The 57,671-nt window shown below is 45.9% G+C and carries 51 protein-coding genes and 4 tRNA genes (2 of these 55 cut by a window edge); 15 read left to right on the top strand and 40 right to left on the bottom strand.

Features of this window, described 5'->3' with window-relative positions; translation table 11 throughout:
• On the bottom strand, positions 1–763 hold the beginning of the coding sequence (locus E0D71_RS08735; RefSeq protein ID WP_133002923.1) for a methyl-accepting chemotaxis protein. 797 nt of this gene lie to the left of the window's left edge; only the first 763 of its 1,560 coding nucleotides appear in the window; the start codon lies at positions 761–763; its stop codon lies off the left edge, out of view.
• A gap of 400 nt (positions 764–1,163) precedes the next feature.
• Between E0D71_RS08735 and E0D71_RS08730 the strand changes: the two genes are divergently transcribed.
• Both E0D71_RS08730 and E0D71_RS08725 read left to right on the top strand, forming a co-directional pair.
• Complete coding sequence (locus tag E0D71_RS08730) at positions 1,164–1,814, top strand: 2OG-Fe dioxygenase family protein (protein WP_133002922.1); 651 nt, start codon at positions 1,164–1,166, stop codon at positions 1,812–1,814.
• Between the two features lie 41 nt (positions 1,815–1,855).
• Positions 1,856–3,091, top strand: a complete 1,236-nt coding sequence (locus E0D71_RS08725; RefSeq protein ID WP_133002921.1) for a cysteine desulfurase-like protein — start codon at positions 1,856–1,858, stop codon at positions 3,089–3,091.
• Between the two features lie 58 nt (positions 3,092–3,149).
• On the opposite strand, the gene E0D71_RS08720 is transcribed toward E0D71_RS08725, so the two are convergent.
• Both E0D71_RS08720 and E0D71_RS08715 read right to left on the bottom strand, forming a co-directional pair.
• Positions 3,150–3,653: a GNAT family N-acetyltransferase gene (locus tag E0D71_RS08720; RefSeq protein WP_133002920.1), complete on the bottom strand. Its 504-nt coding sequence runs from the start codon at positions 3,651–3,653 to the stop codon at positions 3,150–3,152.
• 47 nt (positions 3,654–3,700) lie between these two features.
• Complete coding sequence (locus E0D71_RS08715) at positions 3,701–5,434, bottom strand: aconitase family protein (RefSeq protein WP_133002919.1); 1,734 nt, start codon at positions 5,432–5,434, stop codon at positions 3,701–3,703.
• 307 nt (positions 5,435–5,741) lie between these two features.
• Here E0D71_RS08715 and pssA point away from each other — a divergent pair, with 307 nt between their 5' ends.
• From pssA to E0D71_RS08695, 4 genes are all read left to right on the top strand, one after another.
• Complete coding sequence (gene pssA / locus E0D71_RS08710; RefSeq protein WP_133002918.1) at positions 5,742–7,079, top strand: CDP-diacylglycerol--serine O-phosphatidyltransferase; 1,338 nt, start codon at positions 5,742–5,744, stop codon at positions 7,077–7,079.
• A gap of 277 nt (positions 7,080–7,356) precedes the next feature.
• Positions 7,357–8,532 (top strand): ABC transporter substrate-binding protein, encoded by a 1,176-nt coding sequence (locus E0D71_RS08705; RefSeq protein WP_133002917.1) that lies wholly within the window; start codon positions 7,357–7,359, stop codon positions 8,530–8,532.
• Complete coding sequence (locus E0D71_RS08700; protein WP_207923358.1) at positions 8,532–9,644, top strand: iron chelate uptake ABC transporter family permease subunit; 1,113 nt, start codon at positions 8,532–8,534, stop codon at positions 9,642–9,644. The genes E0D71_RS08705 and E0D71_RS08700 overlap by 1 nt, the downstream gene beginning before the upstream one ends.
• Entirely contained in the window at positions 9,644–10,390 is a 747-nt protein-coding gene (locus E0D71_RS08695; protein WP_133002916.1) for an ABC transporter ATP-binding protein, read from the top strand. Before E0D71_RS08700 ends, E0D71_RS08695 begins: the two co-directional genes overlap by 1 nt.
• A gap of 574 nt (positions 10,391–10,964) precedes the next feature.
• Here E0D71_RS08695 and E0D71_RS08685 read toward each other — a convergent pair.
• Positions 10,965–11,468, bottom strand: a complete 504-nt coding sequence (locus E0D71_RS08685; protein ID WP_133002915.1) for a GNAT family N-acetyltransferase — start codon at positions 11,466–11,468, stop codon at positions 10,965–10,967.
• Complete coding sequence (locus E0D71_RS08680) at positions 11,422–11,742, bottom strand: DUF1778 domain-containing protein (protein ID WP_133002914.1); 321 nt, start codon at positions 11,740–11,742, stop codon at positions 11,422–11,424. Before E0D71_RS08680 ends, E0D71_RS08685 begins: the two co-directional genes overlap by 47 nt.
• A 786-nt stretch (positions 11,743–12,528) precedes the next feature.
• On the opposite strand from E0D71_RS08680, the gene E0D71_RS08670 reads away from it, so the two are divergent.
• On the top strand, positions 12,529–13,908 hold the full coding sequence (locus E0D71_RS08670; protein ID WP_133002913.1) for a HEPN domain-containing protein: 1,380 nt from the start codon (positions 12,529–12,531) through the stop codon (positions 13,906–13,908).
• A gap of 397 nt (positions 13,909–14,305) precedes the next feature.
• Here the strand turns inward: E0D71_RS08670 and E0D71_RS08660 are convergent.
• The 8 genes from E0D71_RS08660 to ihfB form a co-directional block, all read right to left on the bottom strand.
• Positions 14,306–14,382, bottom strand: a tRNA-Val gene (locus E0D71_RS08660).
• A gap of 100 nt (positions 14,383–14,482) precedes the next feature.
• A complete protein-coding gene (locus E0D71_RS08655; RefSeq protein WP_133002912.1) occupies positions 14,483–14,665 on the bottom strand; it encodes a hypothetical protein in 183 nt (60 codons plus the stop codon).
• A 50-nt stretch (positions 14,666–14,715) separates the two neighbouring features.
• Positions 14,716–16,746: an excinuclease ABC subunit UvrB gene (gene uvrB / locus E0D71_RS08650; RefSeq protein ID WP_133002911.1), complete on the bottom strand. Its 2,031-nt coding sequence runs from the start codon at positions 16,744–16,746 to the stop codon at positions 14,716–14,718.
• A 253-nt stretch (positions 16,747–16,999) separates the two neighbouring features.
• Positions 17,000–17,311 carry a helix-hairpin-helix domain-containing protein gene (locus E0D71_RS08645; protein WP_133002910.1) on the bottom strand — a complete coding sequence of 104 codons (312 nt, stop codon included), beginning with the start codon at positions 17,309–17,311 and terminating at the stop codon, positions 17,000–17,002.
• A gap of 196 nt (positions 17,312–17,507) precedes the next feature.
• Positions 17,508–18,215, bottom strand: coding sequence for an orotidine-5'-phosphate decarboxylase (gene pyrF / locus E0D71_RS08640; protein ID WP_133002909.1), 708 nt, complete (start codon positions 18,213–18,215; stop codon positions 17,508–17,510).
• Positions 18,216–18,326: 111 nt separating this feature from the next.
• Positions 18,327–19,505: a lipopolysaccharide assembly protein LapB gene (gene lapB / locus E0D71_RS08635; RefSeq protein ID WP_133002908.1), complete on the bottom strand. Its 1,179-nt coding sequence runs from the start codon at positions 19,503–19,505 to the stop codon at positions 18,327–18,329.
• 5 nt (positions 19,506–19,510) lie between these two features.
• Entirely contained in the window at positions 19,511–19,834 is a 324-nt protein-coding gene (locus tag E0D71_RS08630; protein WP_133002907.1) for a LapA family protein, read from the bottom strand.
• 73 nt (positions 19,835–19,907) lie between these two features.
• Positions 19,908–20,231, bottom strand: coding sequence for an integration host factor subunit beta (ihfB, locus tag E0D71_RS08625; RefSeq protein ID WP_279433443.1), 324 nt, complete (start codon positions 20,229–20,231; stop codon positions 19,908–19,910).
• Positions 20,232–20,422: 191 nt separating this feature from the next.
• On the opposite strand from ihfB, the gene ppa reads away from it, so the two are divergent.
• Positions 20,423–20,953: an inorganic diphosphatase gene (ppa, locus tag E0D71_RS08620; RefSeq protein ID WP_133002905.1), complete on the top strand. Its 531-nt coding sequence runs from the start codon at positions 20,423–20,425 to the stop codon at positions 20,951–20,953.
• 123 nt (positions 20,954–21,076) lie between these two features.
• On the opposite strand, the gene trxB is transcribed toward ppa, so the two are convergent.
• Positions 21,077–22,030, bottom strand: a complete 954-nt coding sequence (gene trxB / locus E0D71_RS08615; RefSeq protein WP_133002904.1) for a thioredoxin-disulfide reductase — start codon at positions 22,028–22,030, stop codon at positions 21,077–21,079.
• Positions 22,031–22,186: 156 nt separating this feature from the next.
• Positions 22,187–22,939, bottom strand: a complete 753-nt coding sequence (gene moeB / locus E0D71_RS08610) for a molybdopterin-synthase adenylyltransferase MoeB (protein ID WP_133002903.1) — start codon at positions 22,937–22,939, stop codon at positions 22,187–22,189.
• An 86-nt stretch (positions 22,940–23,025) separates the two neighbouring features.
• On the opposite strand from moeB, the gene E0D71_RS08605 reads away from it, so the two are divergent.
• Positions 23,026–24,324, top strand: coding sequence for an inosine/guanosine kinase (locus E0D71_RS08605; RefSeq protein ID WP_133002902.1), 1,299 nt, complete (start codon positions 23,026–23,028; stop codon positions 24,322–24,324).
• Between the two features lie 82 nt (positions 24,325–24,406).
• On the opposite strand, the gene E0D71_RS08600 is transcribed toward E0D71_RS08605, so the two are convergent.
• From E0D71_RS08600 to E0D71_RS08565, 8 genes are all read right to left on the bottom strand, one after another.
• Positions 24,407–24,895 (bottom strand): chemotaxis protein CheW, encoded by a 489-nt coding sequence (locus E0D71_RS08600; RefSeq protein ID WP_133003340.1) that lies wholly within the window; start codon positions 24,893–24,895, stop codon positions 24,407–24,409.
• A gap of 111 nt (positions 24,896–25,006) precedes the next feature.
• The gene (locus E0D71_RS08595) at positions 25,007–25,873 is read right to left on the bottom strand and encodes a Tim44-like domain-containing protein (protein ID WP_133002901.1); all 867 of its coding nucleotides are present in this window, start codon (positions 25,871–25,873) and stop codon (positions 25,007–25,009) included.
• A 13-nt stretch (positions 25,874–25,886) separates the two neighbouring features.
• Complete coding sequence (locus E0D71_RS08590) at positions 25,887–26,894, bottom strand: tryptophan--tRNA ligase (RefSeq protein WP_133002900.1); 1,008 nt, start codon at positions 26,892–26,894, stop codon at positions 25,887–25,889.
• Between the two features lie 156 nt (positions 26,895–27,050).
• Positions 27,051–28,949, bottom strand: coding sequence for an exodeoxyribonuclease V subunit alpha (gene recD / locus E0D71_RS08585; RefSeq protein ID WP_243711997.1), 1,899 nt, complete (start codon positions 28,947–28,949; stop codon positions 27,051–27,053).
• A complete protein-coding gene (gene recB / locus E0D71_RS08580; protein ID WP_243711995.1) occupies positions 28,936–32,625 on the bottom strand; it encodes an exodeoxyribonuclease V subunit beta in 3,690 nt (1,229 codons plus the stop codon). Before recB ends, recD begins: the two co-directional genes overlap by 14 nt.
• Complete coding sequence (gene recC / locus E0D71_RS08575) at positions 32,622–35,981, bottom strand: exodeoxyribonuclease V subunit gamma (protein WP_133002899.1); 3,360 nt, start codon at positions 35,979–35,981, stop codon at positions 32,622–32,624. Before recC ends, recB begins: the two co-directional genes overlap by 4 nt.
• Positions 35,982–36,099: 118 nt before the next feature.
• Positions 36,100–36,175 (bottom strand) — tRNA-Ala (locus E0D71_RS08570).
• Between the two features lie 72 nt (positions 36,176–36,247).
• Positions 36,248–36,323: transfer RNA gene (locus E0D71_RS08565), tRNA-Ala, on the bottom strand.
• 218 nt (positions 36,324–36,541) lie between these two features.
• Between E0D71_RS08565 and E0D71_RS08560 the strand changes: the two genes are divergently transcribed.
• Both E0D71_RS08560 and E0D71_RS08555 read left to right on the top strand, forming a co-directional pair.
• Entirely contained in the window at positions 36,542–37,768 is a 1,227-nt protein-coding gene (locus tag E0D71_RS08560) for an HDOD domain-containing protein (protein WP_133002898.1), read from the top strand.
• Between the two features lie 66 nt (positions 37,769–37,834).
• Positions 37,835–37,919: transfer RNA gene (locus tag E0D71_RS08555), tRNA-Leu, on the top strand.
• Positions 37,920–37,967: 48 nt separating this feature from the next.
• Here the strand turns inward: E0D71_RS08555 and E0D71_RS08550 are convergent.
• The 4 genes from E0D71_RS08550 to E0D71_RS08535 all read right to left on the bottom strand — a co-directional run bounded on the left by E0D71_RS08550 (position 37,968) and on the right by E0D71_RS08535 (position 40,814).
• Positions 37,968–38,405 carry an acyl-CoA thioesterase gene (locus E0D71_RS08550; RefSeq protein ID WP_133002897.1) on the bottom strand — a complete coding sequence of 146 codons (438 nt, stop codon included), beginning with the start codon at positions 38,403–38,405 and terminating at the stop codon, positions 37,968–37,970.
• Between the two features lie 178 nt (positions 38,406–38,583).
• The gene (locus E0D71_RS08545) at positions 38,584–38,841 is read right to left on the bottom strand and encodes a hypothetical protein (RefSeq protein WP_133002896.1); all 258 of its coding nucleotides are present in this window, start codon (positions 38,839–38,841) and stop codon (positions 38,584–38,586) included.
• A 424-nt stretch (positions 38,842–39,265) separates the two neighbouring features.
• The gene (locus tag E0D71_RS08540; protein ID WP_133002895.1) at positions 39,266–39,739 is read right to left on the bottom strand and encodes a nuclear transport factor 2 family protein; all 474 of its coding nucleotides are present in this window, start codon (positions 39,737–39,739) and stop codon (positions 39,266–39,268) included.
• Positions 39,740–39,881: 142 nt separating this feature from the next.
• Positions 39,882–40,814, bottom strand: coding sequence for a glyoxylate/hydroxypyruvate reductase A (locus E0D71_RS08535; RefSeq protein WP_133002894.1), 933 nt, complete (start codon positions 40,812–40,814; stop codon positions 39,882–39,884).
• A gap of 294 nt (positions 40,815–41,108) precedes the next feature.
• Here E0D71_RS08535 and argC point away from each other — a divergent pair, with 294 nt between their 5' ends.
• Positions 41,109–42,044, top strand: coding sequence for an N-acetyl-gamma-glutamyl-phosphate reductase (gene argC, locus E0D71_RS08530; RefSeq protein ID WP_133002893.1), 936 nt, complete (start codon positions 41,109–41,111; stop codon positions 42,042–42,044).
• Positions 42,045–42,128: 84 nt separating this feature from the next.
• Here argC and E0D71_RS08525 read toward each other — a convergent pair whose 3' ends face one another.
• On the bottom strand, positions 42,129–42,560 hold the full coding sequence (locus tag E0D71_RS08525) for an Lrp/AsnC family transcriptional regulator (protein WP_133002892.1): 432 nt from the start codon (positions 42,558–42,560) through the stop codon (positions 42,129–42,131).
• A gap of 160 nt (positions 42,561–42,720) precedes the next feature.
• Between E0D71_RS08525 and E0D71_RS08520 the strand changes: the two genes are divergently transcribed.
• Positions 42,721–43,659, top strand: coding sequence for an arginine deiminase-related protein (locus E0D71_RS08520; protein WP_207923357.1), 939 nt, complete (start codon positions 42,721–42,723; stop codon positions 43,657–43,659).
• Here E0D71_RS08520 and E0D71_RS08515 read toward each other — a convergent pair.
• A complete protein-coding gene (locus tag E0D71_RS08515) occupies positions 43,643–44,575 on the bottom strand; it encodes a LysR family transcriptional regulator (protein ID WP_133002891.1) in 933 nt (310 codons plus the stop codon). The two genes, E0D71_RS08520 and E0D71_RS08515, sit on opposite strands and share 17 nt — an antisense overlap.
• A 154-nt stretch (positions 44,576–44,729) precedes the next feature.
• Here E0D71_RS08515 and E0D71_RS08510 point away from each other — a divergent pair, with 154 nt between their 5' ends.
• Together E0D71_RS08510 and E0D71_RS08505 are read left to right on the top strand one after the other, a co-directional pair.
• On the top strand, positions 44,730–45,176 hold the full coding sequence (locus E0D71_RS08510) for a DoxX family protein (protein WP_133002890.1): 447 nt from the start codon (positions 44,730–44,732) through the stop codon (positions 45,174–45,176).
• A 746-nt stretch (positions 45,177–45,922) separates the two neighbouring features.
• The gene (locus E0D71_RS08505; protein ID WP_133002889.1) at positions 45,923–47,527 is read left to right on the top strand and encodes a BCCT family transporter; all 1,605 of its coding nucleotides are present in this window, start codon (positions 45,923–45,925) and stop codon (positions 47,525–47,527) included.
• A gap of 101 nt (positions 47,528–47,628) precedes the next feature.
• On the opposite strand, the gene E0D71_RS08500 is transcribed toward E0D71_RS08505, so the two are convergent.
• The 11 genes from E0D71_RS08500 to yiaK all read right to left on the bottom strand — a co-directional run.
• Positions 47,629–48,315 carry a hypothetical protein gene (locus tag E0D71_RS08500; protein WP_133002888.1) on the bottom strand — a complete coding sequence of 229 codons (687 nt, stop codon included), beginning with the start codon at positions 48,313–48,315 and terminating at the stop codon, positions 47,629–47,631.
• 196 nt (positions 48,316–48,511) lie between these two features.
• On the bottom strand, positions 48,512–49,384 hold the full coding sequence (locus tag E0D71_RS08495; RefSeq protein WP_133002887.1) for an L-ribulose-5-phosphate 3-epimerase: 873 nt from the start codon (positions 49,382–49,384) through the stop codon (positions 48,512–48,514).
• A 9-nt stretch (positions 49,385–49,393) separates the two neighbouring features.
• Positions 49,394–50,152 carry an IclR family transcriptional regulator gene (locus E0D71_RS08490; protein ID WP_133002886.1) on the bottom strand — a complete coding sequence of 253 codons (759 nt, stop codon included), beginning with the start codon at positions 50,150–50,152 and terminating at the stop codon, positions 49,394–49,396.
• Between the two features lie 9 nt (positions 50,153–50,161).
• Positions 50,162–50,806, bottom strand: coding sequence for a 3-keto-L-gulonate-6-phosphate decarboxylase UlaD (locus tag E0D71_RS08485; protein ID WP_133002885.1), 645 nt, complete (start codon positions 50,804–50,806; stop codon positions 50,162–50,164).
• Positions 50,799–52,292, bottom strand: a complete 1,494-nt coding sequence (locus tag E0D71_RS08480) for an FGGY-family carbohydrate kinase (protein WP_133002884.1) — start codon at positions 52,290–52,292, stop codon at positions 50,799–50,801. Before E0D71_RS08480 ends, E0D71_RS08485 begins: the two co-directional genes overlap by 8 nt.
• Positions 52,289–53,143: a Cof-type HAD-IIB family hydrolase gene (locus E0D71_RS08475; RefSeq protein WP_133002883.1), complete on the bottom strand. Its 855-nt coding sequence runs from the start codon at positions 53,141–53,143 to the stop codon at positions 52,289–52,291. The genes E0D71_RS08480 and E0D71_RS08475 overlap by 4 nt, the downstream gene beginning before the upstream one ends.
• Before the next feature lie 9 nt (positions 53,144–53,152).
• Positions 53,153–53,845, bottom strand: a complete 693-nt coding sequence (locus E0D71_RS08470; RefSeq protein WP_133002882.1) for an L-ribulose-5-phosphate 4-epimerase — start codon at positions 53,843–53,845, stop codon at positions 53,153–53,155.
• A gap of 109 nt (positions 53,846–53,954) precedes the next feature.
• Positions 53,955–54,947 carry a DctP family TRAP transporter solute-binding subunit gene (locus E0D71_RS08465; RefSeq protein WP_207923355.1) on the bottom strand — a complete coding sequence of 331 codons (993 nt, stop codon included), beginning with the start codon at positions 54,945–54,947 and terminating at the stop codon, positions 53,955–53,957.
• A gap of 19 nt (positions 54,948–54,966) precedes the next feature.
• The gene (locus tag E0D71_RS08460; protein ID WP_133002671.1) at positions 54,967–56,247 is read right to left on the bottom strand and encodes a TRAP transporter large permease subunit; all 1,281 of its coding nucleotides are present in this window, start codon (positions 56,245–56,247) and stop codon (positions 54,967–54,969) included.
• Positions 56,244–56,726, bottom strand: coding sequence for a TRAP transporter small permease (locus E0D71_RS08455; protein WP_133002881.1), 483 nt, complete (start codon positions 56,724–56,726; stop codon positions 56,244–56,246). Before E0D71_RS08455 ends, E0D71_RS08460 begins: the two co-directional genes overlap by 4 nt.
• 26 nt (positions 56,727–56,752) lie before the next feature.
• On the bottom strand, positions 56,753–57,671 hold the 3' portion of the coding sequence (gene yiaK, locus E0D71_RS08450; RefSeq protein ID WP_133002880.1) for a 3-dehydro-L-gulonate 2-dehydrogenase. 89 nt of this gene lie beyond the right edge of the window; 919 of the gene's 1,008 nt are visible here — the last part of the coding sequence; the start codon falls outside the window, past its right edge — the gene reads right to left on this strand; it ends in the stop codon at positions 56,753–56,755.

Here is a 57,671-nt window from a genome sequence, read left to right as displayed (position 1 = left end):
ATGCCGCCATTTCAGTGTTAGTGAGTTGGCTGTTCTCTCTAACGTCTATCAATAAGGTGGATATTTGCTCGGTGGCGTCTGCTGTTTTCCCTGCAAGCGCACGCACTTCGTCTGCGACCACCGCAAAGCCTCGACCTTGCTCGCCCGCTCTGGCGGCTTCAATCGCCGCGTTTAACGCCAATAAATTGGTTTGCTCAGACACCCCTTTGATGACATTGGTAATGCTATCAATGGCGTCTGCACTTTGTGTTAATTGGCTTAACTGCTCACTGGCGGCCTGTACTTTTTGCGTTAGCTCGCTGATTTGCTCAGCGCTTTTTTGCAGGGCGGATTGAGCAACTTGACTGGAGCTGGCCGTGTCGCTCATGGTGTGGGCAACCTGAGTCAAATTCTTGGATAAATTCACACTGGTATCAGACAAGGCTTGTGACGCCTGGGAGATTTGCGAGCTGTCGTCGCTCGTAAAGCGAATGTCTTTATTAAGCGTATCGACAAAATAGGACACTTCAGCCGCCCCCATTGCCATTTTCGAAGTGGCACGCGTTACGCTTTTGCTCACCTGAGCATAGTCGATTGCCGGCGTGTCTTTGCGCTCTATTGATGCCTTCTGCGGGCGCGACCGCAGCAAGATGGAAGACAGCAAAGCAAGCGCGCAAACAGCACCACCGACCAAGCTGTATAGCAGAGGTATTGCGGTTTGAAAATACCCAACCACAAACAAAATAAAGAGAGCACATAGGCTCCCAAACTGCGCATAAGCCATAATTCTTCCCTACCGTTTTTATTATTAGAATATTGTCTTATCCTAACCCTAGATAGGCATAAAGTCTGAAGTCTACTACTAAAGTAGTAGGTTATTTAACAACACCAACGGCTCGCCCTGAGCACTTGAGGGCTCCTCTCTTGTCACACCGCCTATCTGCTTGCTAAAAATCATCATTTCAACAAACCGTCCCCAAACAACAAGAAGACTATTTTATTCTCATATCTAATTATTAATAAATTAAATAACCTCTAATCGGTGAAAATAGCACATAAAAAGCAAAACTTTTTTGATCATGAATGGCTACACTAGACATAAGCTCACAAGGCGAATAACTCATCAAAACAACAAAAATGCCATTGCGCATGATCTGCCAATGCGCGGAATTGAGGATTGAATTATGCTTACTGACAAGACTACGCTAGACAATTTTTACCTTGAACTTGGCCAACTGACGCCAGACAGTGTTAATCACCTCACGTCGTCATTTAGCAACTTGCCAGCGAGCCCTTACGCTGATGGCGCGTTTCGACTTCGCCGTTACTCGCGCTTTGTAATGAACAACCACCGTCTATCCCGCCTTTCTGCGCAAGCCTTTGTACAAGATGAGAGCATTAATCACTTTCAAGGTAATGTGGTTCGTGTTTATCCGGAAATTGAAGATCAAACATTTGAAGACCCAGCTTTTGTTGAGCTGTTTGATCACTTTCAAAAAATGGCGAATGTCCAAGACGACACGCCGATTGAGGTCCATCAGATGCGTATTTTTGCCGATCATAAAAGAGCGGAAGTCGCACCAGAAGGGGTTCACCAAGACGGTTTTGATCGCATCGGCATCTATGTCATGCAGCGCCATAATATCCAAGGTGGCAACATCAATATCCATCTTGATAAAAAAAGCCCTGCCATGATTAGCCACGACTTTGACCAAGGCGAGTTTGTGGTACTAAATGACCGCAAGTTTTTTCACAGCGCTCATCCGATTAAACCCGTCGATGGTGACTTTGGTTATATGGACCTTTTTGTTCTGACAGCAAATCTCGTTCATTAATACGACAACACCTTTGAACGCACCTCATCATGGAGAAAAAAATGCATCATCTAGACCAATGCCGCGCTTTATTTCCGGCGCTAAATTACCAACATAACGGTCAATCCGCCATTTTCTTAGATGGTCCTGGTGGCTCCCAAGTCAGTCTCGGTGTACTGAACGCCATGCAAGAATATCTTGGCCGTTTTAACGCCAATTTAGGGGGTGCGTATTTCTCAAGCAAAGAAACAGAAAAGGTGATGCATCAAGCTCGCTTGGCCGCCAAAGATTTGTACAACGCAAGCAGCGAACAAGAGATTATTTTTGGTGCAAATGCCACCAGCATCAACTTTCACATGAGTCGTGCCATTGCCAGAGAATGGCAAGCGGGCGATGAAATCATTGTCACGAACCTAGACCATTACTCGAATGTGTCGCCGTGGGTTTTATTGGCTGAAGAAAAAGGCGTGCTTGTTCATTATGTGCAGGTCAACGAAACCGATTGCACCCTGGATCTGGCTCATTTAGAAAGCCTGCTGAACAGCAAAACACGCCTTGTTGCGTTCACTTGCGCCTCTAACGTGACCGGCTCTATCGTGCCGCTTAACGAGGTCATGACGTTAATCAAAACACACACAAACGCCATCACTTATTTAGACGCGGTGCATTATGCTCCGCACCACGCCATTGACGTACAAGCGTTGGATTGCGACTTTCTAGTGTCATCGGCCTACAAGTATTTTGGGCCACATTTAGGGGTCTTGTATGCCAAAGCAAGTACCCTCTCTCAACTCACGCCTTATAAAGTGGCACCGGCTAAAAACATCGACCCTAATCGCTGGGAAACAGGCACTCAAAACTACGAAGCAATGGCAGGTTACCTTGCTTGCATCGATTATTTGGCGTCGTTAGGTGAGCAAGAAGGTGACCGACGAGCGCGCTTATTGTCTGCTTTTGAACAAATCAAAAAGCACGAAGAAGTCCTAAGCCAAACACTTATCCAAGAGCTAACGAAAATCCCCAGTCTAACGCTATACGGGATTGAATCATTAGATCGTTTATCAGCGCGTACCCCAACCATTGCCTTTCGAATAAAAGGCATTGACCCCCGTGCCGTGTCTGAATTTTTTGGTGAGCAGGCGATTTGCCTTTGGGATGGCAATTTTTATGCGCAAGGTCTGTATGATCAATTGGACATTACCGACAAGGGCGGCGTGGTTCGCGTAGGTTGCTTGCATTACAACACCCAAGAAGAAGTGCTGATATTCTGCCAAAAACTGCAAGCGTTAGTCGGCTAATCTAGACCATTTAAGCTTGGCATCAAACGCGTCATGACTCAGCGTTTGATGCCATCATTTAGTCATTTTGCTCTAGTATCAACTGCCAATAACCAACACTGATCCACTGCTGGAATTTAAAGCCTACCTCAGAAAATTCACCTACTTTTTCAAAGCCCAATGCCTCATGCAGCGCTATGCTTGCTTCATTTGGCAGCGCAATCACGCCCAAGACACTTTTAATGTCTTTTTTATGCAGCAAGGCTAATAAAGCTTCGTATAAGATGGTTCCGTAGCCTTGCCCTTGCACTTCTGGCATAAGGTAAACCGTCGCTTCCACGGTAAACCGATAAGCACTGCGATTGTGCCAGGGTGACGCATAGGCATAGCCCAACACCTCCCCTTCTTCGTTTTCCAGCACCAGCCATGGCAGGTCACGCTGAATCACTTTTTCAACCCGTGAGTGCATCTCGTCTGGGGTAGCGCACTCCTCTTCAAAAGTTACTTGGGTATTTTCGACATAGAAATTATAAATCGCCGTAATTTGCTCAACATCAGAGAATTTAACTTTCCGAATTTCCATCATGCCTCCAAAAAACCACTCAAATAAAATGCCATTTAAACGTTAAATCATAGACTATCGTGGGACGCCACTAGCCACTGTGGCAACGCAAACACTTGCTGACTGGTCAGTGCGGCTTGCACACACTCTTCTAAACTGCCAAAACGCACGCCACACCCTGAAATACCAGGCCCATAATGTGCGTACTTAGCGGAATTTGTCATCATGGTGTGCTCTTCTGTCGGCAAAATGGGCTTATCTATCATGCACCAGCAGGTATCTGTGATCCACTCCACACCAAACTCCGTCAAGGTGGAGACATGGGCTTGCGCGTGCTCATAAATGACTCGACTGCACGTGATCACCAGACGCGTCTCTGGTGCTTTTTCTTTGCCTAACACCAAGCCCGCTAAGCGCTCAATTTCACTGAGTGAAAAATGCGGATTGCCCAAACACACCATCGCAATGCGCTCCGCGTCAGTAGAATTCAATGACCGCCAAATCTTGGCCAACTCAGTGCCATCGACCGCCATTACTGGCACTTCTTGCGAAACAATGACAGCGTCGAGCGTCACAGCCTCTGGTGTCACACCTACGATATGAAACATGGGCGCCGATGACGTGGTCGCAAACGCAGCCCCCAAGGCTTTTAAATCATCAAGCGTCACCCCCGCCGTTGCTAAACCGACAACCGCAGGAATACGACCATGACTGTGCTTGCCAAGCCAGTAGCCTAGCAAAGGGTAAAAAGCTTCATCGGCCTGCGCAGGCTTCTCTACCTTTACCACATAGCGGGCTTTTCGTTCGCTCTCTAGATGACAACCAATGTATGGCGCTCGCCCCGTAATGGCCATGCAAATGTCTAAATAATCTGGGTATTTTAACGATCGAGCGCCCAACACACTGTTGGCAAACACCACCGCATTGGATTCTGCCCAAGCAATTTGCGCCCCTTGCTGTGGCGCGCCTTCCAATAAATACGGCGCACAGGTATAAGTCGCCGAGCACCCCATGTTCAAATAGGCATCAGCGAGATCATTGGCCGCCTTGGCAAACTCCGTAGGTACAGCTTGTTGTTGCCAACGCTGACGATCCACTGAAATTGAGTTTAACGATGTTGGTACCGAGACCTTTGCGCCCCATTCCACCAAGGTTTGAGCAAAGCGCAGCCCGGCTTCCCCCGTGTAAATGCACCCGTCTATGTGGGCTTGAGAAATATCCAATAAACACGGCGCTCCTTGCAGCTCTGCCATGCGGGTAATAATCCGCATAGCGGCTTGATGCGCCTTGCCATGCTCACCCTGCAAACACGCGAGGTCGAACTCAGACAATCGAAGTGAAGAGGGTCGAGCAGGATTATCAACCTCGGGCAGCGTCTCACTGGCGCTCCATTGGTCGCCCGATACAGACAGCCAAGTCACTTGTTCTAGCGCATTAAAGTCCGCACTGGAAAGCGCGATAACAGGAATAGAGCAAGCAAACATTTCTTCTGCCACCAAGACGCCCAAGGTCAAAATGTCTTCTGGCTGATTAATAATAATGGCGGAAGGCGCTAAGCCTTTTAACATCAGCTCCATCAGCACGCCGCTGCCGGTACAAGACCCACGCCCGCATGGAATGGCTAAAACATTGCCAGCCAAGCGTTGACCAGATAACGGATGATGACGATCTATGACCTCACTGGTGTGTGGGTCTACGCCTCCCCAAAGGCTTAAGCCTTCATGAGAAAACAGCACATTACCATCCCCTTTCCCATGGATAAGCACTCGTTGCGCGCGTTTTATAACGTCATCAGGTAACATTTCGTGTCCTTTCTTTTAGTGACCTTATGACCAATCTAGCGATTATCCGTTTTCTATACAAGACACATCACAAGGAATTAGCCCATCTGTCATAAAGACACTCTCACACTCTCCTACCTACTCTCTTGTGACGTCTTAACAGACTCAATAGGTGTCTTTTTTAGCCCCCGAAAAGCCTTCTCTTTTGCTTAAAAAATAAGTACGTTTGAAAATTAAAAGTAAAGCAAACCCTTATTTTATGGGCAAAAATTTACGGTTTTGTTATAGTTATTCGTTAGCACAATATAAAAGGTAGCCTACCGGTATCATGCCAATTAGATCTTCATTTGATTCATTGCCCACTTTTTCGCTTCATCCCGATCAGTTTCAAATACTGCATTCTGCCCAGTGTTTTCGTGAGCAGTTACTTGATGCCATTAAAAACGCCAAACAGCGCATTTATTTAACCGCTCTTTATCTGGAAAATGATGAAGCAGGACGCGAAGTATTGTCCGCCGTTTATCAAGCGAAGCAGCAGAATCCAAACCTTGATATTGCAATCTGTGTCGATTGGCATCGAGCGCAACGTGGTCTTATCGGCGCCGATAAAAGCACAGGCAATGCGGCTTTCTATCAAGAGTATGCAAAGCGCTATGAACATAAAATCTCAGTGTATGGGATTCCGGTACGCAACCGAGAAGTCTTTGGGGTGCTGCACTTAAAAGGTTTCATTATTGATGACACTGTCATTTACAGTGGCGCCAGCTTAAATAACATCTACCTGCATTACCAAGAACGCTACCGTTTTGACCGCTATCATGTGATCGAGAACGCTGCTCTGGCAAACAGCATGACGGACTTTATTCGTCAAAAAATGATCGACCACCCTGCTGTGCACGATCTCTCTCAAACAACCCTTCCGACCACCAAAGAACTCAGAGCGTCCATTAAACGCTTTCGTTTGTCCTTATCAAAAACGAGCTACTCAGTCGCTCATGAAGCCATAGAAAAAGGTCAGGTGGCCATCACACCACTACTGGGTGTCGGTAAACGAAACAACAAGCTAAACCAGACCATCGTCCAATTACTGGCTTCTGCACAGCAAGAGATTTACCTCTGTACGCCGTATTTTAATCCACCAAAAACCGTCATTAGAGAAGTAAAAAGAGCGATCAAACGCGGTGTAAAAGTGCATGTTATTATTGGCGATAAAACGGCGAACGACTTTTACATTTCGCCAGAGCAACCTTTTAAAGTCATTGGCGGGCTGCCTTACCTTTATGAAATAACGCTGCGTCGTTTCGCCCGTGCCAATGAGAGTTACATCCAATCTGGCGATCTTTCCATTCACCTCTGGAAGCACGACACCAACAGCTACCATCTAAAAGGCATTTGGGTCGATCGACAAGCCATGCTGCTCACAGGCAACAACATCAACCCAAGAGCCTGGACATTAGATCTTGAAAACGGTCTTTTTATTCAAGACCCTGAAGGTCTACTAGAAGAAAAATTCAGTGCCGAATTCGATAATATACTGACCCACACAAAACGGGTTGAAAGCTACCGCCAGCTTGAAAGTATTCGACACTACCCTACTAGGGTGAAGCGATTACTAAGACGGGTTATTCGCACCAGAGCCGACCGTCTGCTAAAACGCATTTTGTAATACACGAAGAAAACAAAAAAGGAGCCAATAGGCTCCTTTTTTGTTTTTGCTCACGTTACAAGCCAACAATCGCTTTCTGCGATACCTCTTTTACGAATACATGATCACCTTTGCCTGCCCGCCATAAAACAAGCCAGCCATACAGCACGTCCATAGAAGACATTTTGCTCTTCAATAAACTTATACCTGTTTACATAAAGTTACATTGAAGATGCTAATGAAATTCATTATCATAAACACCACTTCCAACCACGGTCATTCTTAAGGTGATACTTTCATGGGACAATCCAGCTGCACGCGACGCGTATTCAACACTCTTATCACAAGCCTCTGCGCGATTACCTCTCACATCGCACTGGCTGACACCTTTCCAGTCACAGTTACCGATGTCGCAGGCCGCACTATTACCATCAATAGCCAACCAGAAAATATCGCACTTTCCACAGGTCGATTAATGCCATTGCTTGAAATTATGTATCAGAAAGATGCCATCAAACACCTTGTTGTTTGGCGTGATGATATGCGCCTATCCGCTCCAAGCATGTATTCCAACTACACCAAAGTGTATCCTGAACTTAAAAACCTAATGAAAATAGGCAAGATTCAAACCAGCGAATTCGACACTGAACGTTTTATCAATATGACCCACAAACCTGATTTGTTTGTCGTCGACCTAGCCAACATCAAAATAGCAGAAGAAAAAGGCCTGCTTAAAAAGTTAGACAAAGCAGGCATTAAAGTACTCGCGGTCGATTTCCGAGAACATCCGATTAAAAACACGCTACAGTCTGTCACAAGCCTTGCCACCGCTTTAGGGCGAAAAGAACAAGGCCAGCACTTTGCTGATTACTACCAAGAACACATCAAAGCCATTACCGACACTATTGCCTCTTTGCCAGAAAGCGAAAAGCACAAAAAAGTCTTTATAGAGCGTGCGGCTGGTTATAACACATCATGCTGCCGGACTTTTGCTACGGGCAACATGGGGGCTTATATCCCTTATCTAGGTGCGACGAATATCGCCGAAAAACCATTAAAAGGCGCTGTTACTGGCCAAATGTCGGCAGAAAGCATCATAGTAGATCAACCTGATGTGTACATTATGCAATCGACCGGATGGATTGATAAAGACGGTAATGCCACCGCTGGCATCCCTTTAGGGTACGGCCCTGTCCACAAGGATGGCATCAAAAAGGCGACCAGCGAATTAATGAACAGGCCTTTTATCAAAGCCACCAAGGCGTATCAAAATCACGATGTTTATTCGATCTACATGCCTTTTTACAACTCACCTTATAACCTAGTCGCCATTGAATACTTTGCGAAATGGCTTCACCCTGAGCAATTTAAAGACCTTGATCCTGAGCACACGTTTGAAGAAATGAATTTACGCTTTGGGCATCGTAAAGTGGCCGGCATATTCGGGCAGAATAACACTGAGGCCATGCAATAATGAGTGACATGGGTTTCGCTTCAGACGCCATAGAACACACCAACGAGTTGGCGCAAAAAACACACAATGCAGAGTTAAGTTCTGCACTCGCGCTGCATCACTTACGCCTGAAAAGGAAAAAACTGGCCCTTTGTGTGTTTTTCTTATTAAGCATTGTGGGGCTCATTGCAGACATTCTTATCGGCTCCCATGGGCTCACTTTCACACAAGTGATTCACGGCATTTTCTTCCCAAGCTCCAGCGACATTGCCAGTCGAACGATCATTTGGGACATTCGCATGCCGATGTCTCTAATGGCGCCATTCGTGGGCGGCGCCCTCGCCATTGCTGGCGCTCAGATGCAAACCACATTAAACAACCCATTGGCTGATCCCTACACCTTTGGCGTTTCGGCGGCGGCTGGCTTTGGCGCGTCTCTGGTCATCACAAACATTATTGCTGTGCCATTTATTCCTCAGCAATATCAAGTGGCGGCGATGGCCTTTGTCATGTGTTTGTTAACCACCTTTATGATTGCTGGCATTTCGTCCATCAAACGCATATCCATTGAAGGCGTGATGTTGTTTGGGGTGGCTATCATGTTCGCCTACGAAGGCTTGTTGACCATGATGCAATACATTGCGACCGAGACACAGCTGCAAACCTTAGTGTTTTGGCACCTGGGCTCATTAGATCGTGGAAGCTGGGACAAAATCGCGATCTTAGCCATTTTGTTGCCCATCGTTTTGGCCATCATGATGAAGGACTCATGGAAACTGTCATCCTTAAAAGTCGGCATAGAACGAGCAGAATCCATGGGCATCAATGTTAAGCGCCTGCGCATTAAAACACTGCTGCTGGTGTCATTAATCACCTCGTTGTCCGTCGCGTTTGTTGGCGCCATTGGCTTTGTTGGTCTAGTCGCTCCGCACATTGCGCGCATGGTTTTAGGTGAAGATCAGCGCTTTTTCTTGCCCGCTTCTTTCTTACTCGGCGCGGTATTGCTTGAGCTTGCTTCCATTGCCAGTAAATCAATTATGCCGGGCATCATATTGCCATTAACCGTGATGATGTCGATGGTGGGCATTCCCTTCTTTATCTTCTTGATCATCAAAAAAGGAGGAAAATTCTAATGACGCTTAAAATCAACCGTCTGTGTGTTTCCTTTGGCAACAACGTCATTTTAAACAACATGAGCATCCCAGAAATCTACCCTGGGGAGATGGTCTCGTTAATTGGCAAAAATGGCGCGGGCAAATCAACCGTACTCAAACAAATCACCAAACGCATTCGCCTTGATACTCAGTCGGTTTTGTTCGCAGGAAAGCCATTGGCGCTGGACGACATTGGCTATCTGCCACAAGACCATCGTGTCGCCGCCAATATCACGGTACTTGAGCTGCTGATCACAACGATGCACGTTGGCTCAAATTCGCTTTTCACGAAAGCCAACAGCGCAGAAAAGGTGCTTGCCTTATTGGAAAGTATCGGCATTATGTCGCTGGCGAATAAAATCTGCGCAGAGCTTTCTGGCGGTGAAAGCCAAATGGTAGGGCTCGCGCAAGCCGTGATAAACACGCCGAAAGTATTGGTGTTAGACGAACCCACCGCCGCCCTCGACATGCACAACCAGTTCAAGCTGCTAGAGTTCGTTAAATGCTACACAAAACACAATAACGCCTGCGCCATCATGGTTATGCACGACCTGAATTTAGCCATCCAGTATTCTCACAAAGTCGCAGCACTGCACAACGGCGAGTTATTTGCCTATGGCGAACCGAGACATATTATTGACCAGCAACTCATACAAAACATCTTCAACGTCAATTCACAAATCATCCAACTGGATGACTACCCCATCATTGCCGCCAGACTGTGATTACCTAATGGAACTTATCAGGACACCCATGCTAAGAACCCCGAAACTTATCAGGACACCCATGCTAAGAACCTCGAAAACACTAGCTTCTTGGAGTGTATGTCTTGTCAACCTGGGCTCTCACAATCGCCCAAACGGAACTTATCAGGCCACCCATGCTAAGAACCCCGGAAACACTGCCCTCTTGAGGTGCCTGTCCTGTTAACAGTGGTCCTGTTAACAGTGTTTGTGCCTACAAAAGGTTTGTGGGGCAAAAAAGGGGTTCGACCCTTTAGTCAGCAGCAACTTATCAGGACACCCATGCTAAGAACCGCGAAAACACTGACTTCTTAGAGTGCCTGTCCTGTTAACAGTGCCTTTGTGCCTACGATAATTAGGGTCAGAGTTAAATTAAACTCAAACCACTTCACTTGCAACAACCGTACACCGATAGCCTGCTTTGCTGTCGCCTCGTGCGGTGACTTTGTCGATGGGCCAATTGCCTTTCATTTCGGGCGGGATGATGTCGTTTTGGGTGGCTATTGATAAGGAATAATTAAGACAGCAATCCGTAATGGATTGCTGTCTTAATAGGTTATTGTCGATCTTTGAAGAAAGCTGCAATGGAGTCGATCGGCATCCAAAATTTAGAGGTGTGTTCTTCCCTTTGAAGGAAGATGAAGCCGCGATTCTGGTAAAATGTAACGAGGTCATCGTCTTCGGCGTCTACGAACAGTCCAACGACGCCCATGTTCTCATTTATTAGCAGTGTACGCCGCATTGCATCGACTACCATGATTTTGGCGATGCCCTGCCCTTGGTAACCTTTATCCCCCCCCATTCTGGCTAATGTCACGCCGGGCAATGGGTTAGGGTATTTCTTGTACATTCTATGAGGTACAGGAACTTTGACCTCAATATTGCTGAGCGAGTAGAAGCCCGCGATGTCTGTTTCATCGCTCCCCTCCAGAACAAACGTCCTAGATAGGTTTCGTTTTGCTGCACTGTTCGCAGACTCTTTTAGAAATTTGTTAATTCGCTCATTGCCACAATCAAAACGTTTTCGATTGTGGCTTTCTTTCAAAGGTGACAGTGCCATTTTCATAACCCTTTAGCGCTTTATAAGCGTCATCAAGATGTTGAATCTCTGGCGGATTGTCTAATGCTTCAAAAAATCGGTTAGCTCCTTCCATAGACAACATTAGCAGTCTATTTCGTTCTACCACTTCTTTTGCCTTATCTAAGGCTGCATCAATCATAAACTGAGACATTGAGGCACCGGATAACTCCGCCGCATTAGTAATGATCTCTTGAACATCTTTTGGGGCTCTGGCAACGAGCCGCACATTTTCTTGTACATGAGATATAGTCATAGCATTCTCCTTGGCCTACTTATAATTCGGCCAAAATTTTTGTATTTTTCTCTGTTTCGTACTAACTCCGTTAACTGTTAAGTTACTGCTTTCACATTTTGATTTTTCATTTTTTACCCCTTGTAAGTTAAAGAAAAGCAGAAAAAACACTGCTTGATGCCATTATGACACCACGCTCACACCAGTGCCAACGTGTTGCCAAAATGGCACCATTCAAACCACTTCACTCGCCACTACGGTACACCTATACCCTGCTTTGCTGTCGCCTTGTGCGGTGACTTTGTCGATGGACCAGTTGCCTTTCATTTCGGGTGGGAAAGTGTCGTTTAGGGTGAGGATACCTTCGGCGACGAGGTTTGGGTTGCCTGGTAAATCTAGGGAAACTTATGGAACTTATCAGGAAATTTATCAGCAAACTTATCAGGACACCCATGCTAAGAACCGCGAAAACACTGGCTTCTTGAGGTGCCTGTCCTGTTAACAGTGCTGGCTTCTTGGAGTGCCTGTCCTGTTAATCTGGGCTCTCACAATCACCCAAAGGTACGGCCCAACCGAAGCTGGCCCAACAAAGACCCATCATAACAGGCGAACTCCGGCCACAAAAAAACACACAGTGAGTGTTTTAGGTCACTATGTAAAACGAGGTTCGAATCCCGGCACTGGATTTTGCCAGTGCAAGGAGAATGTTGGATCAAGATTCGAGTGGGGTTATGGAATAGGTGTTGTTTTAAGAGTAGATCTGTTTAAAAATGATTTTTTAGGATCATCATTGGATTAGAGCATTACATGGCAGTACAGATAAATAAAAAATTATATAAATTGTTTGATGATTTAATTGAGCAGTATGCACACGAGCACAAATCCTTTCAAGAAGACTCACGTGAACACATCAAAAAAAGTGACTTTAAAATTGGAGGCATCATCGAACCATATTCTAGAGAAAAAGCAATAGAAATAAAGGAAAGAATAACGAGAGGAATACCTACAGCACCTCAGTTATATAAAAACAAGAACACAGTCAAAATAACCAACCAGATTTCGGAAATATTAAAAAAAAGCAACCAAATATTTATTGAGAAATCAGAGATCAACACATTAGTCGACTACATTGCTTTTGATCTTATTAATGAAAAAATACATCCAAATTTAATATCAGAGAACAAAGATAAAAATTCATCATTAGAAAAAATCATCACCAATAAAATAAAAGAACAAAAGAGCAGCCTTTCTAATTACACCTTCAAATTTCCATTACACACAATTAGATTAACAGAAGAAATAAAACTAAGCAAAAACATTAAAATCGATAATATTTCCGAAAAATATTCAAAAAAAGACTATCTAGACAGATATAAAAATAGCAGAGACTTCGAACCTAACCGCTACATAACAATCTTTTCCGACATTAATACATCATTTAAATATGCTGAAAAAAGAGCTTTAAAAGCAAGTAATTTCTCACTTGACGCTCTTCTGGTTTTATATGGTTTTTTCTTTGGTAACAATAATTTCTTAAACCCTATCATCAGGAGTGAAACAAAAAAACCACACACTTTCAATTTTTTCCTTTATGAAAAAAATGGAAATAAAATGGAAGAGTCTGTGTCATATAAATTTAATTATAACAATGACTCATATGATAAATTCTGGAAAAACCTTAATACCTTTTCAACTGAAAACAAAGAAACTTATGATTTATTATTTAGCATAGCAGATAAGATCATAAAAAATGATAGCTTTGAGAAATCAATTGGAGAATTATTTACAAGATCATTTAAATGGTTTTCAGACGCAATCGATGAAAAGGATAAAGAATTACAAATAGTAAAACTAACAATCTCCATTGAAACACTAGTAAACTTTGACGATGAGAGCAAAACAACTGACAACTTCAAAAATAGAGTTTATTTAATAAATCATTCTAATAAAAATAAAAAATCAAATCATACTAAAGAATATGCAGCAACTCTTTATAATGCCCGAAGCCGCATTGCCCATGGCGACTCTTACAATAAAAACTTTAATTTTGATATTGTTAATTTCACAGCAACTACTCTCTTACTTGCATTACAAATTTTTTCTCATTTCGGTAAAAAAGGGCTTAATGAAACAGGCTTTAAAAGAAAACTGCCTGATTTTATTGATAATCTCAAACCACCTAACTAGAAACCACAGCATACCTATACCCTGCTTTGCTGTCGCCTCGTGCGGTGACTTTGTCGATGGACCAGTTGCCTTTCATTTCGGGTGGGAAAGTGTCGTTTAGGGTGAGGATACCTTCGGCGACGAGGTTTGGGTTGCCTGGTAAATCTAGGGAAACTTATGGAACTTATCAGGAAACTTATCAGAAAAACTTATCAGGACACCCATGCTAAGAACCGCGAAAACACTGACTTCTTGGAGTGCCTGTCCTGTTAACAGTGCAAGAGGTTTGTGGGGCAAAAAGGGGTTCGGCTCTTGATTCAGTAAGCGGAGCAGTTTATTGGAGGGAGGTTTGTGGCTTGTAGATACAAAAAAGCCTCGATGTCGTGAGCAATCACAATATCGAGGCTTTCTTAGAATTTGGTAGGGCTAGGCAGATTCGAACTGCCGACCTCATCCATGTCAAGGATGCGCTCTAACCAACTGAGCTATAGTCCTAAAAGTGCTGGCTATTATACGCAGGAGTTTGGCTTTGACAAGCCTTTGACGCATTTTTTTGAAGTGTTTGTTTTATCGAGAGAAAAGTCCCTCTCTGTGATCAAACAGGGATCAGCAATTCGTGCCCAACCACCTCATCAATTAGATGATAAGGTACCTTGTATTCCTTACCCCGAAACTTCACTGTGGCGAATTCATAACACATCGAAATCACGGTACAGTTTACGATGACACCATTATCAATCACTCGAACAATGTTGTAATTACGAAGCGTAATAGCCATAGTATCCTCTTGTTTTTTATCTTAAGTGTCAGGTATTTTGCCTGCTTATCTTAAGCTTCACCGACATCCTTTAGTTTTCTCTGTAACTGGTGTATCTGGTCACGGTAGCCCGCCGCCAGTTCAAATTTCAAACTCTCAGAGGCAATGACCATTTCTTTTTGTAGTTGTATCATGGCTTTACGCACTTGCGCTACGTCTTCCATGCTCTCTACTTGATAGTCTTTCGCGGTTTCTGCCACTTTCTTCGCTTGCTTGCCTCGACCTTTGCCCGCGCCAGGGTTATAAGCGCCTTCTAGAATGTCTTCGACGGATTTCGTGATACCGGTCGGTGTGATGCCATGCTCTTCATTATAGGCTTCCTGTGTGGCTCGACGGCGAGTGGTTTCACTCATCGCGCGCTCCATAGAACCTGTGATTCGATCCGCGTACAAAATGGCACGACCGTTAACGTTACGAGCAGCACGACCAATAGTCTGAATCAGCGAGCGCTCTGAACGCAAAAAGCCTTCTTTGTCGGCGTCCAAAATTGCCACCAAGCTGACTTCTGGTATGTCCAAACCTTCTCGTAACAAGTTGATCCCGACAAGCACATCAAACTCTCCCAAGCGCAAATCACGAATAATCTCTACCCGCTCGACGGTATCTATATCCGAGTGCAAATAACGCACCCGTACACCGTGATCGTTTAGATAATCGGTTAAATCTTCAGACATGCGCTTGGTTAAAGTAGTCACCAACACCCGCTCACCAATAGGGGCACGCTTATTAATTTCAGACAGTAAATCGTCCACCTGTGTTGCCACAGGGCGCACTTCTAATATGGGGTCAACCAATCCAGTAGGACGCACAATTTGCTCAACTACCCAATCTTGGTGCTCTTCTTCGTATTTGCCAGGCGTCGCCGAAACAAAGATGGTTTGAGGTTTAATCTGCTCCCACTCTTCAAAGCGCATCGGTCGGTTATCTAATGCAGACGGCAAACGAAAGCCGTATTCAACCAGATTTTCTTTGCGCGAGCGGTCGCCTTTGTACATGGCGCCAATTTGCGGCACGGTCACGTGAGATTCATCGATTATTAATAACGCGTTAGCTGGCAAATAATCAAACAGCGTTGGCGGCGGCGATCCCTCTTCTCGACCCGACAAATAACGTGAGTAGTTCTCGATACCTGAACAATAACCAAGCTCTTGCATCATTTCTAAATCATAACGAGTACGCTGTTCTAAGCGTTGTAATTCGACCAATTTATTGAGCGATTTAAGCTGTTCTAATCGTTCATCTAACTCAACCTTGATGCGTTCAATCGCCGCTACCACGGTTTCTTTTGGCGTCACATAGTGAGTCTTAGGGTAAATCGTGACGCGAGGCACTTTTCGAATGGTTTTGTTCGTCAGCGGGTCGATCATGGACAAGTTTTCGACTTCATCGTCGAACAGCTCGATACGAATCGCAGTGTCTTCAGAATCCGCAGGAAACACCTCAATCACATCGCCGCGCACGCGAAAGTTACCGCGCTCTAACACCAAATCATTGCGGCTGTATTGCAACTCAGCCAAACGGCGCAGCACGGCGCGCTGATCAATCCGATCGCCTCGATCCAAATGCAGCATCATTTTTAGGTAAGACTGAGGGTCACCCAAACCATAAATAGCGGACACAGTCGCTACAATAATAACGTCTTCCCGCTCTAATAAGGCTTTGGTCGCTGACAAGCGCATTTGCTCTATGTGCTCGTTGACTGAGGCGTCTTTCTCGATGAAGGTGTCCGACGCCGCCACATAAGCTTCTGGCTGATAATAGTCGTAATAGGAGACGAAATATTCGACCGCATTATTGGGGAAAAACTCTTTGAATTCGCCGTACAGTTGAGCCGCTAGCGTCTTGTTGTGAGCCATGACAATAGTAGGACGTTTCACTTGAGAGATAACGTTTGCCACTGTGTAGGTTTTACCAGACCCTGTCACACCAAGCAGTGTTTGATGCGCTAAACCCGCTTCCACACCCTGTACGAGTTTTTCAATCGCTTTAGGCTGGTCGCCCGCTGGAGCATATGAAGAAACAACTTGAAATTCTTGTGACACGATTTTCTACCTAATGGAGTGACAAACAACGCCATAGAGTAGCAAATTTTTGGCTTCAAATCTGATTATAGTGAGAAAATGCAGAGAAAATAGCGGCGCGCCAAATATCACAAAAAAGGCCACTATCCCCCCTAAACAAGCAGCAAAAAGCCAAGTTAATCTAGGACCCACTTGGCTTTAACATGCTCATTTAAATCGCTGGCAATTAAACGCGCCACTTTGCCACACAAGGCACAGTGTTTATCGGCTCGCGCTATTCTTTGGCGTCTACCATTGGCGGCTCGACAATCTGAATAAAAGCTTTGTTTCGCTCAACCAAAGCGTCTCCCAGGCCTTTTACTTCTGTTAATTGATCAAGGCTTTTGAAAGGGCCATTTTCACTTCGATAAGCAACAATAGCGTGTGCCTTTTTGTCACCCACTCCAGACATAACCGCAGCGATTTGATCCGCCGTTGCCGTATTAATATCCAGCGGTTGAGCCGCAAAAAGAGCCAATGGAGAGAGCACCAACATCACAAGAACGCAGCGCAAGAAAGTACGAACGTATTGAATTGAAGTCATCATAAAATCCTTTTTAATGAATGAAGCATGGCATCCTGCCATTAAAAAACCGTGACCTACTCTTGATGAATAAGAACGGTCTATTTTGATCAATAAGAACGGCATGTTGTTATTTACAAAAATAAATCGTCTTTATCAAAAAGAACAAATCACGGTTTTAGAGTAAGAGCTTTTAAGCGTTTTCGCAAGTAAACAGCGGCTAAGCGAAAACACCCAGCTCTTTATTTACTTGTGTCAAGACAGCGACTGGGTCTGCTGCTTGCGTAATAGGACGACCCATTACCAAATAATGACTGCCTGCCGCCATTGCTTCAGACGGTGTCATAATGCGCTTTTGATCGCCTTGTGCAGAGCCCGCTGGGCGTATCCCTGGCGTTACTAGCACAAAGTCTTTACCCAATTCAGAAGACAACATAGACGACTCTTGCGCCGAACAGACTACGCCGTCCATACCTGAAGACTGAGCCAAGGTAGCAAGACGTTTTACATGCTGTTCTGGGGTCAAATCGATCCCTACTTCAGCCAGGTCCGATTGATCCATGCTGGTTAATACCGTTACGGCGATCAACAAGGTTTTATTATCAGCGCGCTGCGCCAATGCATTCGCTGAGGCTTCCATCATACGACGACCACCAGACGCATGAACATTCACCATCCACACTCCGGCATCCGCCGCAACACTCACAGCGTTCGCTACGGTATTTGGAATATCATGAAATTTCAGATCTAAGAAAACGTCAAAATTTAATTTATGAAGCGCCTCTAAGATGGCAGGACCTGCGGTAGTAAATAACTCTTTACCCACTTTCACTCGGCATTGACTAGGGTCAAGTCGTTTCGCCATCTCAATGGATTGCGCCATGGTTGGGTAATCTAGGGCAACCACTATAGGGGATTGGCAGCTCATTCAAGGTCCTCTTTTTTCTATATTAACTTGCTCAGCCATTGCCGTTGATGGCAATAGCAGCAATAGGTTTGATCACTAAGGGTATTCTACTATTTTTTACGTGGGAAAAGGCTACTCGCCTTCCAGACCATGAATCGGTTTTACCACACCCCAGTTTTTGCAGCTTGGGCATTGCCAATGCAGTTGATACCCAGAAAAACCGCACTGACGGCACTGGAACTGAGGTTTTACCTGAGCCAACTGATCAATCAATTCGTACAAAACTTCAAGATGTTGCTGATTCTGTCCACGAGAGTCTTTCATTTGCAGGTTAATCAGCTCTCGAAAACCCTTTAATGTCGGGTGCGAACGAAGCTGTTCAACCAAAAACATCTCGGCGTATTCTTTATCGTCTTCCATGTAATGCTGAGCCAGCGCCAAAATCAACGCTGCCGATGGCTTCTTCTGATTTTGCTCTTGCAAAAACTTAATAAAACCACTGCCACCCCAAACTCGCTGATAACAATCTTTTAATTGCGGGATGATAATGGAAATGAATTCTGGGTCTTGCTCCGCGACCTGCTTCAGCTCTTTGATCGCATCGCGATAACGCCGTTGGCTGCTCAGCACATTCGCGGCACCCACACTGGCCCGCACGCAGCTGGAGTCGACACCTAGCGCCTGCTTATAATGCTGAAAGGCCTCTTTCCACAGCTCTTTTTTCGAGAAGATTTCAGCCATCTCACAGTGAAAGTGCGCTAAGCGTTTGATTTCTTTCTTCGTGGGGGAATCTTTAATCAGCTCACTGCTAATTTGAATGGCCTTGTCCCAGCTTTGCTCAAACTCATAGAGGTCGACCAGCAAGGTTAGAATTTTCGAATGAAATTCGCTTTTCTTAGACGCGGTTGCCATATTGAGCAACAAACGACTTGCTCGGTCTAATAGGCCCGCCGACATGAAATCGCTGGCCAATTCAAGCTGCACCATGCGCATTTCACGCTGTGTGATTTCTGGACGGGCAAGTAAGTTTTGATGAACGTTGATGGCTTTTTGAATTTCGCCTTTTTTGCGAAACAAATTGCCTAACGTTAAATGGATATCAAACGTATCGGAATTGACTTCTAGGGAATCAACAAAGGCATCAATGGCCTCAGAATGCTGATCATTAAGTAGGTGATTGAGGCCGCGAAAATAGTCTGGCGGCACGCTTTTCTTCTCGCGCTTAGACTTTTTAGCTGGGTTTTTCCGCCCCATTGCCCAGCCTAAAAAAAGCGCAGCAAAAAGAACAATAAACAACCCGACTTCGGTCAACGCCGTTACTCCTTCCCTACTGACAGTTCTTGAGCAAGAGACGCTTTGCGTAAAGTCTCTACCTCATGCTGTACTTTTTCGAGGCGCTTGTTAAGCACTCGAACTTGACGCTCAGAACGAAAATACGTAACAGAGCTCACAATCAGAGCCACGCAGGCACCAATAGTAAAAGAGAGAAGTGTGTATAAAGCGACACTCAATTCAGGTCCTTGCCAAAAAACCAAATCAAGATGGATAAGCTGGGGGTTTTTGATGGCGAAAAACACACCAACGGCAAGGAAAAAGACAATCAGAATTGTAAAAACAACTCTTTTCAGCCATTTAAGCATAAAACAACCCACCAAATTAGAATGGCAACATTATGCCGTGATAGCTAACAAATTTCGAGGCATAAGACGTAAATTAGTTAAGTTCGTTTATCTCGGCATCCGGTAGATTCACCAATTCGCGCAATTCTTTTCCAGGTTTGAAGTGCGGAACGTACTTTGCCGACAGCTCAACAGACTCACCTGTTTTCGGGTTGCGACCCACTCTCGGTGCACGGTAATGCAATGAGAAACTGCCAAAACCTCTGATCTCTATACGCTCACCATTCGACAGAGCATCAGACATATGATCAAGCATTGTCTTAATAGCTTCCTCAACATCCTTCACTGGCAAGTGAGATTGCTGATCAATTAGCAGTTCTATCAGCTCAGATTTTGTCATTCTCGTCTCCGCGACTATATTTTGATCACACTGTAAGACTAGCTAAATCTAGAAAGAAAGCAATAAGTTATAAAGCTTTCGGTCGAATTTAAAGCATTTTTTCTAAAATTTTTGTAAATAAACACAAGTCGATTGCCTCGATAACTGGCGTAGACCTTAGCGAGCTTTTATAATGTCGTCCATATTTAACACCATTGGAAGATAAAACAATGAGCTATAGTAAAATTCCTGCCGGCAAAGACCTACCAAATGACATCAATGTCATCATCGAAATTCCAGCGCAAGCGAGCCCTGTGAAATACGAAGTAGACAAAGACATGGACGCGCTTGTTGTTGACCGCTTCATGACAGCCCCTATGTTCTACCCTGCTAACTACGGCTACGTAAATAACACTTTGGCTGATGACGGCGACCCAGTTGACGTTCTTGTTATCACACCTTACCCAGTAGTCGCAGGTTCTGTTATTCGCTGTCGTCCAGTAGGCGTGTTAAACATGTCTGACGAAGCTGGCATGGACGCAAAATTGGTTGCTGTTCCTCACGAGAAACTGAGCAAAGAATACGGCCACATCCAAGATGTGAACGACATCCCACAATTGCTACGTGATCAAATCGAACACTTCTTCGAAAACTACAAAACGCTTGAAAAAGGCAAATGGGTAAAAGTAGAAGGTTGGGCAAGCGCTGAAGAAGCGAAGAAAGCCCTAGTTGAAGGCGTAGAAGCTTACAACGCTCAGTAATTCACTGTGAGTAACGTGAGACGATTCGCATCTCAATCACCTTGTTACTGATCTAAAAAAACCGATCCTAGGATCGGTTTTTTTGTGTTCTCAATTCAGTAACCCGCTATTCTAAATAGCCAATTATTCTAGAGAGTCTAGGAAACGTTCGGCATCCAGCGCGGCCATACAACCTGTTCCGGCTGACGTAATGGCTTGACGATAAATGTGATCACTCACATCGCCCGCTGCAAATACACCCTCGATACTGGTTTGTGTGGCATTGCCTTGTGAGCCTGTTTGCACTTTAAGGTAGCCGTCTTTCATCTCTAGCTGACCTTGGAAGATGTCTGTGTTCGGCTTATGGCCAATCGCAACAAAGACACCAGCAACCGCTAGATCTTTCTTCTCACCGGTTTGGCTGTTCTTGATACGCACGCCCGTTACGCCGTTGGCATCACCTAGAACTTCATCCAATTCTGAGTACCATTCGATTTTCACATTGCCGTTTTTCGCTTTTTCTAGCAATTTATCCGACAAGATTTTTTCAGAGCGGAATTTATCTCGACGGTGAATCACGGTCACTGTTTTCGCAATGTTCGCTAAATATAGAGCTTCTTCAACAGCGGTATTACCACCACCGATCACAGCAACGTCTTGGTTACGGTAAAAGAAACCATCACAGGTCGCACAAGCAGAAACCCCTTGGCCCATGAATTTGGTTTCACTTTCAAGACCAAGGTACTGAGCGCTGGCACCCGTTGAAATAATCAGCGCATCACAAGTATAAACACCGTCATCGCCTTCTAAACGGAATGGACGGTTATTCAAATCTACTTTGTTAACATGATCAAAAATGATTTCAGTCTCAAAACGCTCAGCGTGCTTACGCATGCGTTCCATTAGTTCAGGACCTTGCACACCTTGATCATCACCTGGCCAGTTGTCTACGTCTGTGGTGGTCGTAAGCTGACCGCCCATTTGCATACCAGTAATCATTACAGGGTTTAAGTTAGCACGAGCCGCATAGACAGCGGCGGTATAACCTGCGGGACCGGATCCCAAAATCATTAATTTAGCGTGTTTCACATCGCTCATGTAATTTGCTCCTGTAAATAAGTGGTTTCTGACGTTTTTTGCCAGATAAAATTCTTGAGGCGAATTCTAACGAATCTGCGCCAAAATGCTTAGCGAAAAATATTAATAACTAAAATAGGGACCTTCTATGGCTTTTCAAGCGCGGCGTTTTCCCACCTAGGCCGTTTGGCTACCGCAAAATGCGCATTCAGGGTCTTGGGTTACACGCATTTCACGCCACCGCCCTTCCATGCCATCAAATAACTTCAGCAAGCCATGCTCTACTCGGCCGCAACCGCTGGCGATCTTGAGTGCGTCCAATGCCTGCAACACCCCCAAAGAACCCACCACAGGCCCTATCACGCCACTTTCGCTGCAACTTAACTGATTGTCAGACATAGAAGGATAAAGGCATTCATAACAAGGAGATGCGTTCTGATCATAGAGAAAGCTAATCAATTGCCCTTCCCAACGAATCGCCGCGGCGCTCACTAACGGTGTCTTTGCGTTGAAGCACGCACGGTGGATACTTTGGCGAGCTTGATAATTGTCTGTGCAATCCAATACCACACTCGCTTTGGTCACAGCCTGAGACAACGGATCCCCTGCTAAATGCTCCGTGATGGCTTGAATACGACTTTCTGAGTTTTTTGCGAGCAATTCCACCTTTGCCGCCTGAGCTTTGTTGCTCCCAAGGTGGCCTTCGTTATAAAGCACTTGTCGCGGTAAATTACTGAGCTCTAGATGGTCGCCATCTGCTAGTATTAATTCACCCACACCGGCACTCGCTAAATAGGTGGCAGCAATATTACCCAAGCCTCCCATGCCGATGACCAAAACCGTCGCACTCGATAAGGCAAGCTGCCCCTCAATATCAAAGTTAGGCAGTAAAAGTTGTCGACTGTATCGATCTAGCTGTGATTCGTTCATTTTTCTCTTACATTTATTTTAGATAACTGCCCGAATGGTCAATGTTTTGATAAAATAAAACCATTAACTTATCAGCGGACAAAAGTATGAAATTCCCAGGTAGACGTAAAATCAAACACTATTTTCCAGTTTCTGAAGCAAAGCCTATTTTGCCTACCTCTGAAGTTCGCCCTGATAAAGACACCTATATTGTCGGGCTAGACGAAACCATTGTCGATGTTATTGCCAATATCTCTGACGATTTTTTAACGACCTTTAACATTCAAAAGGGGTTATCCAATCTGGTCGATGTGGATACCGCATCAGCGATCTACAAAGAGCTGACCGCTCAGCAGAGTATTTCTGATCATTTTGCTGGCGGTACGATCGGCAACACCATTCACAATTATTCGGTTTTAGCCGATGACAAATCCGTACTACTCGGCGTAATGTCTGCCAACATCGCACTGGGCTCCCCTGCTTATCACTACATTTGCCACACCAGCAGCAAGGTCGATATGAACCACTTGCAAGGAGTAAATGGTGACATTGGCCGTGGCATCACCCTTATCACTCCAGATGGCGAGCGCACCTTTGCGATTGCACCTGGCGATATGGACGAACTGAGCCATGAGCATATTCCGGAAGACATTATTGCTGGCGCGGCGGCCTTTGTGAGCTGCGCCTATCCACTACGTCACCAAGGAAAACCCATTAAACAAGCGATGCTGAGCGCCATGGCATACGCCAACAAGCATCACATTCCAACGGTGTTAACGCTTGGTACAAAGCACCTCGTCGACGACCATCGCGATGAGCTGCTTGAGCTGATCAAACGTGATGTCAATGTGTTGGCAATGAACGAGCTGGAAGCGGAAGCACTCACTGGCTTCTCAGACCCGTTGCAAGCCGCCGATGCGATTCTCGACTACGTAGACATGGTTCTGCTCACTGCAGGCCCTGACGGTTTGTATTTGTGTGGCCATACAGAAAACACGCTAAAACGAGAAACCACCAACCCGATAAAATCCGCCGATGTTGCAGATTTCAATCGCTGGGAATTCAGCCGTCCAATGATGCGCCAAGCCTGTGAAAACCCGATTAAGGTATTTTCTCACATTGACCCTTACATGGGTGGCCCTGAGAAAATCCGTAACACCAATGGTGCTGGGGATGGCGCCTTATCGGCGTTACTGCACGACATTTCAGCCAATCATTTTCATCGTGAGGCGCAACCTAACTCCAGCAAACACGCGGCACCTTTCCTTGCCTACTCATCTTTTGCCCAGATTTGTAAATACGCAAACCGTGTGAGTTATGAGATTCTGGCGCAAAGCGCACCTCGTCTTTCCCGCGGCCTACCCGAAAGAGAAGACAGCTTAGAAGAAGCCTACTGGGATCGCTAAACAAGAAAAGCAGACACAAAAAAACCATGCTCAGCATGGTTTTTTTTGGCTCATATTTCGAGCTTAATCGTGATCTATTCGCTTACATGGCTTCGATGCCAAGCGCTTCATTGCGCTCAAACATGCGATCAAGTTCCAGCAAAATAACCAACTCATCGTCTTTTTGGTAAACACCTTGGATAAACTTCAGTGCTTCGTCATTACCGACGCTTGGGCTCTGCTCAATTTCACCTTGGTAGAGGTAAAACACTTCTTGAACAGCGTCCACTAATAGACCAATTTGCTCTCCATCATGCTCAATTATGATGATACGAGTATCATCCGTAATCGTGCATTCTGGCAAACCGAAACGGACACGCGTATCCACTACAGTAACCACATTACCACGTAGATTCACTATGCCTAACACATAAGAAGGCGCACCAGGCACTGGAGCTATTTCACTGTAGCGAAGCACTTCTTTGATTTGTAAAACATTAATGCCGTAAGTTTCATCGATCAATTTAAAGGTAAGATATTGTAGCAATTCACCTTTTTTGCTTTCCGCTAAGGCTTTTCCAGATTCTTTCATAGGCGCCAATTCTGACATGACTTACATCCATATTCGATTTTATTAAAACAATAACGCGGAGCCATCTTATCAATGACTCCGCGTTAAACCTAGCTCAGAGAGACTCGACTATTAACTGTCTTGTTCAATACCAACAATCGTCCAGTTGCCTTTCTCATCCGACATGTTCTTTTCCAAATGCCAAACTTCATTGGTATCAGAAGTCTGATCACCTTCTTTGATCCAGCCTGAGAATTTTAGCGAGATGGACGCAATAGAGCCAATAAACTCACCACGTACAAGCTCAACCATCAATGAAATCACTTCAGTACGAGGCATATTCTCACCATGCTTCGCTCTTTCTTCTTGAAGCATGACAAAAAGGTCTGCACTGACGTAGCTGCGAATTTCATCAAAGTCGTTATTGTCCCATGCTTTTTGCAAAGCGATGTAATGGTTTTTCGCTTCCGCAACAAACGCTTGTTCATTAAAGCCCGGTGGCAGTTGAAACTCTGGCTGACCACCAAAACCTGGCACGCCAGACATAGGCGATGGCGTAAACTGATCACGCGTCGAAGTCGGTGTTTCACGGTTCATAGTAGTACCGTAACCAGCGGCTTGAGCCTGTGCTGCACGACGCTTTGGCGCGATGAAAAACTTATAGATCAAGAAGCCAATCACTGCGAATAATAAAATGTCGCCGAATGAAATGCCGTCAAATGCGCCACTGCCCATCAAGGCAGCAAAAATACCACCTGCCAACAAACCACCCAGTAAACCGCCGCCTAGGCCGCCAAGAAAACCACTTTTCTTAGGCGCTGTGGTATTCGTCGCTTTAGGGATAGTAGATGTGTTGCTGCTTTTAGATTTAGAAAAAGAAAAACTTTTCCCGAAGCTCTTACCGCCGCCAAATTTTTTCGCTTGAACGTCAGCACTAAAACCACCAACCCCCATCGCTAAAACAAACGCCATTAACATGGCATATACAGTCGATTTCACAAAACTCTCCAATTTATTTGAAATTTACAAGACCCACGGCATTGCGAAGGTCTGAAATGAATCCACGCACACGAGCTCGTGCTTTTTCTGCACCAGCTTGAAGAATTTCTTCAACCTGAGCAGGATTCGCCATCAGTTCTAGATATTTTTCACGAGGCTCAGCTAGTTGACCATTGATCAACTCAAAAAGTTCCTTCTTCGCTTGGCCCCAAGCAATACCATCTGCAAATTTCTGACGCATTTCAGCGGTTTGTTCCGGTGTGGCAAACGCTTTATAGATATCAAACACAGTAGAGTCGTTTGGATCTTTCGCTTCGCCTGGCTCTAATAAGTTGGTTTTGATTTTATTAATGCCTTTTTGAAGCTTTTTCTCAGTATCAAAAAGAGGAATCGTGTTGTTGTAACTCTTACTCATTTTGCGGCCGTCTAAGCCTTTCAAAATCGAGCCTTCTTCACCAACAACCGCTTCAGGTAAGGTAAAGTGCTGGCCGAACAAGTGGTTAAAACGGCCTGCGATATCACGCGCCATTTCAATGTGCTGAATTTGGTCACGACCCACAGGCACTTTATTGGCATTAAACGCCAAAATATCCGCCGCCATTAACACTGGGTAGCAGAACAAGCCCATGGTGATGCCAAAATCAGGGTCTTGGCTATCGGCAAGATTGGCGTCTACTGCCCCTTTGTAGGCGTGCGCTCGGTTCATCAAACCTTTTGAAGTAACACAAGTCAGTAGCCAGTTCAGTTCAGCAATTTCTGGAATATCGGATTGACGGTAAAATGTCGCTTTGTCTGTGTCCAAGCCACACGCTAGCCAGGTCGCGGCAATCTCTTGGCGAGATTGTTGAACACGTGCTGGATCTTGGCATTTGATCAAAGCATGGTAATCCGCCATAAAAAAGTAAGCATCCGTGTTGTCTTGACGGCTTGCTTCAATTGCAGGACGAATAGCACCCACGTAGTTGCCTAAGTGTGGTGTACCTGAAGTTGTAATACCGGTTAAAACAATTTCTTTTGCCATTACTGCTACTACTCTCTTTCTACTGTATTTAGTGTCGAAATTTACGCTTACCCTACCATAAAAGAATCACAGCAAGAATCTTACAAAAGCCTTATATTGCCTTTCTAACGTATTGGACAATGAAGTTTTCTATTAATGGTGCCAAATATTCTATTATCAAGCGCTTAGCCAAAGTTCATCCGGCAAACCTGAGTTACGCTGAATCCGAGATTGAGCGGCCGCAGTCACCAAATGCGCGGCGCCCCACAGGGTAAAATCCTGCTTCGCCCGAGTGATTCCTGTGTAGATCAACTCTCGCGTTAACACAGGCGATGGCGTCAATGGCAACAACAAGGCAACACGCTCGAACTCCGAGCCTTGTGATTTATGAACCGTCATCGCAAACACCACTTCAAACGCACTCAAACGACTTGGTAACAAGCCCGTAAATGAGCCATCTGGCTGCATAAACCAGACTCGTAAACGCTGAGATTCATCCGGCATGCATAAGCCAATATCACCATTAAACAACCCTAGGCTGGCGTCATTACGCGTCAGCATGACGGCTTTTCCTGGGTACCAAACATGCGGATCTTTGACTCGCCCACGCTGATAAAAATACAACTCAAGCTGTTTATTCACTTGCTCAACGCCGAATTCACCCTGACGCACAGCGGTCAGGATTTGATAACGAGAAAAAGCGGCATAAAGCGACACTATGTCCTTTTGCTGCCGTACTGCGTCCCAGTAGTCATCATAGCCCTTGGCTAAGGTCGCGATGTCCGGCTTGGTTTGCTGTTCGGTGGGCACCTGCCAATGCACATCACGAGGATTGTTTTGCAGTTGATAAATGGCATCTTGGGCGTTGCCTGCGTTCATGGCTTTGGCTAAATGCCCTATCCCACTGTTCGCGTCAAAACGATAACTGGTGCGCAATAGGGTCAATGAGCGACTGATCAGCGGCGCTTCAGGGTTCGCAAACTGACTCACGTTTTCGCCCGTTAAGCGGGTCAAGCGCTGCGCCCAATCCGCCTGAAAATAGGCACTTTCAATGCCTAACGACAAATCCCCCAACACACTGCCCGCTTCCACCGAGGCCAACTGATCTTTATCGCCCAGCAAAATAAGCCGCGCGTGCGGTGGCAAGGCGTCAATCAGCTTCGCCATCATAGGCAAATCCACCATGGACACTTCATCCACCAGCAACACATCCAAATGCAGCGGATTGTCTCTATTGTGCTTAAAACGACTGCGGCCGAAGTCACTGCCGAGCAAGCGATGCAGTGTGCTTGCTTGTTCGGGAATGGCCGCTTTAATGTCTTCTTCTAGAGGTAACGAACGTTTGGCATTTGCAATCGACTCAGTCAAACGTGCTGCCGCTTTTCCGGTAGGCGCCGCCAGCTCTATTCTTAATACCTTGCCTTGCGCCGCCGATTGCGACACCAACAAAGCCAGAAGTTTGGTAACTGTGGTGGTTTTCCCTGTACCTGGACCACCACTAATCACAGAAAATGGCAGACTGGCCGCATTAGCGACCGCGACTTTTTGCCAATCTACCGTGTCTGATTTGTTGGGAAACAATCGATCAATAATCGCCGCGTCAGGTTCAAAAGGCGTCGCGCCAGCATGGTGTTTAAGATAAGAAAGCACTTGCTGCTCGTATTGAAAATAACGATACAAATACAAGCGAGTGCCACTTAATACCATCGGTTTTTCCGTCAATGGCAGCGCTAGGCTCACCAACTGACTTTGCTTTAGCGCATCGCACCAGTCTGCAACCGAATGCACACCGCTCGCGGCCAATGCCGCTTTTAATTCCGTGACAGCCAAGCCTTCTGGTGGCTTTTTCCAAAGTGACACCAAGTCGATGCAAATATGCCCAGCCCCCAAATACGCACTGCACAAAGCCCCCGCGATATGCACCGCATCATTTGACTCGTTCACGTGGTGCGCCAACTGTTCGATCCACTGGCGGTCAATCGCCCGCAACACCCCTTGCTCTTGCCATGCCATTAAAGGGGGATTGGAGGTTGGCTCTGCCTGCGCTAATAAATCCAATTGATTAGAAAAGTCCAAGCTGCCCTTCCTCCTGCGATAGTTCACCGGCAAACAATTGATCCAGTGCTTCAACATGCGCCTTAGACAAGCGCGAATTGAAAATACCGGTCTTTTGCCCTGGCGTCATACCCCGTAAAAATAAATACACCACACCGCCAACGTGGGTGTCGTAGTCATAATTTGGCAGGCGCTGTTTCAGCAAACGATGCAATGCCAAGGTATAAAGTTGATACTGTAAATCGTATCTGTGGTCCGCAATCGCGTGCTCAATCGCATCGTTTTGATAGTCCGTGAAATCATCACCTAAATGGTTCGACTTATAATCCAGCACGTAATAACGTCCTTGCCACTCGAAAAGCAAATCGATAAAGCCTTTGAGCATTCCCTTTAACGGGCGATCTTGAATACTTGGCGCCGACCGAGAAACCCTATCATGCTCACGAGCAATGCGATCTAACTGCAGAGCGTTCATGCCATTCACCGGCATAAAGAATTCCAGCTCCTTGCGACACGCCGACACAGGAAGATCCCCCAGACACACGCCTTCTATCAATTCAGTATTAACAATGTCGACCAACCAATCGTTCAATACAGAACGCCACTCACCAAACCCTTGGCGCTCATAAAATGCTTCCATATTGGTTTGGTAGCTCAACTTCAACAAGTCTCTAAAACTGGGGTCATTGACGACGTCTTGAATGCCTTTACCTTCAAGCGTGTCATGTAAGAAAGTCCCAGGCTTAGCGCCACGCGGAAAACTAAAGCGGTTCTGCTCTGGTTCTGCCGAAGCATCAACCAGCAAAGACGCGTCTTCTAGTGCCTCTTCAAGGGGGTCTTGAAGGCGCGTCATTTCATCCAAACCTGGCAGGCTTTCATCGTTTTGTTCCGTGGCTTCCACCACCAAAGAAGAATAACTGCCCACCCACCAATCTCGCTCCACACGACCATTAAAGCGGCGTGCTTGAGGTTCGTTATGGCGAACTTCGAGCATTTTAAAACGTGGTAATTCGGGTGCTTCATTGGGCAAGTCCACCAGACTCATTTTCCCGTCCAGATGACGACCCACTAAGCGCCCAATAGTCGGTACTAATCCCCCTGCCTCAAGGGACTCACCTTCACATAGCAAGGCGCCAACACCGCTCAAATGCACATCACAAATCGCCTCTCGGGATTTGGTCGCTCCCTTGCCAACTTCCATACAACCAATAAAGCAGGCTTCTTTTGATCGTGTTAACGCCACATACGCCAAGCGAATTTCCGCGGCGTACAATTCTTCTTTATGGCGTTCAGATTCTTCTTCGTCTGGGTCGATGGAGATCCACAATTGTTGCTGATCGTCATGATAAAGCGCGGATTTGCCTCGATCTTGAAATGGCGTCAAAGCAAACGGCAAATACACAATCGGGTATTCCAATCCCTTACTTTTGTGAATCGTCACAATACGCACCAACTCGGCGTCGGTTTCTAAACGAATTTTTTGTTCGTCACTGTCGCCATTGGGGTTTTGAATGGCCAAACGCAAATAACGCAACACACCTTCTTTGGAGTCCAGTTCTAGGGATTTTTGCTGCAGTTTTTCGGTGAGGTGCAAAAAGTCAGTTAACTTACGCTCGCCGCCAATCTGTCTCAACATATGAGTGGCGAGATCCACGTCCGTCATAAACTCGCGCAACATGGGCAACAAACCTTGGGTTTCCCATAATTCCAAATAGTACTGGAAAGACTGCACCCATTTTTCATACACCACATCATCGTGATTGAGCGTATCCAGCTCTTCTAATGACCACTCCACTAGACTGGTCGCTAACGCCGAACGCATCTTACTTTCTTGGGCGTTGGACAAAATCGCCGTCAGCACAATTAATAATTCTCGCGCTTCGACGGTTTCAAACACCGAACCTTTATCACTCAAGTACACACTGGGAATGCCACGCTGACGCAAAGCATCTTTCAGTGCATTGGCTTGGCTAAAATTGGTCACCAGCAAGGCCACGTCTTTTGGCCGCACACCGCGCTCACCGATCAATGCCTCTCCACTTTGCCCTTCTAACAAAATGCGGTGCAAATGCGCGGCGCACGCCTCGGCCATGGCAGCACGGTATTGCGCACTCGAAATCGGCTCATCGCTTTGCTGATACAAAAACTGCAACGCCGGTTGTCCCGTTCCATGACGAGAAAATTGCCCAGCCACGCCGCGGTCTTGCACTTCAACAAACGGAATACCCGCCACACGAAACGGCGCCTCATGGGTGGTAAACAAGGCATTCACTGACTGAATCATGGCCGCAGATGAACGGTAATTGGTCGCCAAGGAATACACGCTGTCGACCCTTTGTTTGGCGGCCAAATAGGTATAAATATCCGCGCCACGAAACGCATAAATGGCTTGTTTTGGGTCGCCGATCATAATCAGCCCCAATTGGTTTTGCGTTGTATTAGCTGGCTGGTATACCGTTGAAAAAATTCGATATTGCACAGCGTCCGTGTCTTGGAATTCGTCGATCAAAGCAATCGGATACAAGTGACGAATACGTTCCGCCAGCTTACCTGCTTCGTCTTGCCCTAACGCCACATCCAATGAGGTCAACAAATCGGTAAAGGTCAACGACTGGGTGCTGCGCTTCCACTGTGCCATGCGTTCTTGGGTTTTGACCCAAAGTTGCTGCAACAAGACGGCCTTTAAGCGCCCCGCGTCAGGAAAGGATTCTCTTAGTGCTTGTACCGAGGCAAAAAACGGATGCGCTGGCAGCTCGCCATTTTTACTCAAACGCGTGGCGTGCTCACTGGAGTCGAATTTCTCAAGGCTTTTGTCCAATTCAAAACGCGTCGAATTGGCCCATTGGGTCATCGCCAGAATGTCTTTTGACGGATCTTTGCGCCAGAAAGTACGCTTAATACCGCTTTGCTCTAGCGCCTCTATAATGTCTTGGGCTTGCTCGCGCCAAGTGGCTCGCACTTTTTCAATGGCTTGCTGAGATTCGGCTAAAGCGGTTTCCCAGTCGTAATTGGGCGACACCAATTTTGCGTCTGGCTGGTTTTGCAATAACGACAAATCTTTTTGCAAGGCGTCCGGTGAAGACCAAATGGGCTTAATTAACGCCGCTTTACTGTCGTCTAGCGGGTAAAACTCACTGCGCCAAACGTCTTTCACCGCCATCGACAAGGGGGCTTGTTCATCGGTTTCTATGGTCTGTTGAAACAGCATGCGACTTTCAAACGCATTCTGGCTCAGCATACGCTGACAAAAGCCATGAATGGTAAAAACCGCCGCTTCGTCCATTTGTTTTTCGGCGTAGAGTAACTTTTCAATCGCGTCAGACTCTTGATCAGCGTTCATACCCGCTAACCAGTCTTTTAGAAATACGTCGTTTGTTGTGCCCATCATCAAGGCTTTACGGGCCACTCGAATACGGCCACGAATACGCGCTTTAAGCTCAGCGGTGGCCGCTTCGGTAAAGGTCACAACCAATATCTGATCGACGGTCAGCGGCTGCTCTAAATCTCCAGGCTGCCCCGTCGGCACCAATAAGCGCAAATACAAATTGGCAATGGTATAGGTTTTACCTGTCCCTGCGCTGGCTTCGATTAAGCGTTTTCCAAACAAGGGAAAGGTCAATGCATCCAGCAATTGCACCGATGCGTCTGTCGTTACTGGGGTCACAGCAGAGCCTGCTGTCTGCGTCATGTTACTCATTCAAACAACTCCAAGTGGCGGTGCATCGGCAGCCAAATCATTTCACATAACTGAGTAAATCGGTCTCGCTGCTCAAGCAAAGAAGGGAAATAGCGTTGCCAATAAGCATCCTCGACCTCGCTGCTGCTAAACGCACTGCTGCTGTCTTGGTAAATTTTAAGCGCTTGCTGCCATGCAGCCTCTTCGTCTTCAGCGGTTTTTGAGGAGCAATAGCTTTTACACCAAGCATCAGCGCTTTTCGACGGCAGAGGAATCGGCTCACACAAACCTTGTTGTAGTAAGGTGGTGATTTGCGATAAATGCGTTTTGGCTTCATCGGGGGCCACTATGATGAAGCCATGCTGTGTAACCTTGCCGTTTTTCGCCAAGTTCACAAGATGATGCTGCTTTGGCGAGCCTTGTGCGCACAGCGCCAAATGCTCTATCCAGGTTTGCATTTTTTGATGGGCGGAAAGATCCCCAATACGATACGACAAACGCGTCGTTGGAGTGTCTAATGTTAGCCAGCCCTGCAAAGCAATCGCACCGATGTTAATGCTCACTTCAAGCGGAGCGCAAGCTTCAAGGGCGTAACCTTGTAACACCTGAATAAGCTGACGACACTGATCTTGGTATTGCTGCAAAGATAACCGACCAAAAGCGCCATAAGGCAACACCCCCATCAAGGGCAAGCGCTTAAAAAAGGTGTCTTCATCGCCCTGCAGCAAAGCCTCAAGCATGTCTTCTCGTAGCAAATAGCCTGATAAGCCTTCTAAGGTAAACGGCTCGTCTTCAAACTCTTCCTCTTCACGTAAGCTCAAAAAGGCTTTTAATCGACGCTGGGTAAAATAGCGTGCCGGATTGCCAACAAACCGAGATAGCTCTTCAAGAGGCAGCTCAGCCCGTGTGCTTTCTTGCGCCGCGAGAGGTGACATTAATGGCTTATCCACTTCGATCTGAGAGGCCAATAGCGCGGGCAACCATTGCTCGCTGTAACTGTACAAACGCGCGTCTTGCTGATAGTAGCTTTCATTAAAAGGCTGCAACGGATGCTCAACAATCAGTTTTGCCAAAAACGCCTCTTGTGCCTCTTCAGGCGGCAATATTTCATCCCCGACAAAGACACAACTTTGCGCCATGTATTCGAGCAATTCACTGACTAAAATCGATGGGTTCTTCTCGCTATTATCTCGAATGCTCTTGCCGACGTAACTCAGGTAGAAGCATTCTCGCGCCGACATCAAGGCTTCCAAAAAGAGGTATTTGTCGTCTTCACGGCGGCTACGATCACCGCTACGATAATCCCCTACCATCAGATCAAAGCCCATTGGGGCGACGCTTCTCGGGTAATCCCCTTCATTCAAGCCCAATACACAAATGACTTTAAACGGCACCGAGCGCATCGGCATCAAAGTGCAAAAATTGATTCTTCCCGCAAGGAAGCGTTGCCCACCTTGGGCTTCTTGCAACATGGGGGTGAGCAACTGTCGAATGACCTGCTGCTCTAATTTGTCCGTAAAATAGGCGTGCTGCCATTGCAAGGTTAAGGTGTCTAATTGCTTGCTCAACAACGCAGGAAAACTGTCGTCTTCCTCGACCAAAAAGAACTGTTCACTTAACGAGTAAAGCATCTCAACCCATTCTTTCGGCGTGAGCGACGCTTGCAAACCTTGTTGCGCTTTATTAATGGCCGATAAAAATTCGGCTAACTTACCAGCAACCGCCGCTTCTAAGCCTTCAACGTCGCCATAGCTTAACGTGTTTTCCCAGATGTGATCGTGACCCATGGCGTAACCCAATAACATACGACGCACGCCATTTAGCCAAGTATGTGACTCTTGAGCGGGTAATGAATGGTGCTCCGCCGTGTGAGCATCTAGCCCCCAACGGATACCCACCTCAGTAGACCATTGTCGAATGCGCTCTAGCTCTTGCGCGGTCAGCTCGAACTTCGCCAATACCGCCGGCACTTCCAGCACACTGATCAACTCAGACAAAGTGAAACGACTGTCGCCCAAGCCTAATAAATACAAATAGGCATCGACAATTGGGTTTTCCATACCACCGGATTGGTCAATCAAGGCAAAGGGGATTTTTTTGCGCCCTTGAGCACCCGCTTTTGTACCGCCAAAAACAGCTTTAACAAACGGGCTATAGGTGTTCACATCGGGCAACATCACTATGATGTCTTTCGGTGTCAGGCTAGGGTCGCGCTCAAACATATCCAACAACTGATCATGCAAGACTTCCACTTCACGCAGCGGACTGTGACACAAATGCACTCGCACACTGTGATCATCGAGCACAATAGGATGTCGATACTCGGCGCTCTCAATCTCAGGATTGCGTTCTTCCGCCGAGCCGTGGTTTTCCAGTGTCAGTACATCTTGCTGAACCCACTGCAACAAACCATGATTCGGCTCGCTATGGTAATCCTCAAAGACTTCCAATTCGCCATCGGCCATTTCTTGCAATTGAGCAATATAGTCACGGCCCAATCGTCCCCAGCTTGCCAACAACGGGTTCGCATCCAAATGCAGGGTATCCATGCTGAGCCCAGGCTTTAGGGTTTGACGCTTAATAATGCGGCCAAGGTAATGTTTGTCGACCACGTCTCCCCAGTAAAAGCGGCAAGGGTTTTGCAAAAAGAGATGCATCTCAATCCAGCCAGACGACGCCAATACACGCAATGATTCCAGTGTGTTTGGCGGCAAAGAAGACACCCCAAAAATAAAAATTCGCTTCGGCATATCAGCAGGGCGAGTTTGTGACTTAGTCGCATCGGCCAGCGCTTCTATCAAGTTGCCACGATGGTATAAGGACTCACCTTGTTGGCTAATGTCTGCCACTAAATCCTGCCATAAAATGGCTTGCCATGGCTGCTGGTCAAACAAAGTAGCTAACTTTTCATCATGAAGGTCACCGCTTTCCCATGCTTTAATCCAATCGGGACGGTACACCAAGTATTGGTCGTAAATATCCGCAATGCTGCTACACAACTGAAAACGTCGAACTTGGCTGTCGTCGTCTTGTAAGTACCAACTCAACGATTGAAACGCTTCTTCTTGTAAGCGCGCGTCCAACAGGCGCATCAAACGCCATACTAAAAAGGGCTTGTTGAATTCACTCTGCCCTGGGATATCCGATAAGGTTTGCGCAAAGCTGTGCCAAACAAAAGTAGAAGGCAATGGAAAGGTTAACCCAGCGGCAATGCTATGAGACTGGGCAATCGACATTTTAAGCCATTGCGCCATGCCAGGGTTTTGCACAAGAATGTGTTCGTCTTCAAAGGGGTTTTGCGGCGGAGAAAGCGCCAATATTTTTGCCAGCAGAACCGCTAAGTCTTCAAGGCGGTTGCCTGTATAGAGCTGAAACATGCACGAATCCTTGTTGTCGGCAATGAAAGTAAGAAAAAGCAGACAGCGTTAAGCCTAACCTTGGAGGCGTCAAAAAAGAAGAATATATTGGTTTAGTTTCGATGTGAGTTCAAGATTATGGTGGAGCTATGCGGGATCGAACCGCAGACCTCTTGCATGCCATGCAAGCGCTCTCCCAGCTGAGCTATAGCCCCAAATGACGTTGGTCTATTTATTCAAAAATAAATAGCACAGCCACTGGACAGAAAAGTCCTGAGAATGTTTTGTGGTGGAGCTATGCGGGATCGAACCGCAGACCTCTTGCATGCCATGCAAGCGCTCTCCCAGCTGAGCTATAGCCCCACAAAACAGCGATGGATTTTATTGGCGCTCGGGAATGCTGTCAACCTTTTCGTGACGAGTTTTAACTAATTGATTATCGAATACATTTGCCAAGCAAAATTACCACTCAGATAATATTGTGGTGAGCGCTCCATTTGTGCTTTTATGATCATTAAATTTCTAGGATAAAATAACAATTACCAGCATTATGTAGTAATCCAATGGGATAAAAGAAAATTATGGTCGATTTTCCTGATGTTTTAGACGATTTAATGATGGCACAACAGCCCATCTTCAAAAAATCTAAAGAGCTGTTCGGCTACGAGTTACTGTTTCGAGGGCAAGACAGCCAAAACGCTAACGTTTCAGATGGCGAAGCGGCGACCAGCCAAGTGCTAGTGAACCTATGCATTGGCATTACCCAATTAGAAACTCAGCTGCGCAAACCTTTTTTTATCAACATGACAACCGAACTCATGTTGTCAGACGCTTTTTTTCCCATCGCACCAGAAACCATGTACATAGAAATTCTGGAAGATCAGCAACTCACCCCGCAATTCATTAATGCCATTAAAAAATGGCGACAGGCCGGCTATCGGTTTGCACTAGACGATTATCAATTCGATAAAGAATATGAAAACCTGCTCCCTTGGGTTTCTATTGTCAAAATTGATGTGCTGCTCACACCACCAACAAACCACCTAGAGCAAATCAAAGCACTGAAGGCCAAAGGCCTCATTCTTGTCGCCGAGAAGGTCGAAAACCAAGCCATGTTTGATTACTGCTATGAGATGGGGTTTGATCTCTTCCAAGGTTACTTTTTACAAAAGCCTGAAATCATCAAGGGCAAAAAGATAAATTCAGCCGCACACAGCGCCATTACTCTCGTTAATGCTTTACAAGACAAAGACATAAGCATCGATACCGTGACAGACATGGTGGCACAAAACCCAACCTTGTCTTTTCAACTTTTGCGCATTTTAAAAAGCCCAGTCAGTGGCATACCCAAAGCCGTCGACTCCATTAAAGAAGCGGTCATTTTCCTCGGTCTAGTGCAACTAAAACGCTGGGCATTATTGATTACCCTTACGTCAACGTCTGTACAACCCAAATCCCTGTTTAAAATATTGCTCACCCGAGCCCGTTGTTGTCAGCTCATTGCTGAAATGGACAATAAAGCCATGGCAGATTCGGCGTTTATTACCGGCGTCATGTCTGGAATTGATGCCTTGTTTGCCATGGAGAAAAGCGTCATCTTAAACCAGATATCTCTCAGCTCTGAGGTTATGGACGCGATTTTGAAATCAGAAGGCACTCTTGGCACCTATCTAAAACAAACCATGAACTTTGAAAACCAAGACTGGCAGCAAATTCAGCAGATCAAGCCAGAACAACGCGCCAAGCTAAATCGCGCTTTTTTAGACGCCATGTTGTGGGCTGATGAGGTACTGCGAGAATTAAAATAATTTTTTTTTCGTTAATTGATTGACAGGAATGAAAAAATCCATAGAATACGCAACACCTTTTTCAAGGCCAGTGTGGTGGAATTGGTAGACACGACGGATTCAAAATCCGTTGCCTTCGGGTGTGGCGGTTCGAGTCCGCCTACTGGTACCAACATAAGAAAGCCCCGTAGCAAATGCTTCGGGGCTTTTTTTATGCCTGTTATTTATTCTCTTCAGACAAATGCTCTAGCACGTAATCTGGCAAGTCCGCTTCATCAGGAATCGGTGTAGATAAACCTTCTTCATCGATCGCGACAAATTTAAAATTGCCTTCTGTTACTTTTTCTCGCTGCCCAATACGACCTCGTCTTACCCATGCTTCAACACGAATATTCATAGAAGTACGGCCAACGGAATCCACATGCGTATAAATGCCTAGGATATCGCCCACTTTCACAGGGCGAATAAAGCTCATACCATCAAGCGCCACGGTCACCACTCTTGATTGCGCTCTTTGCCCCGCACAAATACCAGCGGCTATGTCCATTTGAGAGACGACCCAGCCACCAAAAATATCACCCGCTGGGTTCGTGTCACTCGGCATAGCGACTGTACGAGTTGTTAAGCGCCCCTTTACTTTTTCTTCAGTTGCCGACATACAGCACCCCTTTAAAATAGATATAACAGATAAAAAAATGCCGTGCTTTCTTGCCCGCTTCTATTGGCTTGCTGATTAACCGCCATTTTTAGCCTTGACTTGAAATACACAGCATATATAAAAATTATGAACACAAGGAGTCATGGAACCATGATCCAGTCCTCCGCGCGCCACACCGCTAAGAAAACTCGACTCGTAAATAATTGATTAACTTCTGAGGTGAACGAACATCTTGCAGAAACGATAACTTAAGATACGCTTCAATAGCATGAATATTCGAGTCCGTTAGCCACTCTCTTTCGTCGTAGAACGCTTGGATTAACGCCAATATTTCAAAGCCATTCTCTTTATCAATGTCTTCGTTCGCACTTTTTGGCTCAACAGGGTTCCACTGGTAGGTCCCTTTTAAATCACTGCGCTTAACTTGATAAACCATTTATACCACTCCCTTTCCCAGGATCTTCCCCTAAGACTAGCCGTTATTTAAACGCTTACTCAGGGGATTCATTTATACAGGGAAAGACTATTAGAATTGGACAAAAAACTGTCATCTATAGGTGAAAATCAACCTAATGAACTCGTTAGTAAACTGAACACTACAAAATAGTAGAAAACACAAAGAAAGGAATAAGCCACACTCATCGCCACAAAACAGCAAGATCAATAAAAACTAATTCATTAATATCAGTGAGTTACTGAAGGCTCCCCTTCTCGTTAAGTAGTTTGAAAACATGATATAGAGTTACACCAAAACAGCCAAGATAAAGCCGCAAATCATTACATAAAAAGCGCGACGACAGCACTTGGCGACGTCGCGTTGGGGATCATATCGGCATCAACGCCATGGGGGTCCGTAACACTTACAACCCCATCTCACTTAATTCAGGATGATCGAGCGGACGAGCGCCTAATGGCCAATGAAATTTTCGCTCACTTTCAGAAATAAGCAGGTCATTAATGCTGGCATGGCGCTCCTGCATGAGTCCCTGCTCATTAAACTGCCAATTTTCATTACCATAAGAACGGAACCAATTGCCTTCATCGTCATGCCATTCATAGGCAAAGCGCACACTAATACGGTTGTTATCATAGGCCCACAACTCTTTTACCAAGCGGTAATCATGCTCTTTCTGCCACTTGCTTGTAAGCAGCTCTTGGATCTGCGCGCGACCTACAGGAAATACATCACGATTTCGCCAGCGGCTATCTGGGGTATACGCCATAGACACCTTGACTGGGTCTTTTGTATTCCAAGCGTCTTCTGCCATACGTACTTTTTGTTTGGCTGTTTCTTCCGTATAAGGCGGAAAAGGGGCTTTAGCTTCTTCACTCATTGGTTCACTCCTAGATAGTAGAACGACTTGTCTACATAGAGAATAGACAAGTCGTTCTACTTTTGCAATGCGCAATCCCCTCCCTTAAGCCCAAGCCCTCGCCTTATAGAGGCACAAAGAGAGAAACCATCAGCGCTACAGCCTAATACCCTCTCACTAGATCAATTTGATTATTCAATTCACCCTTGCTGACAAAGCTCAATACGTTATCGGCGACTTGTTCGATGATGGTGGGAAGTGAGGCGTCGGAGGCTAAGTGCGGGGTGATAATGACCCCTTTCGTGGTCCACAATGGGTCTGTGGCTGGCAGGGGTTCTTGATCAAATACGTCTAGTAATGCTCCTCGCAAATGACCAGAATCGATCGCGTCAATTAAGTCACCCGATATCAGGTGACCACCACGACCAACGTTGATGATGTAGCCACCCTCTGGCATCTTATTAAACAAGTCTTTGTTCAGTATGCCTTTTGTCGCTGGACTTAAGGGCAATAAGTTCACCAGTAACTCCGTTTCTTTTAGCAGCTCAGTTAACCCTTCTGGGCCATGGTAGCAGCGGATACCATCCAGATTTTTAGGGCTTCTTGACCAACCAGATACGGTATAACCAAATTGCGCTAATCCGCGAGCAACAAACTGCCCTAACTCGCCTAATCCTAATACGCTAACACGGATGTCAGACGCTGGGCGCTGGCGAAAGCCTTGCCATTTTGACTCGCTTTGATTCGCACTTATCTTGTCAAAGTTACGCTGCACTGTCAGAGCGCCCCACAGTACGTATTCCAGCATGCCTTGTTTTTGATGGTCATCTACCACCCGACATACAGGCAAGCCTGACGTTAACAAAGTGGTCCCGAGATGATCCACGCCAGCCGCCACAGAATGCAGGCATTTTAAATTTGGGTAGCGAGTTAATAAGTCTGCTTCTGGATGCCAGCAAAGGGCCATGTACGCCTGCTCTGCTCTGTCATCACCAGCCACTAACACATTGATTTCTGGACGACGTTCTAAAAAAGCCGCTTTCAACCTAGCGGTGTATTTCTCATTGTTGGTTATTAATAAAAGGTCATTGCTCATAACGAATCTCGTACTGTGGATAGGCTGACTGTAATTTTCAGCCATCAGCCTGCCATATGAGCGAATACTTTTACAAACCCTCTCCTATCGAAAGTGAAAAATACCTTATTCATCGACACTTTTTGAGCATTTAACAATGTTCCCAACTATTCACCCGCAGCGGGATGCATTACACTCTTCGCTAAGTATTAACAACGCCTTAAAGAGCTGTAAGATCCTGTTATAAACCTCAGGAAAGGCGAAAAAGCCCTCTAATCTCGACGATTCAAGACATACCGTAAAGGACCCCATGCTGTGAAAAAAGTATTTATTGATGGTGAAACTGGCACCACTGGCTTACAAGTAAGAGACCGTTTGGTGAACCACCCAAACATTAGCATCATTAGTATTGATCCAGCGAAAAAGCGCGATGTAGAAGAAAAGCGCCGCCTGATGAAAGAAGCAGATGTGACCGTACTTTGCTTGCCTGATGACGCGGCAAAAGACAGTGTTGTTTTGGCCAAAGAAGAAGGCTGCCGTATTCTGGACGCAAGCTCAGTTCACCGTGTGGCAGATGGTTGGGTGTATGGCCTACCAGAGTTGGATGTCACTCAACGCGCTAAAATCAAAGACGCGCAGTTTGTTTCCAACCCCGGCTGTTACCCTACTGGGGCGATTCTATTGCTAAAACCTTTGGTCGAAGCGGGATTGTTGCCTGCATCTGGCGATTACTCCATTAACGCTATTTCTGGTTACAGCGGCGGTGGTAATGCACTGATTGACCGCTATGAAAACACAGACAATGCGCCTATTTTTGGGGCTTACGGCCTAACGTTTAATCATAAGCATCTACCAGAGATCAAAACTTGGTCCGGCATAAACAAAGCGCCTATCTTTGTGCCTAGCGTTGGTAGTTTTAGCCAAGGCATGCTGACTTTCTTACCGATTCAGCTAAAAGGCGAAGTCACCATGGCGCAGCTGCAAGCTAAATTGGCGGATGTATACGCGACTGACAGTTTTGTTAAGGTGAATGATTTTAACGCGGTTGAAGACGCTGCGGCGCCTTTCTTAACACCTCATGGTCTTGAGAACACCAACCTAGTTGAGTTGTCAGTATTGAGTGGCCCTGATAATCAATCCGGTGTCTTGGTTGCCAAACTAGATAACCTTGGTAAAGGCGCTTCGGGGGCGGCCGTACAGAACCTAAACATCATGTTAGGTTTTGCTGAAGAAACCGCCGTTAACCTTTAATCAAGATGCCATGTTTAGTAGCGCTGCTTATCAGCGCTACTTACTCGCGCTATTTATCAGCGCTAACAAGCAATACAGCGCCCTTTACATGGTCGATAGCAACAAGCTGGTTTCACTGTTTAGAATACCATCCACCTCTCGCACACGACGCAGCACACGATCGAACTCCCCCAAACTGGTGGTTTGCAATTCAGCGACCAAATCCCACGCGCCATTGGTCGTATGCAGCTTGACCAATTCAGGAATACCGCGCAGCTTTTTAATCACTTGCGACGTTGATTGACCAGCCACTTCGATCATCATAATGGCACGCACTGTTTCTTTTTCTACTTCTTGGTGAACCCGTACCGTAAACCCTAAAATTACGCCACTCGACACCAATCGATCCAGTCGGTTTTGCACCGTCGCACGAGACACTTTAAGTGTGTCGGCCAAATAAGAAATAGACGCTCGGCCATCTTTGCGTAATTCAGAAATCAAATCCGAGTCTAGGGAATCATAAATATAGGGTTTCATCTTGTTTCTCTCAGTTTAAAAAGAAAACTGACAATATGTCATATTTATCTGTCTATTTGCTAAAAATATCTTCAAATAGTATTAACTTCTGACATATTAAACAACATCAAGTCATCCTATTATGGCCTCTCTTCTTTTCTCTGTGCCAGAGGGCCTGTACATGACGAATACAATGAGCAACACAATCACCAAAACACAATCTCCTGAAGCCATTGTCATGGTACGCCCTCATCGTTTCGTTTCGAACCCTGAAACCATGGCCGACAATGCTTTTCAATATGCCTGTAAAAGTAAAAACGCCGCTCTAAGCGCCTACCATGAAGTAACAGAAGCCGTTGCTAGCTTGCAAGAAAAGGGGGTGACCGTGCATGTCTTTGAGGATAAATCGACTGCTACGCCAGACTCTGTGTTTCCGAACAACTGGTTCAGTACACACCATAACGGCACCTTGGTCCAATACCCTATGTACGCCCCAAACCGCCGCAATGAATACCGCCAAGACATCATGGACTTTTTGATTGAACACTACGGTTATCAAACCACGATTAATTTAAGACACCACGCTGACGAACAAGCGTTTCTAGAAGGGACTGGCTCCATCGTGTTCGACCACCAGCACAACATTGCCTACGCCGCTCGCTCCAAGCGAACCAATGAATCCCTATTCCGACGCATTTGCCGAGACATGGGCTATCAAGCCGTACTATTTGATGCGATGGACGAAAATGGCGTGCCAATTTATCACACCAATGTGATGATGTGTGTCAGCACTCGATTCGTTATGATTGGCATGGACATGGTCGCAGAAAAAGACCGACCAGCCTTATTCAGTCTATTTCAGCAAAGCGGCTTAAGCGTCATTCATTTGAGCAATCAGCAAATCCGACACTTTTGTGGCAATGCCATCGAGTTGCGCGGTACAGACGACAACATACTCGCGCTTTCTCATACCGCTTTCGGCGCCCTTACCACGCCTCAGAAATTGCTTATCGAAGCGTCCGTAACATTATTACCGCTTGCCATCCCGACCATAGAAAGTGCCGGCGGTTCGGTGCGTTGCATGATCGCAGGAGTGCATCGTTCTAATCTTGCACAATAGCGCTTGTGTCGACAAACGCGTCCCAATACGGAGGCGCGCCAAAATACCCATCTAAGAAATCCACAAAGCAGCGCACCTTACTTGCCAACAGCTTGCGGTGCGCATAAAGCGCGTATAGCCCCATCACCTTAGGCTCAAAATCCAACAACACTGGCACCAACTGCCCCTTTCGGATCGCCTCTCCCGCAATAAAAGTGGGCTGCAAAGCAATGCCTGCCCCAGCAATGGCCGCTTCGACCAGCACATCACCATTATTACTTTGAAAGGCACCGCTTTTTTCAATGTTCTTGCTGCGCAACCAAGGGAAAATACTCTCTCGATCATCCATCTCCATGTAGCTGTAATGCAGATACCTATGGTGTTTCAGATCTTCTGGGCAAGTGGGTGTCCCATGCTGTTTAAGGTAATCAGGCGAGGCACAAAGAATCACTCTCACTGGCGCGACGTGTTTAGCCACCAGCGATGAGCTTTTCAACTCACCGATTCTCAACACCACGTCAAATCCCTCATCAACCACATCGACCTTACGGTCATTAAGCTGTAAATCCAGATCAATTAGCGGGTATTGCTTTTGAAATTCAGCCAACAAAGGCGCCAAATGCTTAATCGAAAACGACACAGGCGCGCTAATCCGTAACGTGCCTTTCGGGTTTTGATGTAAGCCACCAAGCTGTTGATCCATCTCATCGATGCTGGCGAGGATTTGCTGAGCATGCTGCAAATACTGCATCCCCGCTTCTGTTAGATTAACCCTACGCGTTGTTCGGTTAAGCAAACGCACGTTTAGCTTGTCTTCTAACTGTGAAACATACTTGCTCACCAACTGTGGCGACAGCTGTAACAGCTCAGCAGCGCGGCTAAAGCTACCCTCTGTGACCACAGACACAAAAGCACGCATCGCATCAATCCTATCCATACCAACACCCTTTTATACAACAAACTCTATTATCTTCATTTTGTTGTTAATAATTCAACAACAGCCCTCTTAATTATAAAAAATATTGATAGTAAGATGGCTATATTCTCTAGCAATAGACACTTATTTGACTCTTTGAAAAACGGAACCCTATATGAGCTTACAACTTTTAAAAAAATTGGTAACAACGAACAATAGCCTAAGCGCCTTTATCTTACGTGCCCCTATCGGCATTATTTTGATGGCACACGGCTCGCAGAAACTGTTCGGCTGGTTTGGCGGCTACGGCTTAGAAGGCACAGGTCAATGGATGTCGAGCATTGGCCTTGATCCAGGCTATTTGATGGCCTTGCTATCTGGCAGTGCAGAATTTTTTGGTGGATTGGCTTTGTTGATTGGTTTATTAACTCGCCCAGCGGCGTTTGTTGTGGCGTTTACTATGCTAATCGCGATCTTCAGCGTACACATCAGCCATGGATTATTCGCCTCAAATGGCGGTTACGAATACGCATTAAGCCTATTTGTGGTGGCCATTGCCATCCTTATCCAAGGTGCTGGACGCTTCTCAATCGACAAAATGATTCAGAGTAAATTGTCTTAATGACAAGGCGCACTCAGGGTTCTATTACTCAGAACCCTGAGTGCATGAATAAGCATGAGTAAATCCCATAAAGAGAATCATCTGGCACTGCACTCTTGTTGAGACACACTTCCCTTTTTTTTATTAATACACACTCCCCTTTTTTATTGATACACCCTATCCCCGTTATCGACCTCACAAGAAACGACGCTGAAGGAAGCTAGATAACGCCGCTCACTTCATCAGACCTCATGGCATTTTTACCCTGCAGCTGCACCATCTTCCATCATTGATCAAAACAGAATAATTAGAGCTCTATTTATTCGACCTTCGTTATAAAATCCACGCTAACAACACTCAAGCTCACCTAGAAATAAGATTTTCAAAGCCATGTTTTTCATAGTTTTTTTGACTGGTTTTAGGAAGCCAAATAAAATTTATTTATTGACAAATAGTTACATAAAATAATAAGTTACAGCTCTAATCTTCATACCAAAGAAAAAATGCATATAAATCAATCATCAATAAACATTGTCCATCCCATTTCTTGTTCCTTGATGAAAAACGTTAAAGACCCTTAAGCACGCTAATTTGAGAATTAGCCGTATCAGAAAAAGCGCTTTTTCAGCGCTCATTACAGCAATATTGACTGAGCCGTTTTCTATTTTTCAATAAAAAATGAGTGACCAAAGAAAATCAATATAGAGCTCTAAATAAAATACAATTTTGGTAAACAATAATGAGTACACGGAAAAAAAAAAGTAGCAATAGACCTTGCCTTACTTCTACCCTCTGTTTTGGTCATCTTAGCGATAAGCATCCCGCTTCTTATCAACCCAGAAGCCAGTAAAATAGTCGTCAATCAACTGCTTGCTTGGTGCACAGGAACCTTTGGCTGGCTCTATCTTCTCGCTGGTATCAGCAGTTTCATGTTTGTCGGCTGGTTAGCATTCGGTCCTGTAGGTCGCATCAAATTAGGTGGCCCTGACGAAAAGCCAGAATTCAGTAAACTGCCATGGGTTTCCATGTTATTTTGTGCGGGTATTGGCATTTCTATCTGTAATTGGGCCTTTGTCGAACCACTCTACTTTCTTTCTTCGCCACCAATGGGAATCGAAGCAAACACAACAAAAGCAGTCGAATGGGCAGCTATGTACCCGATGTTTCACTGGGGGGTAATACCTTGGGCAATATATCTAATGCCAGCGTTACCAATTGGCTATGCCTTGTATGTCCGAAAAGTGAATGTACTTAGGCTAAGTGAAGCCTGTCGTGGTGTTTTAGGTAATTTAGTTGACGGTATCGTAGGCAAAATCATCGACATTATTGTGATATTTTCCATTGTCGGCGGTGTTGGTACATCATTAGGTTTGTCAGTTCCCCTTGTCTCCAAGCTTTTTCAGTCTATGTTTGGTCTACAAGATTCCTTTGGGCTGCAAATGGTCATACTTGCCGCATGGATCGCGATGATTAGCTGGAGTGTTTACAACGGATTAAACAAAGGCATCCAAACTCTTTCTAATATTAATGCGGCACTTGCCTTAGCACTGTTGGTATTTGTTTTATTTGCCAGCTCTACCATATTCATCTTAAACCTATGGGTTAACAGCTTCGGGCTCTTAGTGGATAACTTCTTCCGCATTGCATTCTGGACAGACCCTATCGCCAAAAGCGGCTTCCCGCAAAACTGGACTATTTTCTATTGGGCATGGTGGATAGCTTACGCCCCTATGATGGGGTTGTTTGTTGCTAGGATTTCCCGTGGACGTACCGTGAAAGATATTATTATCAACGGCATGCTTTGGGGGTCATTTGGTTGTTGGGCATTCTTCGCCATCTGGGGTGGTTATGCACTAAATCTAGACATAAGTGGCACCTTAGACCTTCAAACCATTTTGAGCCAACAGGGCATACCTGCGACCGTTGTTGCTGTGCTTCAGCAGCTACCGGCGTCGGAAATCATTATTCCATTGTTCACACTGCTTTGTTTCATCTTCCTAGCGACGACCGTTGATTCCTCAGCGTACATGCTAGCCGCTGTCTGCACTAAAGAGATCAATGGTTACCAAGAGCCAGCACGCTGGAACAGGATTCTCTGGACTCTATTGCTTGGATTAGTTGGTATTGGCTTACTGTCTATGGGCGGGTTAAAAGTAGTGCAGACATCGACTGTATTGGTTGCATTACCAATGATTCCAGTTTTAGGTATTATGAGCTTGTCATTGCTTCGTTGGGTAAAAGAGGACTTTTCTTCTGAATTAGCGCCCAATGTCATTGCCAATGACGCATCAGACAACACGCCAAATAGCACGCAACCTAGTAAAACAACCAGAGTTCAAGGCGTGATGGATTCACCTGCGATCAATAAATAATGACGCTCTAGTATGGCGTTTAGACACTGATAAAAAAGGGCAATCTACACGCTAGATTGCCCTTTTTTTGCTCTAACAGCCCCCCTTTGCGAGGTCAGCAACTAGCCAGTAACATCAAAACGAATCATCGTTTGGCCATGACTCACTATGGTGTTTTTACCCAATCGCGTCTTGGCTTCTAACATGCCATTGAGACTACCCGTCATAAAAAAGAACTCGCCTTGGTAACCTCGACGAACACATTCAACAAGGCCTTTCTTTAAGAAAAGTTGCTTTTCAGCCAGTAATTCTGAGTCTGTTGAACGGTATTCAAACACCTCGTCTGAGGTGTTGCTGTTGAACTGAAAATCCCCAACGACCGCATCATCCGCCACAATAATGCCGTAGTTAAAAAAGAAATCGCAGCCAATATGGCTCAATGGGTTAATCTTCTCACGCATCACTTCGATGGCCACTTTAGGCTGGCTCGCACTCACTAAAGCGTCGACCTCTTGTTCCGTATCAGGCACGCTCGCTTGGTAGCACAGCTCAACTTCAAAACCTGTTACATCACTAAGATTAAACTGCTCACTGTGGTTATTGGCCAACTGAAAATCAAAAATAGGCGAAATAATAAAGGTGTTTTTATCTTCGACAATTTTCCACCCTTTAATCGTGGCGCCCTTTGCCTGCAAGCTCGCGATCATCTCATCTTGAGCACGGCACATGCCATGGTAATCCTTACTGATGGACTCAAATTGGCCACCTTTAAAATCCCTAAGCACGCCATAATAGGTTTCTCTATTCATCTCACTCATCTTCACATTGCCCATATAGTATAATGATTACCCTGAACACCTTGCGTATTCATAGCTTAATACCCCCAGTGAATCACGTCCGTTTAAACGCTAAGGAATGCGTTTTTTGTTTTTATTTTTCTGCTATTGCGTAACACGTCTTATTCACGCCTACCATGCCCAAAAACACAGCAGAAGGTGCCTTTCGCTAGTTCAGCTCAAGGCCAGACTCTCTTGCGATGGTTTCTAAGCGCGCTTTTGCTTTCGCAATGTCTTCAAACCAATGGTCGTTTTGCGCCCACATTTCAATCACCAATGGGCCGGCATAATCGATTTCTGCCAGCGTTTTGAAAATCCCATGGAAATCGACCTGCCCTTCTCCAATCACCAAGTCACGAAATTGCCCTTTGCACTCAGGAGACACCCGTAAAGTGTCTTTCAAGTGCACCTGAACAATGTGCTGATGAGACAGTTTTAATTCCGTTGGTACATGGTGATTCCAACCGGAAATGTTGCCCACATCTGGGTACGCCATAAAATAAGGCGATGGAATTTTCTGCTTAAGCACTTCAAATTTGCTTAGCGAATTTAAATAGGGTGTGTCCATGATTTCGACACCCAATAACACGCCAGCGCGCTCGGCCATTTTGGTGGCTTTTTGCATGCCTTCAATAAAGCGCTCATGGGTTGCTTCGGACTGAGGCTCGTAATAGACGTCGTAGCCTGCCATTTGAATACAGCGAATGCCCATTTTATAAGCAAAGGCGATGGCTTTTTCCATGATCTCAAAAGCACGCTCGCGAACCGCGTCATCCATGGAGCCAAATGGGTATTTACGGTGGGCACTCAAGCACATGGACTGCAGCGGCATATCCAGCTCTATGCATAAGTTTCTTAACGCATAAATCTCTTCATCAGACCACTCTAAACGCGCCTGTCGGTCATCGGTCTCATCCACTGAAATCTCTACAAAATCAAAGCCTAGCTCTTTGGCTTTTGTCAGCCTTTCTCGCCAAGACAACTCAATAGGCAAGGCTTTTTCATAAATGCCCAAACGAAACTTTTTATCAAAATTGATCATCTCATGGCCTCAAGATAGGGTGTCTTCGATCGCCAGCGCGGTACTCGCCAAACGCTTCGCTAGGCTTTCAAAACCCATTCGGTTCATTTTTGGTGTTAATGACGAAATACTTATGGCGTAAATCGGCATTTTCTCTTTATTAAATACGGGCGTCGCCACACATGAAATGCCCGCTTCATTCTCTTCATCATCGATCGCATAACCACGTTCTTTAATGCGATCAAGCGATTGAAAAAACTCGTCTTTATCTAGAATGGTTCGCTCAGTTAAACGCTTCATAGTATTGGCATTACGCTGCCAATACGCCTCACGGACTTGGTCGTCTGCAAAGGCTAAAAAACATTTCCCCGCCGCCGAGCAGTACGCAGGAGAATGCAAACCAACGTAGGTTCGAGTGCGAAAAGATGCGTCTCGTGGCTCCAGCTTGTCTTTAAAAATAATATTGTCGCCATCAAAAGAGATGAAGTTCACCGTTTCATTCACCGCTTCTAACAAGCTAGTCAGATGGGGCTTAATGTAACCCGTCACGTCGGAATTCAGTGCGCTTTGGCCCACATGCAATAATTTCATGGTGAGCCGATAATCACCGCCGCTCGACAGCTGTACAACATAGCCTTCGCTTTCATAGGTGGATAACACCCGATGAACAGAAGACTTTGTCATGCCCAGTTCTTGGGAAATATGATTCAAAGAGGTTCCATTCGGAAACTTCCCTAAAAATTCCAAGACACTCAATGCTTTGATTAATGATTTAATGTGCTCACTCATAAAAAGGACCTACCAGAATTTTGCTATTTCGCTATGAAATGCTTCTGCAATAGACACACCTTCATCACTTGCCAGCGCGCGGCCAGCAATAAAAGACTTCACTTTTATTTGTTTAAATAGGTATAAATCTGCAGGCACAATTCCACCTGTTATGGACAGCTCAATACCGATATCAGAAAGCCGCTGCATTTTGTTAAGGTCGTCGTCTGTCCAACTAACGCCGGCAAGTTCAGCGTCTCGAGAACGATGATAAATGGCTTGAGTAATGCCCATATCGTACCACGCTCTGGCGTCATCGAAGGTCCAATGCCCATAAAGTTCTATTTGTATTTCACCTTGATACTGATCCGCGACTTTTTTGGCGGCTCGAATGGTTTCAATGTGCGCCGCGGCGCTCACCGTGACCCAGTTTGCCCCCGCCTCTAACGCCAGTCTTGTTAAAATGGCGCTGGCATCGGTGATTTTCATGTCACACACAACAATATGGTTAGGGTATTTCTCACGAACTTTCGCGACACTGTTTACGCCGTCAGCGAACGCCAAAATAGTGCCCACTTCAATCACATCCAATTGTTCTGCAACGCGGGCAACAGACGCAAAAGCGGTGTCTAGATCGGTCGCGTCTAATGCCATTTGCAATAAAGGTTTAGTCATCTTTGTGCTCCTCGAATTCTTTGAAAAAAGCAACCAATTGTAGATAGCGACGATACTTGCGCTGATATTGGTCATAGTGAGCCGAGTTAGGTTCGAAACGCTGGCTGTCGACTTTCATCGCCGCCAAACCAGCTTCGATGGACGGATACTCTTTGGCGCCCACCATGGCGACCAAGGCCGCGCCCAAAGAACCGGTTTCTTCGATGCTAGGAATGTCGATCGACATGCCGGTTAAATCGGCCAGCATTTGCATCCACACCTTTGACCCCGTTGAGCCACCGGTAACGCGTAATGACGCGGCATCAGGGAAACGCGCACGCATACGATCCAAATGCACGTTATGGCAAAACAACACCCCTTCCCAAATAGCCTGAATCAAATGAGCCTTAGTATGATGCGCTTGCATACCATAAAAACCGGCTTTCAGCCCTAGCCCCATGTTGGAACCATATAAGAAAGGAACAAAGAACAATTCGCTGCTCGCCGGTTCTAATGCGGCCACCAATTCTTCATTTTCTTGATGGTTAAACTCACCGTTTTCACCAAGATAATCCACGAACCATTCGTAGTTTCCGGCGGAAGTTGGGCTCGCCTCATGGATAATGTATTGCCCGTCTACCACGTAATGACCATAAACATAACGGTAATCAAGCGCGGTAATAGCGTCTGCAATACCAGACGTCACCGCCCAGGTTCCCATCACATAATTCAATGAGTTGGCATTCGCATCGACGCCAGAGCAAATCGCAGTGGAGACCACATCAAACAGCCCACCAAACACAGGCGTGCCTGTTTTTAAGCCTATTTCATTGGCCACATCAGACGTTACATACCCTGCTAGCTGATCAGGCTTGATAATGGGTGGCAAGGCTGAAAAAACCTCTTCAATACCAAACAAAGCCAATAATTCGCGATCGTACTCGCCGGTGTTGGCGTTAAAAAAGTTGCTTTCTGAAATGTTGGTTAACTCAGCATTCACCTCACCGGTTAAGCGAAAACGAAGGTAGTCATGGGCCATTAAAATTGAGCCTATTTGGCTGTAATTTTCAGGTTCATGCTCTTTTAACCAACGAATAATCGACACCGGATGACCTGTCCATAACGTCTGTAAAGTCATCGGGTAAATGGTTTCTGGCAATGCATCCGCCTGCCATTTTTTAACGATGTCCAACGAACGAGAGTCCGAAGAAATAATGCCATTACGCAGGTTTTTCTGATCTTTATCCAGCAGGTAAACCCCTTTTCCCTGGGCTGAAATGCTTAGTCCTTTGATGTCATCGACTGAGATGTCCGTGCTGTTTAACAGCTTAGTAATCACCACTTTGGCGTCATTCCATAAGGCGTCTAAGTCGCGTTCAACCCAGCCTTGCTGCTTATTAACCACTTGTGCTGACACTTTCGAGATCGCTATTTGCTGACCTGCGCTATCAAACAATGCGGCTTTCATGAAGGTGCCGCCAGAATCTAAACCAATAAAATAGTTCATCGTTGGTCACCTAATGGATGCGTCGATTTCAGGTGTTCTGGAAAAAGGGTTTGCAGCAACTCAGCCAGAGTATGATCGTTGTCATTCGTGGTTCGTGTGATCATGTTGGCGTGACGTTTCAAATTCTCATCGGCGTTTGCCATCGCAACGCCCATGCCCACCATTTCAAGCATGGAAATATCATTATGATGGTCACCAACCGCAACAACCTGTTCAGGAGAGATGCCTTTGTGCTTAATTAATTGGGCAAGCGCTGCGCCTTTGGTGTTGCCGATACTGGCGAAATCGATGCGATTCGACCACGACTTTTCACCGGTGAAATGCTGTTGAATAAAAGGCAAGGCAGCAAACTCATCCACATCGTCACCTTCTACAACAAACTTCCAAATACACTCAGCGCCTTCTACTTCTGGAGAGAAATCATCCACTTGGCGGATAATCGGTTTTACTTCGCCAGAAAAGCCTTCCGCCCACTCTGCCAACCTTGCCACATGCATGACAGGACGATGGGAGGAGTACAACATGGCGTCTTTTAGGTACACAACCACGTTAAGATTGCGCGCTTGAGCCAATTGTAAAAACGCCACGGCTTGGCTTTTTTCTATCGCGTTATGCTGCAATACGGCGCGGTTTTGGTAGTCATACACATAGGTACCATTACAGCAGATTGCCGGTGTCGTTAGCCCCAGTGCTTGATAATAAGGACCGGCGGCCGTGTGGTGACGACCGGTAACAATCAGTACTGGAATGCTTCTGCTTAAGACTCGCACAGTATCCACCAACACAGGACTGATGGTGAAATCAGACTTTAACGAAGTGCCATCTAAGTCCAAAGCCAATAATTGGTACATAAGTCACTCCTACTTTTGACCGTAATAAGCATTTTTTCCATGCTTACGCATATAATGCTTATCCAATAATTCTTCTTGTACCTTGATCTCAAGATTGAGCGATCGTGTGGCGATGGCCATCGCAGACACTTCTTCTAATACCACCGCATTGTGCACTGCATCAAAGGCGTCTTTACCCCAGGAAAACGGCGCATGACCAGAAATAACAGCACCGGGAATGGCCATTGCGTCTAAGCCTCGCTGGTTGAACTCTTCGATAATCACAAGACCGGTGTTTTTTTCATAGTCGGTGGCAATTTCAGCAGCAGACAAAGGTCGCGTACAAGGAATATCACCGTAGAAATAATCCGCATGGGTCGTCCCTAGTGCCGGAATATCCAACCCTGCTTGTGCCCATACCGTCGCGTGTCGTGAATGAGTATGAACAATGCCGCCAATGTTTGGGAAAGCCTTGTACAATTCGATGTGGGTTTGAGTGTCGCTGGAGGGGTTTAATGTGCCTTCTAATCGATTGCCTTCTAGGTCAATCACCACAATGTCATCCGCGTTCATGTTTTTGTATTCGACGCCGGATGGCTTAATGGCAATCACGCCTTTCTCTCTGTCTATCTCAGAGACGTTGCCCCAAGTAAAGGTTACCAAACCGTATTCAGGCAGCTGTAAATTCGCCTTTAGAACCCGTTCTTTTAATGCTTGATACATGATCACTTCCTCACTACCAACGTAACAAAGCACTTAAGGCATTCATCACGAGAGTAAAAAGAGGGACTCAGTCAGCAGCGCTGTGCTGAGCCCCTGATTGGTTATTTTTCTATTTTGACGCGGCTAAGATTTCATTGACCATTTTGTCGCCGTACTGTTTGATAAAGGCATCCCAAACAGGTTTCACAGCAGAACGGAATGCTGCGCTGTCTACATCACGGTTGACCTTCATGCCATGAGACTCTAGTTCAGCGATCATCTTGTCTTCTTTCTCGATGCTTAATTTACGCTGCATCGCAACGGCGTCGGCCGCGGCATCGGTAATGATTTTCTTCTCTGCATCGCTCAGTTTATTAAACTTCTTCGCGTTCATCGTAAACACCAATGGTGAGTACGCATGCTGAGTCAGACTCAAGTACTTTTGCACCTCGTAGAATTTAAACGAAAGAGTGACTGGGATCGGGTGATCTTGAGCATCTACCACACCAGTTTCCAATGCGGTGTAAAGCTCAGCCACAGGAATTTGCGTTGGGTTTGCGCCCAAAATAGAGAACATATCGTTTAAAGCTTTGGAGCCGTTTACACGCATTTGCAAGCCTTTAACATCGCCAGGTTCGCGAATTGGACCGCGATTGTTGGTGATATTACGGTAGCCATTTTCTGGGTAGCCGAGGCCTTTTAAGCCAAATTTTTGCATGTCATCCAACACCCCCTGACCGACTTTTCCGTCTAACACCTTGTAGGCGGTTTTTCTGTCTGGAAACATAAACGGTAAGGTGAATGCCGCAGACTCAGGCAATAGACCGGAGTAGTTATTCAAGCCAACAATGGAGAAATCGATGATTCCCACGCGGTTGCCTTCAATCATCTGAGCATCCGTGCCTAGCTGGCCATGAGGAAAGATATTGATTTTTAGGTCACCATGACTGCGCGCTTCCACTTCTTTTTTGAAAAACACAGACATAGTCTGTTGAAGATCAGACTCAGGGGCCGCGTGCGCCAACTTAAAGGTTGTCGCAGCCATCGCATGGTTAGCACTAATCGCTAATGTCATCGCCGAAGCAAGACCCATACCCTTCAGTAAAGTTTTCATTTTTATCATTATTTTTCTCCTTGAGGGTTTAACCAATTATTAATTTCATCGGAACAGTGATAATGCTAGGAAATACTATGAAGAGTATTAGTAGCAAAACATAGGCGCCAATAAAGGGCATGATGCCTTTTATAGCCGCAGACATAGGGACTCGAGAGACCCCGCAAACCACATTCAACACATTCCCCACTGGCGGTGTGATCAAGCCAATTGAGGTGTTGATAACAAACATCAAACCAAAGTACACAGGGTCGATCCCCGCCATTTTCACCACTGGCATTAACAGTGGCACCAGAATCAAAATGGTCGGACTTAAGTCCATCACCATGCCGACTAAGAAGACCAACAGCATGATCACTGCCATCAATAAGCGAGGGCTATCAACCAAGGGTTCGAGCAGCTCGGCAAGTTGTTGAGGCAATTGCGCCACCGTAATCAACCACGCAGCGACCATGGCGCAACCAACTAGGAACATCACCATGGCGGTAGAGCGACCGGCACGGCCTAATACCAAATACAATTTACGGAAGGTTAATTCGCGATAAATAAACACCGACACCAAGATGGCGTACACAGCGGCAACCACCGCCGCTTCTGTTGGTGTGAAAATCCCGAAACGAATACCACCCAGAATGATAAAAGGCAGGAAAAGTGCCCAAATACCGTCTTTCAGTGCGGCTAAGCGCTCTTTTGCAGAAGCCTTTTGTTCGACTGGCAATTGCTCTTTGCGCACCAAGAAAAACCATAAAAACAGCAAGGTCAGGCCCATAATAAGCCCTGGAACAATACCGCCGATAAAGAGGTTTTTAATGGAAATGCCCCCCGCGACCCCGATCAAAATAAGCGGAATAGACGGTGGAATAACAGGCGCGATAATGCCGCCAGAAGCCAGCAAGCCAATCGAAGAACCTTCTGGGTATTTGGCGTCCCGCATCATCGGATAAAGAATACTCACCAAGGCGGCCGCATCGGCCACCGCCGATCCAGACAAACCCGCCAAGAGAATCGAGGTCAGGATCGCTACATAACCAAGACCACCTTTACGGTGCCCAACGAAGGCGTTGGCAAGACGCACAATGCGCATCGACAAGCCGCCCACCGACATCACTTCGCCAGCGACTAAAAAGAAAGGAATCGCCAACAAGGTAAAGCTGTCTACGCCGTTGATTAGAGCGTTCGACAAGATGTCTGCACTGAACAAATCCATGTGGAACATCAGTGCCATTGAGGACAGCAATAACGCAAAGGAAACCGGTAGACCCAATAAAATCGAGCCCATTAATACGACTAAAAAGATCGTTAATGTCATTCTTGATCCTCCATATCCGTCAGCCAACTAGGGTCGAATATTCGAACCAACGAAATCATCACAATTAACAAACCAGAGACAACGCCTGCCAAAGCAAACAAGGCCGTAGGTAACCCTGTGAGTGGAGAGATATTGCTCCAATTGGCAATGGTTTGGTTCATCGCCCCCACAAATAACATGCCAGAAGAGACAAGAATAACCACCCAGATGAGGCGATTCAGAATGGGGACGGCGCTAGGGAAGAAGCGCTCTGAAAATTCAGCGATAGCAAGGTGTTCGCCACGGCGTAACACCACCGCAGCCCCTAGCAAAACGATCCAAACTAGGCACAGTCTAGACAACTCCACCGAGGAGCGAATACCGGAAGAAAAGCCATAGCGGAGAACGACATTGGTAAACACCAAAACAATCATAGAAGCGAGTACAACAGTGATAAACACGTCTATGCCTTGCCACATCCATTTTATTGTTTTTTTCATGATGACAGCCTCTGAAAACAGTTATTTCAATTCAATAGTGATTCTATTTGTTGCCAAATCGAATCATGAATTTCAATGCCACCAGCACGCTCATGTTTCTCTAAGAATTTTTCAATACTGCTGCCCGCCACCTGAACAGTGCCCGTTTCAGCAGGCTCTGACGCCAACACGTAATCTCGAATGCGCTTCATCTCTTCAGAGAATTTTGACGCTTCAATGGTTTTGCTTAGGTCGATGGCAATCAAGAATTGAGAAACACCAAATTCGCCGCCCATGTCTTCTGTTAACGCAGGCACAGAATGACCGCCCGTAATAGCGGTCAACATCATGTCCAACACCAAAGACATAGAAGAACCTTTCCAAAAGCCCATCGGCAAAATACGTTTGTTTTCCCATAACACATGCGGGTCTTTGGTCAGCTCACCGTTGTTGTCGTAGCCACCCACAACAGGCAGTTCTTTGTCCGCTAGGACGTAGTTTTGCAGCTGACCATAAGAGAATTGAGACATAGAGCAATCAACAAGAACCGGTGGATCACCAGCGATTGCCATGATAAGAGGGTTGGTGCCTAAACGGTGATCTTTACCACCCCAGGCTGGCATAACAGCGGTCGAGTTAGTGGCAGCAATGCCTGCAAACCCTTCTCGCGCCATGCGAAGTACATAAGAACCGCCGCGCATCCAGTGGTTGGAATTGCGCATTCCCACCATACCGATGCCATATTGACGGGCCAGTTCCATCGCTCGATCTGAACAAATCAAACCATTCAAGACACCAGGACCAAAATGACAATCCCACTGCTCTAATGCGCCCATACTGTTCACGCATTCAGGGGTTTCATTTAATTTGATCTGGCCTTTGTCTACTTGCGAAATAAATACCGGAAAACGGTTAATGCCATGGGAGTAAATCCCTTCGTTGGCCATTTCTACAAAACCTTCAGCA

It is taken from the genome of Marinomonas sp. KMM3893 (assembly GCF_004352855.1).
Classification (GTDB): domain Bacteria; phylum Pseudomonadota; class Gammaproteobacteria; order Pseudomonadales; family Marinomonadaceae; genus Marinomonas; species Marinomonas arenicola.
The sequence above is the reverse complement of the archived record's forward strand: the minus strand, read 5'-3'. Positions and strand labels throughout refer to the sequence as shown.

What these genes read in the sequence shown, in the direction of transcription:
- E0D71_RS08525 (WP_133002892.1), bottom strand. Translation starts at nt 42,560, where the DNA reads ATGAAACCCTATATTTATGATTCCCTAGACTCGGATTTGATTTCTGAA.
- E0D71_RS08645 (WP_133002910.1), bottom strand. Translation starts at nt 17,311, where the DNA reads ATGATGACTTCAATTCAATACGTTCGTACTTTCTTGCGCTGCGTTCTT.
- E0D71_RS08600 (WP_133003340.1), bottom strand. Translation starts at nt 24,895, where the DNA reads ATGAAAGAATCTGGAAAAGCCTTAGCGGAAAGCAAAAAAGGTGAATTG.
- E0D71_RS08520 (WP_207923357.1), top strand. Translation starts at nt 42,721, where the DNA reads ATGACGAATACAATGAGCAACACAATCACCAAAACACAATCTCCTGAA.
- recC (WP_133002899.1), bottom strand. Translation starts at nt 35,981, where the DNA reads ATGTTTCAGCTCTATACAGGCAACCGCCTTGAAGACTTAGCGGTTCTG.
- E0D71_RS08670 (WP_133002913.1), top strand. Translation starts at nt 12,529, where the DNA reads ATGGCAGTACAGATAAATAAAAAATTATATAAATTGTTTGATGATTTA.
- E0D71_RS08605 (WP_133002902.1), top strand. Translation starts at nt 23,026, where the DNA reads ATGAAATTCCCAGGTAGACGTAAAATCAAACACTATTTTCCAGTTTCT.
- E0D71_RS08590 (WP_133002900.1), bottom strand. Translation starts at nt 26,894, where the DNA reads ATGGCAAAAGAAATTGTTTTAACCGGTATTACAACTTCAGGTACACCA.
- E0D71_RS08725 (WP_133002921.1), top strand. Translation starts at nt 1,856, where the DNA reads ATGCATCATCTAGACCAATGCCGCGCTTTATTTCCGGCGCTAAATTAC.
- E0D71_RS08535 (WP_133002894.1), bottom strand. Translation starts at nt 40,814, where the DNA reads ATGAGCAATGACCTTTTATTAATAACCAACAATGAGAAATACACCGCT.
- E0D71_RS08470 (WP_133002882.1), bottom strand. Translation starts at nt 53,845, where the DNA reads ATGTATCAAGCATTAAAAGAACGGGTTCTAAAGGCGAATTTACAGCTG.
- E0D71_RS08540 (WP_133002895.1), bottom strand. Translation starts at nt 39,739, where the DNA reads ATGAGTGAAGAAGCTAAAGCCCCTTTTCCGCCTTATACGGAAGAAACA.
- E0D71_RS08655 (WP_133002912.1), bottom strand. Translation starts at nt 14,665, where the DNA reads ATGGCTATTACGCTTCGTAATTACAACATTGTTCGAGTGATTGATAAT.
- moeB (WP_133002903.1), bottom strand. Translation starts at nt 22,939, where the DNA reads ATGAACGAATCACAGCTAGATCGATACAGTCGACAACTTTTACTGCCT.
- E0D71_RS08480 (WP_133002884.1), bottom strand. Translation starts at nt 52,292, where the DNA reads ATGAACTATTTTATTGGTTTAGATTCTGGCGGCACCTTCATGAAAGCC.
- E0D71_RS08705 (WP_133002917.1), top strand. Translation starts at nt 7,357, where the DNA reads ATGGGACAATCCAGCTGCACGCGACGCGTATTCAACACTCTTATCACA.
- E0D71_RS08515 (WP_133002891.1), bottom strand. Translation starts at nt 44,575, where the DNA reads ATGGATAGGATTGATGCGATGCGTGCTTTTGTGTCTGTGGTCACAGAG.
- pyrF (WP_133002909.1), bottom strand. Translation starts at nt 18,215, where the DNA reads ATGAGCTGCCAATCCCCTATAGTGGTTGCCCTAGATTACCCAACCATG.
- E0D71_RS08730 (WP_133002922.1), top strand. Translation starts at nt 1,164, where the DNA reads ATGCTTACTGACAAGACTACGCTAGACAATTTTTACCTTGAACTTGGC.
- E0D71_RS08500 (WP_133002888.1), bottom strand. Translation starts at nt 48,315, where the DNA reads ATGAATAGAGAAACCTATTATGGCGTGCTTAGGGATTTTAAAGGTGGC.
- E0D71_RS08490 (WP_133002886.1), bottom strand. Translation starts at nt 50,152, where the DNA reads ATGAGTGAGCACATTAAATCATTAATCAAAGCATTGAGTGTCTTGGAA.
- E0D71_RS08485 (WP_133002885.1), bottom strand. Translation starts at nt 50,806, where the DNA reads ATGACTAAACCTTTATTGCAAATGGCATTAGACGCGACCGATCTAGAC.
- E0D71_RS08495 (WP_133002887.1), bottom strand. Translation starts at nt 49,384, where the DNA reads ATGATCAATTTTGATAAAAAGTTTCGTTTGGGCATTTATGAAAAAGCC.
- E0D71_RS08475 (WP_133002883.1), bottom strand. Translation starts at nt 53,143, where the DNA reads ATGTACCAATTATTGGCTTTGGACTTAGATGGCACTTCGTTAAAGTCT.
- trxB (WP_133002904.1), bottom strand. Translation starts at nt 22,030, where the DNA reads ATGAGCGATGTGAAACACGCTAAATTAATGATTTTGGGATCCGGTCCC.
- E0D71_RS08715 (WP_133002919.1), bottom strand. Translation starts at nt 5,434, where the DNA reads ATGTTACCTGATGACGTTATAAAACGCGCGCAACGAGTGCTTATCCAT.
- E0D71_RS08700 (WP_207923358.1), top strand. Translation starts at nt 8,532, where the DNA reads ATGAGTGACATGGGTTTCGCTTCAGACGCCATAGAACACACCAACGAG.
- E0D71_RS08560 (WP_133002898.1), top strand. Translation starts at nt 36,542, where the DNA reads ATGGTCGATTTTCCTGATGTTTTAGACGATTTAATGATGGCACAACAG.
- E0D71_RS08550 (WP_133002897.1), bottom strand. Translation starts at nt 38,405, where the DNA reads ATGTCGGCAACTGAAGAAAAAGTAAAGGGGCGCTTAACAACTCGTACA.
- pssA (WP_133002918.1), top strand. Translation starts at nt 5,742, where the DNA reads ATGCCAATTAGATCTTCATTTGATTCATTGCCCACTTTTTCGCTTCAT.
- E0D71_RS08685 (WP_133002915.1), bottom strand. Translation starts at nt 11,468, where the DNA reads ATGGCACTGTCACCTTTGAAAGAAAGCCACAATCGAAAACGTTTTGAT.
- E0D71_RS08680 (WP_133002914.1), bottom strand. Translation starts at nt 11,742, where the DNA reads ATGACTATATCTCATGTACAAGAAAATGTGCGGCTCGTTGCCAGAGCC.
- E0D71_RS08455 (WP_133002881.1), bottom strand. Translation starts at nt 56,726, where the DNA reads ATGAAAAAAACAATAAAATGGATGTGGCAAGGCATAGACGTGTTTATC.
- E0D71_RS08720 (WP_133002920.1), bottom strand. Translation starts at nt 3,653, where the DNA reads ATGGAAATTCGGAAAGTTAAATTCTCTGATGTTGAGCAAATTACGGCG.
- ppa (WP_133002905.1), top strand. Translation starts at nt 20,423, where the DNA reads ATGAGCTATAGTAAAATTCCTGCCGGCAAAGACCTACCAAATGACATC.
- E0D71_RS08510 (WP_133002890.1), top strand. Translation starts at nt 44,730, where the DNA reads ATGAGCTTACAACTTTTAAAAAAATTGGTAACAACGAACAATAGCCTA.
- E0D71_RS08695 (WP_133002916.1), top strand. Translation starts at nt 9,644, where the DNA reads ATGACGCTTAAAATCAACCGTCTGTGTGTTTCCTTTGGCAACAACGTC.
- E0D71_RS08545 (WP_133002896.1), bottom strand. Translation starts at nt 38,841, where the DNA reads ATGGTTTATCAAGTTAAGCGCAGTGATTTAAAAGGGACCTACCAGTGG.
- E0D71_RS08460 (WP_133002671.1), bottom strand. Translation starts at nt 56,247, where the DNA reads ATGACATTAACGATCTTTTTAGTCGTATTAATGGGCTCGATTTTATTG.
- E0D71_RS08465 (WP_207923355.1), bottom strand. Translation starts at nt 54,947, where the DNA reads ATGATAAAAATGAAAACTTTACTGAAGGGTATGGGTCTTGCTTCGGCG.
- recB (WP_243711995.1), bottom strand. Translation starts at nt 32,625, where the DNA reads ATGAGTAACATGACGCAGACAGCAGGCTCTGCTGTGACCCCAGTAACG.
- E0D71_RS08630 (WP_133002907.1), bottom strand. Translation starts at nt 19,834, where the DNA reads ATGCTTAAATGGCTGAAAAGAGTTGTTTTTACAATTCTGATTGTCTTT.